A 57,671-nucleotide genomic window follows, 5' to 3' on the forward strand; every position below is an offset into this window, starting at 1 on the left:
CGGGCATATCAATGCACTGCGCGAGCAAGGGCTGGACGATGCGCAGGTGCTGGACCTGATTCACGCTATCTCGATATTCGCGTGGGCCAATCGGCTCATGCTCAATCTGGGAGAACCAGTGTTTCCCGAGGTTTAAAGACTGCGGTGTTCTCAATCGCTGCCGCGCTTCAGTAATGGCCGGGGCGAAGTCTGGCCCGGTCGTTGCAGGTTCGCTGTACTAGTGGATAAGCGACCTGGTCACGATTGAGGTAACGGAATGCTGATAGCGCACATTTCTGACACGCATGTACGACCCAGAGGGCTACTCTATCAAGGCGTTGTCGATTCGAATGCAATGCTGGCGGCTGCCGTCGACACGATAAACGCCCTGGATCCGCCGCCTGATCTGATTCTGTTCAGCGGTGATCTGGTGGACGAGGGGCGACCCGAGGAGTACGCAATGGCCCGAGAGCTGCTGCAGCCGCTGCGCCAGAGGCTTTTGATGATACCGGGCAACCATGATCATCGGCAGAACCTGCGTAATGCCTTCCCGGAGCACGATTACTTCATCAATGAGGAAAACTGCAGCTTCGTCGACTCAGGTTCCGCGCCGATGCGCATTATCGGGCTGGATATCAGCGTGCCCGAACAGCATCACGGCGATATGACCGATACTGCCACCCAATGGCTGGATCGCATACTGGCGCTGGAGCCTGACAAACCGACGCTGATCATGATGCATCAGCCGCCGTTTTCAAGTGGCATTCACTGCATCGACGCCTATCGCTGTGAAAGGGGCGAGCGGCTGGCCGAGGTGGTCTCCAGATACCCGGCTGTCGAGCGAATCGTTTGCGGTCATATTCATCGTTTCATGCAGCTGCGCTTTGGCGGCACGCTGATGTGCACGGCCCCGAGCACGACGACGGCCATTGCCTTGCAACTGCGCCCGGATGCTGCCGACGCTTCCTATGTCGAGCCTCCCGCGCTGTTGCTGCACCACTGGAAGGCCGACACCGGTCTTATTACCCACTGGGTGCCAATAGGCCGTTTCGAGGGGCCTTTTGACTTCGCTTGAACCGACATATGAGCCTGGCAACCATGCGCTGTCAGGCCACTTGTTCCTTGGCCAGATTGACCAGAATGATGCCCGCGATGATCAGGCCGATACCGCTCACGGCCATTAACGTGGGCACCTGTTGATAGCGAAACGCGGCAATGACAGTGATCAGCGTAATGCCCAACCCTGACCACATGGAGGTGATCAGGGACATGGGCAAGTCCCGTTGTGCATACCCCAGGCAGACGATTCCGAGCCCGTAGCCCGCGATAGAGGCAATAACCGGGACCCAACGGGTAAACCCGTTACTTTCTTTCAGTGCGATGGTCGCCACTGTTTCAGCGACAATTCCTGCAAGCAGGAACAAATAGGCTTTTATGAGCATGGCGGCAGATCGCTTTTCAGGCATTCAGGAAGGGAGAGAAATGATGCGGTCGGCGTAAAACCCGTTGAACGGGGTGCGCAGGGACACCGAGTAAGCGCCGGTCGATTGGAATTCCAGCCAGTCGCTTTCCCTGATATCGCTGGCGAGCGAGTAGGGGAAGGCCAGGCGATCCATGCTGTCGCAGGTGGGGCCGAAGATATTGAACGTGTTTTCCGCAGCACCGGTGTAAGGGGTGCCTTCTCGCCACACGCGTGCGGGAAATTGCAGCCACTGCTGGGCTGAGAGCAAACCGCCAAAAATACCGGCACCACAAAAAACGCTCTGCTCGCGTCTTGAAAGCACCCGTGCAAATAGCGACATGCCGCCGTAGACCAGACCACGACCCGCTTCGCAGATCAGGTTCAGGTCCTTCAGTGTCGGGCTGGTCTGGATATGGTCGCAGACTCTGCCAACCAGGTCTGGCGTGTTACCCATGGAGTTCAGGTAATTACCCGGAAACCCGCCACCGATATCCAGGTGCCTGACGTGCTCGGCGGTGTCGCGCACAATGGCATCGGCGTCATTGAGGGCCGCGAGCCACGGGCCGTCTTCAAGGGCTTGCGAACCGACATGAAATGACAGCCCGAGTGACCAGTCGGTGCTGGACGCCACTTGATGCACCAGTTGCGTCGCTAACACCGGACTTGCCCCGAATTTTCCTCTGAGATCATAAACCGCCGTCGACTCGGAGGGTGCGTAGCGCACGAACAGGCTGATCGTGCTGTCGCGCTCGGGCAACACGTCCCGCAACTTCGAGAGTTCCTCCTCACTGTCGAGCACAAATGAACGCACGCCATACCGATAGTAGGCCTCGTGCAGGCAATGGCGCGATTTCACTGGGTTCATCAGGTATTGAACTGCGTTGGGCAGGGTGTTGTGTACCGTCTGCACCTCTGCAAGCGACGCCACGTCAAAATGATTGATACCGCCTTGGCTCAAGGCTTCAAGTACCTGCACAAGTGGATTGGCCTTCATTGCATACAGCACGGTACCTGGAAAACAGCCACTGAATTGCTGCGCATTCCGGGTGATCCAGCGCGGGTCAACGGTATAGAAGGTGTCGTTGGTGTCGTCGGCTAATTGTGCAAGAAGTGTGTCCACGTTGAACTTCCCTGGCTTCGAAGTGTGAGCAGAGCTTGAGCAAGCTTCGTGCCACTGCTTTATCAGACGGCTGAACAAACTTAACGGCAGTGATCTAATAAACATGTATACAAGACGATAAGCCAAAACAGTGCGATTTCGACGCTATCGAGTCGGCGTGGTGCATTTGCTTACGTGCCCTGAAACAATAAACATGGATAGCACTTTGCTACTTTTAAAAGTGGCTTATACATAATTCGATACATATATTAAAGTTGTCATGTTTCGAAATCTTGCTTAAAAAAGTCAGTTAATTTAAAGGCTTGCCGATCTTTCAGTCACATTTCAGGCCGGCGTCGGCGATTAGCTGGCACCTTGCCAATACACGATGATCAATAACGGTGGCACGCCACTTGCTGGGTACAACATCGTGAAGTAATGGGGGCTTGTTCCATTGCGTCAGCGCTCGCGTTAACGACGACAAAGTAATTCATGGTCATGGATCAGGCAGGGGGTTGCTCGGCAAGCCGAATAGCAGCCCCAATGAAGTCACCGTTATCGAGTGGAAGGTGTACATGGATTTTCGTGCTTTTTATTCAGGCAACGCCCTGCAGTTTCTGGCCTCGCGCCAACTTGCTTTTTCTGAACTGGAAGAGGTTGTAAAACGCCAGTATGCCGATGCACAACTGGCGCTGATCAGCAGCTCTCCCGTACATGGCATCGCTAATGCGGCCAGTGATATAGACCTGATATGTGTGACCGATGATCGGCAGTCCGATCAATCGATGGCCTCGCAGATTTACCACAATGAACACCATATGGAAGTGGTGGCATTTGCCCGCGAAGAAGTTCACAACGCGTTCTCCCAACTGGCGACGGACGCACACAAAACTACCGCACAGAAACTCGTTGCGTTCAAGCAGTGGGACAAGCAGCAGGCGGTATCGCGAAAGTACCTGGAGCGCCTGGTCTGCGCGGTGTCGACCGATCAGTCGCTTCCTTATCTGGACAGTCAGAAGGACTTGAGTTCGATCTGGTCGGTGGCAGCGTTCGACGACTTCCGCCAGAGCGCCTGCTTTTCAGTGCTGGCCTGGCGCAGTGGCGAATACCGCGCGGCCGCCGCCTATGCCTGCAACGCCGCACTGTTTCTGATGAACGCGACGCTGGCCAGCCACGGCTGGGTCAATTCCAATCGCAAGTGGACACTCCTGCGATGGGACCGCGCGCTCAACCGGCACGGCATGCTGAATGACGACGGCCTTGTCCGTGCCATCGGGCAGCTGTGGCAACGCGCCTATCCTGCCTGCCGCAATGGATTGCAGGGGGCAGGCCTCATGCAATTGTGTGAATTGACCCAGCTCGCCGAGCAAACCTTTGCCTGTGAAGCGGACTATGCCGCGTTAAAACCAGGTATCGAGCGTTCCGCCGCCAGTGCGTTTTTGCCGGGGGTCGACTTTGTGCTCACCGACGATCAACAGGCGACGCTATTGGCACGTCTGGATGTGCCAGAGCTGTCCAGCACCCGCCCGATCGATCTTGCCGAGCAATCACCTGAGGCTGCCGCCTGTCTTCTGCGCGCTGCGCGTGCCGGACTCGTCAGCTTCTCACTCAAGGATCACAACCCGATGCAGGGAGCACACGCATGACTGCAATTTCAGCACAGGCAGCCGGTCGCCAGTGGTTTCCCCGGCTGAGTGGCGGCTATGTATACCCGGCAGGGCCTTACGCGCAAAAGCTGATATCGGTGGCCTGGTTGCTGATGACCGAGCTTGAAGCCTATCTGGAGGACCTCGAAGGCGCGGCGAACGAGCCTCAAGTGGTGGATGCGCTGAGAATCAAGCTGGCTGAATTGATGGTCGACATTGACTGCCGACTCGCCGGTGCCGACACCCCGAACGAGTTGCACCAGTTCGCCTTGTTCAGTGAATACGGGCTCACAGACGTCATTGCTCACTCCGGGCCAGTCGCCGTCGAATGGCTGGGCGTCCCCACAGATACCGATGCCGACCGCAGTGATGAGGCGAGCCGGTTGATCGAGCTGTTCAAGGAAGTTCTGCAGGCCTTTCCCGGAAAGCTGTTCAACCCGTTGCTGCCGGGTACTCAGGGCCAGGTCCTGCGGACCCTGCGTGACTGGGACCGCTCCTGCCGCCTGGCAGGACGCGATGCTGCCTTTCTGGCTCCTTTGATGAGGTCTCTATGAACAGTCATGTCATGACCGCGCCTGCAAGTGTGCCGGTGCGCAAATCATCGTTTGTCGAGCGTTACGGGGCGGTTTTCGGCCGCGAGCAAGGCCTGATGCTGCGAATGGCAGGGCTTACCGCAGCCGAGCACTCGGCCCAGGGTTCGTGGATAACCGATGACACCGGCCGGCGCTGGCTGGACTTTGGTTCATTCGGGCTGCATCTGCTGGGCCATCGGCACCCCGCGGTGGTCGCTGCTCTGACGCGGCAAGTGACGTCGCTGGGCCTTTCCAGTCGGATATTGGCCAACGAACCCAGCCTCAGCGCAGCCGAGCGCCTGGTGGCCTGTATCGGTCGGCCGGGCAATGGCGTGCTGTACGGCAACAGCGGTTCGGAGGTCATCGAAGCGGCGCTCAAACTGGTGCGCATGCAGACCGGCAAGCGGCGAATCATCGCGTTGACTCATGCTTATCACGGGCGCACGAGTGGCGCGCTGGCGGTCAGCTATGGCTACAGGGGGCACGCCTCGCTGATGCATGCCGAAGATGTGGTGTTCATCGATGCCGGTGATCTGGACGCTGCACGCAAGACACTGGCAGAAGGCGATATTGCAGCGGTCATCGCCGAGCCTGTTCAGGGAGAGGGCGGAATCAGGCCGGTGGACCTGAGCTTTCTGGGAGAACTTGCCGGGCTATGCCGCGAGCATGACGCGTTCATGATTCATGACGAGATTCAGTCAGGTCTGGGGCGCAGTGGTTCGTTGGTTTGCGGCGCGCCAGCCGACATCATCGTGTTCGGCAAAACCCTGGGCGGTGGCGTGTTCCCGGTTGCCGCCGCCATTTACGACAGCAGTCGGTTCGGCGCGCCCGCGCGTGATCCTGTCGTGCATGCCTCGTCCTATGCGGGCAGCGCCCTGGCCGGGGCAGTGGTCAACGCGGTGCTCGACGTGGTTAGCGATCCCGCATTCTGCGAACGCGTCAATGAGCTTGGGCAAGTGGCCATGGAAATCCTGCGCAAACGTCTGCAGGACTGCCCGGCAGTGGCTGAAGTACGCGGTAGTGGCCTGATGATCGGTGTGGAGTTCACCTCCAGCAACTATGTGGCGCAGACCCTGATCGAGGCCGCACACCGCAACGTGCTGCTGGCTTTCTGCCTGAGCGCAACCCGGGTACTGCGGGTTTATCCCGACGCGACCATCACCCGGGACGACCTCGAACAGGGCATCAACAGTTTCTGTGATGCCGTCGATGCGGCCTATCGTTCCATCCAATGACGGAGAGTTCCTATGCCTGATGTATCAACCAGTGTGCTTCTTGGTGACTTCGAGCCTGGCGAAGTGTGGCCGATCCTCTCGGACTTCGCCCGCTATCCCGACTTCATGAGTGATGTGCTGGAGGTGATCGTTCACCCCCGGCAGAGTGAATATGTCTCCAGTACATGGCGCGTGCTGATCAATGGCAGCGAGCTGACCTGGACCGAGCAGGACTGGCTGGTGACCAACGAGCGCATCGAGTTCAAGCAGACCGATGGCGACCTTGAGGTATGGTACGGCGAGTGGCTGCTGATACAACGCGCCGATGGCTTGCATGTGGACCTGAATGTCACCTTCGACCTTGGCATCCCGTCGCTGGCCGAGGTTTTGCACCCCATAGGCGAACGAGCGATTCGCGCCAATAACATCCAGATGCTCGACGGTATACGCAATCAATTGCTCGCTCGCCGTCATCAGCGGGTTGCGGCAGGGGGCTGTTGATATGCGTTCGACACTGATCATTACCGGTGCCAGCGGCGCACTGGGCTCCTGGTTCGTGCGCGACTGGCTCAGTCAGCATCCGGAGTCGCATGTCATAGCCTTGTGTCGTTCCGGGCAAGCTGCCAGTCGCTGCCTGCAAGACCTGCAAGTGGACAGCCGCTCGCGGCTTGAGTGCCGTATCGCCGACCTTACCGACGCCGCTTCCCTGAATGCGCTGGCGGACACCATGCCAGCCATCGAGAGCGCCACGGCAGTCCACCTCGCTGCCGATGTGGCCTGGGACAAGACGTTCGAAGAGATGCATGAGCTGAATGTCGAAGGTGCGCAGCTGTTCTGCGGTTTTGTCCAGAAACTGGTGCGCAAGCCTCACTTTATCTACGTGTCCACGGCTTTCACGCAGTGTGAAGGCTGGACCTATCGCAACGGTTATGAGGAAAGCAAGGCCGCTGCGGAGCGGGGTTTACGTGAAACCTTCGGCAGGCAAATGCCGATTTCCGTGTTCAGTTGCAGTCTGGTCATCGGCGCTACGAGCGACGGCGCAATCAGCCGTTTTCATGGGCTGTATCCGTTGATCCGCTTCATCAATACCTTTTCACCACCGTTTCTGGTCGGCAACCGCCAGGGGCTGTTTGACCTGGTGCCTATCGACTGGGTGGTCGACGAATTGATCCACCTGGTCAGTCATTGCGTGGCAGGTGGCGACGCGCGCGAGGTCGTGGCATCGGCAGGGGATGCGCGGCTGCCTTATGAGCAGGTGATCCGCATCATCGAGTCGCGTGTCGACCGGGCGCGCCAGGCAGCAGGCGTTGCGCCGCTTACCCCGGCACCGATCCTGCGCAGTCGGCAATGGGCGTTCCTCAAGCGCTCGCTGGTTGCATGGCGGCCGGAGGGTATTTCAACCAGAGATTTCCGCTATTTCGAGCGCTTGTTACAGATCTACGGCGTGTACGCCGAAAGCGATCTGGTCAGGCCACCGTTGAATGTCCGGCACCCGGCACCCAGCGCAGAAATATTTTTACCCAGAGCGGTGGATTACTGGCTGGCTCATGCGCCCGATGCGCGGCTCAGCCTCGACAGGCTTGTCGCGAAGTCAGCGGCAATGCACGGCTAGCAGGCCCTTTCAACGATTGAACGGGAGATGAAAGATGGAAGACACAATCGAACTCGACACGATGGACAGTGGCGCTTACGACCGACGCTCCGAGCGCGCTACGTTGGCACGTGACAACCTGTCACTGACCTCGGATCTCAAGCAACTCAGCAACTGGCGGCAGGCATTGCAGATAGGCGTGCAGTGGGCGGTGATTGTCGCTGCTATTACCTTGGCCGAGATCAGCGACTCGACGCTGGTTTATCTGATCGCCGTAGTAGTCATTGCGACGCGACAGCACGCGTTGCTGGTACTCATGCACGACGCGGCGCATTTGCTGATCAGCCGTGATAAGCGGCGCAACGACCTGATCTCCAACGTCTTTCTGACGTTTCCTCTGACATTGAGCACGTCACGTTATCGGGCTCACCATATTGCCCATCACAAGCACCTTAATACGCCTGCCGACCCGGACTACGCCGATGCGTTCGCACCGCCAAGTTCGATGTTGTTCTGGCAGGCCTTGCTGCGCGACATCAGCGGGTTGTCGACCCTGCAATCGTTACGCACGATGGACAGTTTCAGCGTGATCGGGCTTTTCACCAGCCCTTCGCCCGCGACCCGCACCGAGCGCTATCAGGCTTTGGCTTTTTATGCCTGTGCAGTGCTGCTCATCAGCGCTTTCAGTGCCTGGCCGGGCGTGCTGTTGTACTGGCTGGCACCGCTGGTGTTCTTTCTTCCGCCGATTCTGCGCATTCGCAGTCTGTCGGAGCATGCCGGGCTCTCGACCCGGAGCGTGAAGCGCGATGCACGCAGCGTCAGCCCGGGCTGGCTGGAACGAGCGTTGTTTGCACCGTGCAATATCAACAGGCACTGGGAGCACCACCTTTTTCAACAGGTGCCCAGCTATCACCTGGGCACCTTGTCCCGACGCCTTGCTCAGCGCCTGCCAGGCTCGGCCGCCGCCTGCAACACCGAAGGCTATCTTTGGGGCGCGCGCAGCATGCGGGCCGAATTGTACGGTGCGAACGGGCAGGCACGCGCCGTGGCGTCTCTGGATCAGGAGGCTTGAACCCATGATGCTGACCGGTTCTGAAATAGTGAAAATGCGCGAGGTCGGCAGTGTCGTCATCGAGCCATTCGACCCCATTCATGTCGAGGTCAATTCCTACGGCTGTCACCTGGCGGATCTGCTTCTGGAGTACCGCAGCGACCGCATCGATCCTCACGGGGAGCTGGAGGTGGTCGAGCATCATATTCCGCCCGAAGGCTTTGTGTTGTACCCCAACCGCTTTTACCTGGGCGCCACGGCCGAGCAGATCGGCGGTATTGATTTTGCCAGTGAGCTTTACGCCAACGTTTCCACCGCCTCCTGTGGCGTTTTCATTCAGACCAGTGCGCCGCTCGGCCACACCGGCGCGGCCATCAGCTGGACCCTGGAGATCGTCGTTACCCAGCCGGTGCGGGTCTATGCCGGCACCAAAGTGGCCAAGGTCTGCTTCTGGGCAAACTTCGGCCTGACCACCTGTTATGCGGGACGCTACTTGGGCTCCAAGAGCACCGTGCCCTCGAAAATCATTCTGGATTGACCATGATACTGACCGGTAGTGAAATCGAAAATCGTGTGCGTTCGGGTGAAATCGTCATCAGTCCTTTTTCCCATGAGAACGTCAATCCCAACAGCTACAACTTCCGCCTGCATGACCAGATGAAGGTCTACGAGGACGATGTGATCGATGTGCGCACCGAGGCGTCCACCCGAACCATCGAAATCGGCCCGGAAGGCTATGAATTGCAGCCGATGAAGCTGTACCTGGCTTCAACCATAGAAACCATGGGCAGCACCCATTTCGTACCCACTTATGCGGCGCGTTCCTCGATTGCAAGACTGGGGATGTTCATCAACCTGTCGGCCCCACTGGGCGACATTGGTTTCGTCGGACGTTGGACCTTGCAGTTGTATGCGTTGAACCGCATCCGCGTTTACCCTGGCATGAACATCGGTCAGATGATGTTCTGGAACGTCAAAGGCGATATCGAGCTGTATTCCGGGAAGTACCAAGGCGCGACCGAAGCCTTTGCGTCACGCATATTCATGGATTTCGAAAAGACGCCACGCCCACAGCCACTGGTGGTGCCCAATCTTGCGCCGTTTCCGGTTCTGGCAGCCCAGGAGGACGTTGATGCAGTCCCGGATGCACTGGCCAGTGGGCCCGCTCGGAGAACCACTGACCTTCCACTGATAGCAGGAGGCCGTCGTGTCCAGTAAATACTCAACCCTGCAACAGCTTGCCGATACATTGCCGGTGCCGCCCCTGAGCGCACTGGACGATGCAGACTACCGCGTGCTCTGGCACGACTTCGCAGACCGCAAGCAGGCTATTGAAGACACGTTGAAAACCGTGCGCATCACCGCAGGTGCCTTCCTTGACGAACACATGGACAGAATCGCCCGGCTGGCCGAGTTTGAATGGAGTGAGGCTGCCGACAGCCATCTCCAGGCGCTGCTTGAGCAAGCGGGCTTTGATGCCGGCAGCGAACTTGCCGTACGTTCTTCGGCGAATATCGAAGATGGTAATCAGCACAGTTTTGCCGGGATTTTCAGCACACACCTTTCGGTGCAGGGGCTGCAAGCGCTCAAGACGGCGGTGCTCGATGTATGGCGCTCCGGAGTTTCCCGCCAGGCCATTCTGGAACGCTTGCGAGCGTCGATGCTGGAAACGCCGGTAGAGATGACGGTGATCGTGCAGCGCATGGTCAAGGCCCGCTTCGCAGGCGTAGCCTTCAGCCATGATCCGTTGAGCGGGGAGGCAGTAACGCTGATTGAAACCGTCGCATCGCTGGGCGAAGCGATGGTCTCCGGGGTAGAGAAGGGCATGTCGGCGCGGGTCAGCGACCAGCAATTACTGGGTTGTGACCCCGCGCTGGAGCCTCACAAGGCGTTGCTGCTGGAGGTGGCGACACTGGCTGCCAATGCATCTGCGGCGCTGGGGCTGCCCGCCGATATCGAGTGGGCGGCGGATGACCAGAAACTCTGGCTGCTCCAGGCAAGGCCCGTCACCAGCCTGCGCGAAGCACGCAGCCTGGAGCCGGTCCTTGAATGGGCCGAACTGTATATCGCCAGTGATGATGCGCTGATGGATTTCCGGCCATTGCCTGCCTTTGCGCAGTATTTTCGAAGCAAGCGCCGCCCGCTGGCGTTGTTCGCGCAAACCCACGGCGTTTCTGCGGGCCAGGCGCTGTTGGTCAAGGCAAACCGTCAGGGACTGGTCGAGCCGGCAATGAGCCAGGTGCTTTTGGACCGACTCAATACCGATCAGGTCGTGCTGGACTTCTCCGATCAGGTACGCCAGCAGATCCTTGAGCGCGGCGCATTGCTTGAACGACTGCTTGAGCTCAGTGATGAGCGTGTTGTGTGTTTTGTGGTCCGCGAGTTTCTGAAAGGTGAAACAGGGCTCATCACTCAGGCGTGCGATGACGGCTCGACGACCTGCGAATGGTCATCGGAAGGCTTGCTGGCGATCAATCGCGGCATCGCCGGGACGCAACGCGCCCGGCTGGTAGCGCACGACCCGACTGGCCCGGCAGATGCCCTGCAATTGCACAGCATTACTCACGCCGCCGACGAACTGTTGGGCTCGGTGCAACTGGAGTGGGTGAGGGCCGGGCAGCAGTTGCACCTGATTGATTTCTCGCCGTTGTCGACGTTCGTGCAGGTAGAGGACTCAACGGAGATCCGCCTGATTTCTCCAGGTTATGCCGACGGGCCGGTGGTTGTAGTGACTGCCGGGCGGCAGCTGGAAGAATTGAGTATCTCGGCCACCGTGTCGATCAATTCGATCCCCACGTCCAGCTCTCTGGGGGCTGAACTGGAGGAGCTTGAGCGACAACTGCGTGCTCATGACGGACAAGCCATTGTCGTCTCGCCACGCCCCTACGCGGCACTGGCGGCGTTGCTGCCGTTCGCACGCGGTTTTGTCTTCGAGCAGGCGTCCATGCTTTGTCATCTTTCGATCCTCTTGCGTGAACACGGCATACCTGCCGTGGAGTCCGAGGCGCTGTATCAACAGGGTCTTGCCGGACAACGGATCACTTTCAGTCAGAGCCCGAAGGCGCTGCCTCACGCTGTCAACGAAGTAAGGGAGCTACAATGACTACGGATATTTCACTGCTGTTCTTCGATCCGCACACCCTCAACGGCAGCCTTGATTCTGCGCTGGTTGCAATAGTCGACACAGAGGCTGCGCGGGCCCGTCACTCGGACAACGGTCTGTTCATTCCCAGTGGTACGTTGCATGCGCAGTGGCTTTCCAACGCTCATCACACCCATGTGCCGATGCCGATGAAGGACTTCGACTTTCAAGTCTTCAATGCCGGGCAGCGCAAGCGTACGCAAGACAGTCGTTCACGCATGCATGTGCTGGACCCGACGCTTCACCGTCGGCCGTCCGATCAGGCGCTGATGGCCACTCTGGCGGTGACGCATCACCTCGGTAAATGCAGCGTTTATCACTATATCCATGAAGGCGAAGCCGGTGCCTTGTTCCTGCACCTGATGGATGTCGAACCGGTAGAACGTGCTTCCTGGAGGGCCTGGCAACGTTTGGCCAGATCCGCCGCGGCGCGCGTGGCCGCTTCGCAACCGATGCTCAGCGACGACTGCTGGTACGTGCGCTGGCGCCCGGAAATGGAGCTGGAACGTAAATTCACCTCGTTTCAGATACCTGACATGTGGCAGTTGTCCACCGCGATGCACAAAGCGTTCGGAGAGGGCGCTTTCAAGGACCTGGTGCTGGAAATCGACCGTGACTTTCAAACCTACGATTATGAATCGCACATTTTCGAAGTGACGGGCGACCCGCTCGAAACCGGTTACATCTCGTTTATTCCTCAGGCTGACGGGCTGATGGCGGTCAAGCGCAAATGGTTTCTCGAAAACGCCGAGTTGCGCCGTGAGGACTTCAACACCGATCAGCCGGTAGCGTTTGCCGATATCGAAAATCACGCCCGCTCGATGACCTCGGCAAATCTGCGTCGGCTCAAGCCGTTCAGGCGTACTAGGATCGACATCAATTTCGAATCGCTGAGGACCGGCAATGGTTTTGGCGCGTATTTCGATGTCTGCCGCATGGTTGACGGCAGCGCAGAGTTTGCTCAGGTCGAGGTCGAGTATTGCCGCAGCAGGACATTGCACACGCTGCGTGAAGTTGAAGAAGACTTTGAAACCGTATCCAACGTGATGCGCGATTTTCTGGCGGAGCGAAACCTGCCGTTTCAGCAGGATCTCTATTCGAAACTCGACTTTGCCCGTGAGGCGAGTCGGCTCTGAATTCACTTTGCCGGGGAGATAATCATGTCGCAATCCACGACCACGCAAACGGCTATTGTGTTTGGTAGCTGGAAGATCCGCCATCAGGAGCCGTTCGGCAGCGATGACCACACGTTGTATGCCATTGCTGCGGACACGGCATTGCTGGGCGAGCTGACCGCGGTCGCTGACCTGCGAGGCAGCCACCGGGTTCTGGCCCGCTGGGACGCCGATGGGGCAATGCTTCTTGATGATGAAAACGGTGATCTGGGCGACGAAACTTGCCACAACCTGTCCGGAGCCGCCATCCCGCTTGCGATCATCACGTTACAGGCGGACCACGTATATATCAGTCACCTGCTGAATCGCATTGATGTGCATCGTTCGCTTTTCGTACAACCTCCGCTTGAGATCGAGCAGCCCGCAGTCCCGCAGAACCTGTTGATGGCGCTGCGCGACGCGTTCGAACGTAACCACTTGGCGATCAACAATTGGGAATGTCGCTACGCCACCACCGAGCAGACGTATGTCGAGTCCTTCGAACTGCCCCCCGACTGCCATGCGCGGATGCTCGGCGAGGCCTGGTTCGATGCCAGTTTCAGCCCGGCAATGGCGCCGTTCACCAGCCAGTGCGGTGACGAATTTCAGGTCTGGGATCATCAGGTGACTGCCGCCCGTGATGAAGACGGGGGCTATGTGTGGGTCGAGCATTGCAGCCGCAAACGCAAGCTGGCGGTCAATGAACCCATCGTGCAGTTGTTTCGCAGTGCGCCGGGGAGCTTGTCGGGCACGGTGAAGCACCTGGCGCTGGGCTCACCGACGCTGGAGGCTATGGCCATGAGCGTTGACAGCACATTGCAGGCACTTGGCGAGTATCGACGTTATGCATTCAGTGCGCCGTGCGAGTCGGTGCAAAGCGGCAACCTGTTCGTGATCACGTTCGAGACCTGCACGCCACTCGCTGCGCATTCGGCCAGCACGACACGCGGTGACGTGCGCTTTCTCAAGTCCCGAGGCGTAATAGACCCTCAGGCAATTAACGCCGATCTGCGCGAGCTGATGAAACGTCTGCACGCGTTTCTGGACGAGCGTCGCCAGGAATGCTGGCCGCTGGCCGACCGTTTTGCATTTCTGCACTCGCCATCGCCCTTTATCACCACCCGGGAGAGCCTGTACTCATGAGCCGCTATCTTTGCAATGGACGCTATCGATTCGAACTGGATGATCAGACCTCGGGCTCTGCACTGGCCCAGCGGCTGCGAGTCTTCCTCGCACCTTACTTTGCCGAAGTCGCGGACGACGGCCAGACCACCGTCGACTTGAGGGTCCGGCTGCACGACAGCACCGCCTTCAAGCCGGAATGGATTGGCCTCTGCGCCACCCCCGACATCATTCGCGAAACCTATGCCCCTGGTTTTACCCTGCGTGTTCTGCGTGGCCACGACCCTCAGACCGGTCTGGACTACGCCTGGGATGCCGATACGCAGGTCGGCTACCGGATTGACCGGGCGCGTCACACTGTGGATTTTCACGGCGACGAAAATGCATTCATCCACTTGATCGAGCTGGTGCGCTACTACGGCCTGCTGGTCGAGCAGGCCAAAGGCAGTGTGATCATGCATGCGTCGGCGGTGGTCGGGCCGGACGGTGGAATCGTTGCAATCGGCGGTGCGAAGGGAGCTGGCAAGACCACTACCATGCTGGATCTGGTGCTGTCCGAGGGGTATCTGTACTTTTCCGGTGACAAGCTGTTGCTGGACTGTATCGACGGCCGGGTTCGTGCCCGTGGCTGGCCGGACTACCCGCATGTCGGTGTCGGCACGCTACGTACACACCCCGAACTGGCCAAACGACTCGATCTGGCTGCGGTGGCCGATGACCTGTCGATTGCACACACCGAAAAACGCCTGTGCATGCCAGAAACCATGCGCGCCGCACTCAAGGCCAGCCCTGAAGGGTGTGGCTGGCTGCAAACAGTCTTACTGCCCAATGTAGCGGCGCGGGGCAAGTTGCAGATCCATGCGATGGGGCACGATGCGATTCTGGAGCAAATCCACTCGCCCACGCTCTTCGAGTGGCCGCACCGTTTCGTGACCTCAACCTGGCACGGCCTGCTTGACGACACTTCGCTGACCGATACCGTGCCAGCGCAGATCGTCCGGGGGCTGCTCGGCGTGCAATGGCAAAGTCGTGTCGGCGTGGCGCGTGAACTCATCAGCGCCTGAGATAAGGAGATCCCATGAACCACGCTAACCAATTGCGTCTGGCCCTGGTGGCCCCCAGCGGCTCCGGAAAGAGCACGACCGCTCAGTTGCTGCGTGAGCATTTCGAAGAGGCCGGGCTGTCGGTAGAGGTCATCAAGCTGGCCCAGCCACTGTATGAGTTGCAAGGCATGTTTTACGAACAGGCCGGGGTGGAGCTGGCAAGCGGCAGTCAGAACCAGCGCCTGCTGGAGTGCATCGCGCGCGAACTAAGGGTTCTGGACGGTCAGTCGCTGGTCAAGAACTTCGCAGGGCGGTTGATGCAGTCCCGCGCGCAGGTTGTCATCAACGACGACCTGCGCGATGACACCGTCGACTGGCCGTATCTGTATGAGCAAGGCTTTCAGGTGATCAAGGTGCTGGCCGATTCATCCTTGAGGCAATTGCGTCTAGGCCTGCGCGGCGACATCAGCGTGGTGGAAAACAGCGCGCTTGATCTACAGATGCGCCGGATCGACGCGGATTACGTACTGCCCAACAGCGGTTCGCTGGCGCAACTGAAGCAGCGTGTTGCAGTGGTGGGCCGATGGGCAATGCACGGTGCTCAGCGCCGGATAGCTTCATGAAAGGCGCTGATCCGTTGATCTGGCTGTTGATCGACGGGCTGTCGTGGGAGCTGGTCAACCGTTATCGGACAAGAAAACCTGAGCAGCCCTCTGCGCGCTGGCCGTGCTACCCGCTGTTGCCGTTGTCGCCCAATTGTCAGACCCCGCCATCGTTGCTGTCGATTTTCAGCGGCACACAGGTCAATGAGCACGGTTTGACCGGTTATCTCGTCCCGGCGCCGACACCTCGGAACAGCCTGGCCGTGGCGGATGCCTTTCAGGCCTGGCCGCGTGATATAGACATGGTCTGGGACGAATGGGCGCGTCAGGGCATTACTTTTCGCCTGTGCGCGGTGCCCTTTGTCCAGCCGGACAGGCTGGGCAGTGCATTGCTCGGGCAAAGCTGTGTGTATGAGGGCTTTTCCGTACCTCCCGAGTTGATCGAAAACGGCGGGCACCTGCGCATCGAGAGGCTGGGCATGGCTGCCAGGGTCAGCTCGCGCGATGACGGTGCAATGCTCGACTGGCCAGCTGAGGATGGCCGTGCACCCTGCTGGTTACCGCTTGGCAGTACGGTGCACTTGCCGCTGCCGGAGAAAGGGCCTGGCAACGTTTGCAAGGCAATTGCGCTGCGTGCCGTATGTGTCGAAAACCGGATAAGTGTGGTCAGTTTCGGCTACCAAGAGGTTCAGGCGCTGGATTTGCAGAGCGACAAAAGCAAGGCTTATGTGGCCAGGGACCTGACCGTGTTGTATCGCAGCGGGCAACTGGGCAAGCGGCTGGATGAAGGCGGGCAGGGCACAGCGGAGTGGCTGTTGCTGGAACTGATGCGGGAGATGCATGAAAGCTTTTGCAGTGACATTGTCGGCGCAGTCCGTGCGGGTGATGCACAGCGAGTCATCGGTTATTACCCGGTGGTCGATCTGCTTTCGCATCATTTGCTCAAATACCTTACGCCAGACTGGGCCAGTGAGCGCATGCGCGAGGTCGGGCAACAGTTGTTCGATGAAGTATCGGGTTGGGTCGACGAGCTGATTCAGCGCTGCATGGATGCGGCGGGTGGCGAGGTACGCTGCGTCGCTCATTCGGATCACGGCATGGCCCCGGTCCATCACGACCTATACCCCAATGCATTTTTCGAGCGTCAGGGCTGGCTGGTCTATGACTCGGCGGGCGTGCCGGATATGCATAAAAGCGCGGCAGTCTTTCATCCGGCAGACAACGGTCTGCTGCTGTTCAATGAGGCGCGGCTCGCGATGTCGGGGCATGACCCCCGTTCAGTCACCGAAGCCTGGCGGCAAAGCCTTGCGCAGCCTTTTCAACATGAATGGACGATGTTCGAGTACCCGGGCGAGCAGCGTTTCCCCGAAGGCTGGACGGGCTCCTGCTATTGGCAGGCTCCAAGAGGGGCCCGGCTGATTGCGGCACGTTCAGAGCACTGTGTCCGCCTTAGCCGTAAAGGTGGCGACCACACGGTGTGCGCCTCTGACCCGTGGTTGCGTGGCGTGGTGCTGGATGCCAGCAGCACGCCATTGCCACGTCCTGCCAACCCTGAACTGACATTGCCCGAGATTCGCCAATGGCTGACTGCCAAATTGTGAAACCTGCCCCGATCATTTCAGCCACAGGGAGCTTATCCATGAATTTTGACAGCCTGCTGTTGGACATCGACGGTACACTCATCCTCAAGGGACAGCCTTTACCCGGTGCAGCCGAGGCACTGAGTTTCGCCAGGGCTCAGGGGCTGCGCCTGCAACTGCTGACCAACACCACGGCAAAGATGCCGGAGGCCCTGGCGCAAGAGCTGTGTCAGGCCGGAATCGAGGTGGTCCCCGACGAAATTCAGACTGCCACAACGGCCTGTGTGGGCTATTTGCAGCAGCATGCGCAACTCAAGTGCCATCTGCTGGTGCCCGACTCGATCAGAGCGGCCTTCAACGACATTCTTACAGACGATACAAACCCTGACGTGGTGGTCATCAGCGATATTGGCGAGGCATTCGATTACGCAACGCTGAATCGCTGCTTCCGCATGCTGCGGGGCGGCGCTCGTCTTATTGCGTTGCAAAAAAACCTGTTCTGGTTCGATCGTGATGGGGAGCGTCTCGATTGCGGCGCCTTCATCGTTGGTCTTGAGGCCGCAGCGCAGGTGCAGGCGTTGGTCATGGGCAAGCCGTCACCGATGTTTTTCGAGGCTGCCCTGCGCAAACTCGATACCTGCGCCAGCCGCACCCTGGTGGTGGGTGATGATGTTTTGACCGACTGCGCCGGGGCAAAAGCCGTTGGTGCCAGCAGCCTGCTGGTGCGTACCGGGAAATATGATCTCGCACTTTTTGATGCCCATAGGCACAACGTGGATGCGGTGATTGACGGCATTGCAGATTTTCCGCGCTGGTGGGCGTCCGGCAATACCGCAGATCGTCATGACCAACGTTAAGTAACCGGATTACAAGGACGAATCATCAATGCAGACAGCATGTGCCAAAAAGTCGAAAGAACGCCCGGAAAATATATCGGAGCGGATTTACGCCCGGATCAAAGAAGACATTTCCGAATTTCGTCTATTACCCGGCGAACGATTTACTGAAGGTGAGGTGGCAGAACGCGTTCAGGCCAGTCGTACACCGGTCAGACAGGCATTGTTCCGGCTGGAGCAGGAAGGGTACGTGGAGGTTTATTACCGCAGCGGCTGGCAAGTACGTCCCTTTGATCCCCGACATTTCGAAGAGTTGTATGACGTGCGTGTGGTGCTTGAACTGGAGGCGCTTGCCAGGCTGGGCTTGATGGACCTGAGCGTCGAGCCGCTGATCGATGAACTAACACGCACCTGGCTGGTGCCGAAACACGAGCGATTGAGGGACACCGATATCCTGGCCAGATTGGGCGAGCGGTTTCATTGTGCGTTGGTAGAGGCGGTGGGTAACCGGGAAATGGCGAGGCTGCATTATGAGATCACCGAGAAGACCCGGACTATCCGCCGTCTTGAGTTCAGTGCCTCCAGAGTCGATGCAACGTACGAAGAGCATGGCAGCATTCTTCAGGCCCTCTTGCAACATCAACCTCAACAGGCTCAGCAGTTGCTGGAAGCGCATGTCGAACTCAACAAGGAGGAAGCGCGCAGAGCCACCCAGCATGTTTTACGTCGCGCGCGGCATTACGCCGAGAAAAGCCGCGAGCCCGCCAGGCTGCGCGTGCAAACACAATGAACGATGGCTGCGGGGCTACGCGTTTCGGTCGTTTGATGAATCACCGGTAGCGCAATGCCTCCAGCACCTGAATCAGGCGTCCGGCTTCGATATGCTCGGCGACAAGGTCATGCGGAATGTAACTCAGGCCGAAGCCATCGAGTGCAGCATCCAGCAGTGGATAGACCCCGTTGAACGTGACCTGACCGGTGACACGCACGTTCATGCTCTCGCCATCCTTGGCGAACTCCCAGCGAGTGGGCCATCGCATTGATGCGGATCTTGCCGGCAGGCGTATCGCGCAGGTCGCTCAGGCCTGCCAGTTCGATTTCATCGCCTCGGCGTTGTCCTGACGCAAATCGGCGAGCACGACGTGCCTGCCCGCACTGACACGCCGTGCTATGGCTTGCCCTATGGAGCCTGCACCGATGACTACGGTGACTTTTCTCGGGTCTTTCATGAACAGTTCCTCGGTGAAACGCGAGCGAATCCGCGTGTGCAGATTCGCTGCGTGATGTCCGGATCACCTTATAGCGCTGTCATTTGGTCAACAATGGGGTGTTATCGGGATAGGCTCATGAAACTGCTTCATGAATGAAGGTGCCTATTCACACTGGACTGTCATGTAGCCGCTCATACCAGCCTCGGCTGCACTGAATCCGCCAATTGCGTCAGGATCACGCAGCACGACACCGCGCCGGCATCCAGCACGCCAAGCGATCGTTCGCCCAGGCGACTCGCTCGGCCTATCTTCGCTACCAGATCACGGGTTGAATCGCGCCCTTGTGATGCAGCGCTTTTCATTGCATAGAGCGCTGCACTGAATGACTCACCCCGGGCGTGGGCCTGCTCGAAGGCTTCGACGGCCGGAATCAGCGTATCCATCAGGCATTTATCGCCGACGCCGGCTTCGGTGATGTCCTGCAGTGAAGTGAGGCCGCCACGCAGCAGTTTGGCGAAGGCCGCGGCATCGATCTCCTCGCAGCCGCGTACCTGATCGGCCATGCCGATAAACAGGCTGCCATACAGCGGGCCCATGGATCCGCCGATGCCTTCCATCAGGCTCAGGGTCAGCTCATCCAGCGCCTCGGCGAGGCTCAACTGGCGGTCTTCGATGGTACGACCGCAGTGGGCGAAGCCCTTGGCCATATTGATGCCATGGTCGCCGTCACCGATCGCGCCATCTACTTCGCTGAGGTATTCGCGGTTGGCGACGATCACGCTCACCAGGTCGGCAACGATGGCAGTGCCATGTTGGGTAGAGAATTGCTCGCTCATGGTTCACTCCGCCTGGGTCATGCCGATGGAACGGCAAGGGTGGTCGATCAGGGTTTTCAGTTCGGCGTCCAGGCCAAGCAGCGTCAGGGTTACCCCCATCATCTCCAGCGACGTGAAGTAATTGCCCACGTAGCAACGATGGATTTTCAAGCCCCGAGCCTTGAGCAGACGCTCGACTTCGGCGTAGAACACGTAGAGTTCCATTACCGGTGTTGCTCCGAGGCCTGAAACCAGCACGACTACGCTGTCGTCCACGCTGAAATCCCGGTCGGCCAGAATCGGCGCGAGCATGCGTTCTGCCATGGCCGCCGCAGACTCGATGTCGATGACTTCGATACCCGGTTCGCCATGGTGACCGATGCCCAGCTCCATTTTGCCGTCGGGGATCTGAAAGTTGGGTTTGCCGACTGCCGCGATGGTGCAGGGCGTCAGGCCGATACCGATGGATCGGCATTGATCCACGGCCTTTTGCGCGACACGGATCACGCCGTCCAGATCGTAACCGTGTGCGGCGGCAGCGCCACCGACCTTCCACATGAAAATTTCCCCGGCCACGCCACGACGCTTGGCGATATCGGCTTTCGGCGCCGAGGCCACATCGTCGTTGGCCACCACGGTGCGCACTTGCAGGTCTTTGCTGGCGGCCATTTTCATCGCCAGCTTCACGTTCATATTGTCGCCCGCGTAGTTGCCGTACAGGCAGGCGATGCCTGCACCATGATCGGCCGCGCGAAAGGCGTCGAAAAAGCTCTTGGCAGTAGGCGAGGAAAAAATCTCGCCGACCGCTACCGCATCTACCAGCCCTGGACCGACATAGCCGAGAAAGGCCGGTTCATGACCCGAGCCGCCGCCGGTAACGATACCGACGCGCCCTTGCTCCGAAGGCCGGGTTTTGCTGATGACCCGTGGATTGCCGTCACTTTGCGACAGTTCGGGGTGCGCTACCAGAATGCCGCGCAGCATGTCCTCGACCACCTGGTCCGGATCGTTTATCACTCGGTTCATAACGCAATTTCCTGTGTTCTTTTTATAAGGATCGGGTGGGTCAAGGTTGCAGAACGACCTTCAATGATTTGTCGCCACGCTCCATGACCGCGAACGCCTCCTTGAACTCCGCCAGGGGGAATTTGTGCGTGACGACATCGCGCATGTCGATCTTGCGGTTGCCAATGAAGTCGATGGCGCGCGGGTACATGTAAGGCCCCAGATGGGAGCCGAGTACGTCCAGTTCCTTGCGGTCGCCAATGATCGACCAGTCCACCGTGGCCTCGTCGTTGAACACGCTGAACTCCACAAAACGCCCGAGTTTGCGCAGCATTGCCAGGCCCTGATTGACCGCCTTGTGATGCCCTGTGGCTTCTATATAGATGTCGCAGCCGTAGCCGCCGGTTATCTCACGGATCTTCGCCAGTACATCGACCTCGGCCGGGTTCCACACCTCGTCAGCGCCCATGCGCAAGGCGAGGGCGGCGCGCTCGGGTTTCATGTCCAGCACAATGAGTTTTTTCGGGTTGCGCATACGCACTGCGCCAATGATCCCGAGGCCCAGCGTGCCCGCACCGGCGACCACCACGATGTCGTCGAAATCGACATTGGCTCGTTCTGCCGCGTGCAACGAGCAGGCCAGCGGTTCGATCAGGATCGCTTCGTCCGGGGCAATCGAATCCGGCACTTTATGGATGATGCCTTCTTTGGTGAAGATCATGTACTGGGCCATAGCGCCCTGCACGTTGTTCTGAAAACCGTACAGGTCGTGTTTCTGACACATCCAGTATTGCCCGTGGTTGCAGAAGCGGCAGCCCCAGCACGGGACGATCTGCTCGGAAATCACCCGGTCGCCGATCTGCACGCCACGCTTTTCTGCGCCTGGGCCGAGCGCGACCACCCGGCAGACAAATTCATGGCCCGGAATCATCGGTGGTTTGACGTAACGGGGCTGCTCGGCATCGCCCCAGAATGACGGAGCGCCGCGGTAGGTCTTGATGTCGCCCATGCAAATCCCGCAAAGCTCTACCTTGGTGAGGATTTCGTCGGGGCCTGGCGTCGGCACATCGACGGTCTCCAGCCGGTAGTCTTCCGGGCCATAGCAAACCACTGCCTGCATGGTGGACGGAATCACGGGAGAGAGTTGTTCGGCAGTGCGTTCAATGACGGTGGACATGACGATAAACCTCGCAACAGAAAAGTGAATTACTGGATGCTGTAGCCGCCGTCGATCACCACGTTTTCACCGGTGATCATGCTGGCGGCATCGCTGAGCAGGTACAGGGCCAGCCCTGCTATTTCCTCCGGCTGAGCGAAGCGGCCTGCCGGGATCTGCGATTTGGCCCGCTCTCCGAGTTCGCCCGCCCAGGCTTTTTTGCCCAGCGCGGTCTCGACGATGGTGGGTGAGATGGCGTTGACGTTGATGTGCGGTGCCCACTCCATGGCCAGTACTTTGGTCATGCCGACCACGGCAGCCTTGCTTGCGCAGTAGGCGACATGCCGGTCCAGGCCGATTACGGCAGCCTGCGAAGCGAGGTTGACGATGCGCCCGCTGCCTTGGGTGAGCATGTGCCGGGCGCAGGCCTGCGCCACGAAGAAACTGGCCTTCAGATTGATATCCAGGGTGGTGTCCCAGGCGTCTTCGCTGACATCGACGGCTTTGTCCAGCACGGCAACACCAGCGCTGTTGACCAGATAGTCGATGCGCTTGAAGTGCTCAAAGACGGTGTCGATGGTGCTGTTGACCTGATCGATCCTGCGCAGATCGACCGTGATGCCGATGTTCCCGCTGCCAAGGCTGGCAGCCACGTCGACCACTGTAAGGTCGCGGTCCAGAAGTGCGACCCGAGCGCCTCGCTCGACCAGCAGGCGGGCACAGGCAAGACCAATCCCTGCGGCCCCGCCGGTGATGACCGCGCAACGGCCATTGAGATCGAAGGCCTTGTTCCAGAATTCAGACATGAAAATGACTCCTTTAGCGCTGTTTTTTGAAGACTCAAACACGTCAGCTTTTGATTCTGGCCGAAGGCCGTGGGAGCGAACCGGGCGACGCTTCGCTCCCACGCCCTTCGGGCAGAAGCGGGAATCTCAGACCGGTTACTTGCCGCCGCTGACCTGTTGATACAGCGCATCGGCGTTGGCGTCGGTGACCGGTACCCAAGGCAGGATGTAGTTTTTGTCCGTGCCGTCACCCCATTTGACGTCCTTGGCGTAGCGCTGCCAGATCACCGACTGTGGCTTGTAGTCTTTCCCGGCCAGGGCGCGCAGGGCGACATCCAGTGCGCCTTGGGATTGCGCCTGGGCGTCTTGCAGGAAGGTGGTGATTTCATTTTTCTTCGCAGCCTGAATGGCATCAGGCATGCCGTCGATGGAGGTGATCGGCACTTCCGCAGGCTTCAGGTTGCGGGACTTCACCGCTTGCAGGGCCCCGAGAGCCATATCGTCGTTCTGCGAGATGATCCCGGAGATACCGCCGTTCTGATGCGCGTTGAGCCAGTCTTCGGTCAGCGTCTGGGCTTCGGCACGTGACCAGTTGGCGGTTTTCTTCTCAATGATCTTGATGTCCGGGTGTTTGCTCAGGACTTCCAGCTCGCCTTTTTCACGATCAATCTGGGCTGACTGGCCAATTGGCCCCTGAATGATCACCACGTTGCCTTTGCCTTTAAGCTTGTCGACCATGGCCTGCGCCTGGAGGCGACCGCCCTCGACATCGTCGTTGCCGACGTAGGGCACTTTGTTGCCGGCAACCCGGGTGTTGGAAGCGATCACCGGAATGTCGTTCTCCATCGCCCTTGCCACGGTGCCGACGCCCGCCTTGGTGTCGATGGGTACGAAAATGATCGCATCGTAGTGCTGAGTGATCATGGTTTCGATCTGGTTGTTCTGGGTCAGTGCGTCGTAATTGCCGTCGAACACGGTGATCTTCACGGTGCCGTCCTTGACCGCCGGATGCTCCTTGAGCTCACGCACCCAGTTCTGCATGAACTGGCCCTTGAGGCCATACACCGCCGCGCCGATCTTGTAGGTCTTGCCATCGGCGGCCATGGAGATACTGCTGGCAAGCAGGGAGAACGCCGCGACCGCGGCCAGGGATGTACCGAATTTCATGATGAGAACCTCGTTATTGTTGTAGTCAGTCGTTCATGCCGGTTTAGCGTTTTTTCTTGCGCCACACGTCAATCAACACCGCAAACACGATAATCAGGCCCTTGGCGACCTGCTGGTAATAGGAGGACACGCCGAGCAGGTTCAGGCCGTTGTTGATCACCCCGATCAGCAATGCGCCGAACAGTGTGCCGACGATGCTGCCGGTGCCTCCCGACAGGCTGGTGCCGCCGATGACCACCGCGGCGATGGCGTCCAGCTCATAAGACATGCCGGCCTGGGGCAGGGCGGAGGTGGTTCTGGCGGACAACACCACGCCAGCCAGTCCCGCCAGCAGCCCGGAAACCACGTACACCGAAAACATCACCTTGCGCACACCGATCCCGGAGGTACGCGCGCTCTTTTCGTTGCCGCCGACGGCGTACACATAGCGGCCATAAGTGGTGTAGCGCAGGACCATCCAGAAAATCAGCGCGACTACGGCAAAGATGATGATGGGCACGCCAATCGGGCCGACCCTGCCGATGCCCAGCGCCAGATACTCTTCAGGCAAGTCCGTCACCGGGCTGCCGTCATTGAGTATGAAGGTCATGCCTCGGGCGATACTGAGCATGCCCAGAGTGGCCACAAACGGCGGGATTGAAAGGTTGGCGACCATGAAACCGTTGACCACGCCGAGCATGGCCCCGGCGAACATCCCGGCGCTGACCGCAGCCAGAAGGCCGTAACCCTGCGTTGCCACCAGTGCGCTGCACAACCCGGCAAACGCCAGAATAGAGCCGACGGAAAGGTCGATGCCCTTGGTCAGGATGACGTAGGTCATGCCGACCGCGAGAATGCCGTTGATCGACGTCTGGCGCAGAATGTCCATCCAGTTGCGCCAGGTCATGAAATATTCGCTGGCAAAGGCCATCACCAGGCACAGCAGAATGAACACTAGCGGCAGGCCAAAGCGATCAACGGACAAGCGCAGGCGGCTGCGTGGCGCAGTGGTGGCAGGGGCGACAATGGTTTTGGCATTCATGAGGCAAGACTCAGCAGGACTTCCTGGGAAAGATCGGCATCGCTGCTGATAGTCACCAGCCTGCCACCCTTGAACACAGCGATTCGATCACTCAGGCGCAACAGTTCCGGTGCTTCCGACGAAACCACGATGGCGGCCCCGCCAGCGCGTACGAACTGATCCAGCAGGTGATAGATTTCCTGTTTGGCGCCCTCGTCAATGCCTCGGGTCGGCTCGTCGCAGAGCAGGCAGACCGGCTCGGTCGAAAGGCATTTGGCGAGAACCACTTTCTGCTGGTTGCCGCCGCTCATCGACGCAACGGGCAGATCCAGTGATGCGGTCTTGATCTGCAGGCGCCTGACCATGTCTTCGGCCAGCTTGTGCTCTTTGCGCGCATCGATCAGCGACCAGTTCGACAGCTGTCTATAAGCCGACAAGGCGATGTTGGAAAGGATGCTGCCACTGAGCACCAGGCCGCTGTCCTTGCGGTCTTCGGTGACCAGTGAAACGCCTGCGCGGATGGTTGCCTTGGGCAGACCGATCGGCATGGGTTTGCCTTGCAGGGTGACACTGCCCGAGTCGGGCGTGGTCAGGCCGTACAGGCAGTTGAGAAACTCGCTGCGCCCCGACCCCATCAGCCCGTAGATGCCGAGAATTTCACCGTGACGCACGTGCAGGCTGATGTCTTCGAATTCGCCGTTGCGGCTCAGGCTTTCGACATTCAGGCAGCACTCGGCGGTGCATTCACGACCCACCTTGTGGTCGATGCGCTGCAACTCCTGGCCCACGATACCGCGCACCAGGTGTGCCCGGTCGATATCAGCCATGCGTCCGCTTTCGACGAAAGCGCCATCGCGAAAGATGCTGTAGTCGTCGGCAATCTGCGCCAGCTCGCTGAGGCGGTGAGAGACATAGATGATGCCTGCGCCTCGAGCAGCCAGTCGGCGGATGGCCTTGAACAGGGTTTGCGCCTCGCGCTCGCCAATCGCCGAGGTGGGCTCGTCCATGATCATCACTTCACAGTCGTGACTGAATGCCTTGGCTATCTCCACCAGTTGTATCTGCGCCACACTCAGCAAGTGCATGGAGCTGGTGGCGTCGACATCGAACTCCAGCTCTTCCAGCAGCTCGCGGGTGCGCCGATTCAATTCCTTGCTGTCAACGATGCACCCGGCCCTGCGCGGTTCGCGGCCCAGCCAGATGTTCTCGGCGACGGTCATGAAGGGGATCGGCTCCAGTTCCTGGGTGATCATTGCGATTCCGGCTGCGAGAGCGTCGCCAGGACGGCTGAACTGAACCGGTTCACCATTGAGCAGGATGGTCCCGGCATCGCGCTGGGTGATGCCCATCAGAATACTCAGGAAGGTGGACTTGCCCGCGCCATTGCCGCCACACAGGGCATGCACGCTTCCGGCTCGCAATGACAGACGCCCATCGCGCAGGGCGGGGATACCGGCGTAAGCCTTGGTGACATTTTCAGCCTGGAGCAGTAATGGCGTAGCCATTGGCGTGTCCTCGTGCTGTGAATTCTTATTAGGTGCACTGATGCGTTGCTCAGTGATCATATGTGTATCAAATGAAATTCTGATCAGTCAATCTCTTTCATATAAAAGTTTTAAAGCGTCGATTTCTGGCTTCGCTCATCGCAAATGAGAGCTTCTGATCAATGTTCATGCAAAAAAGCCGCTTGACAGTGCGTCGTTAATGCCCGAGAAATGACTGATCGGAATTTCACCGATTGAACATTTGGTCAGACAATAAGAACTCGACAGCGGAGCCTGATGCCATGAACACACCTTTCCCGGTGGCTATCGGATGTGATGAAGCGGGTTATGAACTCAAGGAACTGTTGAAGCGCCATATCGAGTCACTGGGTTATCCGGTGACTGACTTCGGCACTCATTCCACTGCGCCGGTGCTCTATCCGGACATCGCTCTGGCGGTCGCCACGGCGATCAATGCCGGCCAGCAGCGGCTTGGCGTGCTGGTCTGTGGTACTGGAATAGGCATGGCCATCTCCGCCAACAAGGTCCTTGGCATTCGTGCAGCTCAGGCTCACGACACCTACTCGGCAGAGCGGGCACGCAAGAGCAACGATGCGCAAATTCTTTCCGTCGGTGCACGAGTGATCGGTGCGGAACTGGCGAAAAGCATCGTCAAATCGTTTCTGGAGTCAGAGTTCGAGGCGGCTCGCTCCGGCGCCAAGGTCGAGCGTATTAACGCGATAGAGCGCGACGGGCATCAATAGAGAGTGGACGGCACAGGGCGGGAGTAGGGAGAATGCGCCTTTGACGTCGAAACGGAAGCTCGTCCACATGAGTGACAGTACCCAGCGCATGGCCAGCGACATCGATCTGATGACTGAAGTCGCGATGCTCTATTACCTTGAGAACGTCACTCAGGAAGCCATCGCCAAGCGCTTTGACCTGTCGCGCGCAAAAGTCAGCCGACTGCTCAAGCGCGCACGCGATGAAGGTATTGTCGAAGTGCGCGTGCTGCAGCATCCGGCAATGAACAACGAGCTGGAGCTGGCGCTGGTAGAGCGTTTTCAGCTCGACAGGGCGCTGATAGCAGTCGACCACAGCGACCCCGACACCCAACGTTCGGCGGTCGCCAGCCTGGTTGCCAACTACCTGAACAAAACCCTGAGCGATGGAATGATCGTTGCCGTGGGCATGGGCCGCAATGTCGGCGCAGTGGCGGATAACGTGTTTTTGCCGGTCACGCGCAACTGCACATTTGTCTGCGCCATTGGCGGTTCGCTCAAGGCTGGCGAATACATGAACCCCGATCATATCTGCCGCCGTCTGGCGCTGCGCTTCGGTGGCGAAAGTGAAAGCCTGTACGCGCCTGCCCTGGTGGCCAACCCCGAGCTGCGCAGCATTCTGATCAGCAATGACACTGTGCGCTCCACACTGGACCGTGCCCGCCGCGCAGACATGGCGCTGATTGGCATCGGTGACATGAGCGAAAACAGCAACATGGTGCGTATGGGCTGGTTTTCTCCGCAGGAGATTGCCCAGGCCAGATTGTCCGGTACCGTGGGCGACATGATGGGCTATGATTTCATCGATATTCACGGCCAGCCGGCAGTCAATGCCATTCAGGGCAGGGTTATCGGCCTGACCGTGCAAGAGCTGTTTCGTATCCCGGATGTAGTGGCCATCGCCAGCGAAAACACCAAAGCAGCCGCCACGCTGGGTGCATTGCGCTCAGGTGTGATCAATACCCTGGCGACCACTGTCACCAACGCCCATACCATCCTTGCGCTGGATGACGCGACGCGCAAAAACTGAACCGACACGCAGGATGGCGTGGCGTCGAAAAAGCTTTGCAGCGCAAGGTCATAACAAGAAAGGACAAGGACGATGATTCTGAAAGTGACAGGTATCGTGATCGCGATACTGAGTTTTATTCTGCTGTTCATGGGTGCGCAACTGGTCGCTGCCGGGGGTTCTCCTGCCTACTCGATCATTGCTCTGGTCTTGCTGGCCACGGCAACCCTGATCTTTCTGAAAAAGAAGTCGGCGCTGACCCTGTACGCATTGCTTATGTGGGGGATTCTGATCTGGATCATCTACGAAGTCGGCTTTGACAAATGGCAATGGATCCCCCGCGGTGATCTGTTTGCGCTGATCGGCCTCTGGCTTGCGCTGCCCTGGGTGGTGCGGCCGCTTTATCAGGCAGGTTCGAGCTTCGATAACCGTCGTTTTCATCCCTTTCTCGGCAGTACGCTGGGGGTGATGCTGGTGATCGTGGTTGCGCTCATGTTTCATGACCCGTACCCGCTTCAAGGGCAGATCAGTAATGCAACGCCCACCCGTAGCGCCGAGTCGGCAGGCAAGGACTGGGCGGCGTATGGCGGGACCACTGCCGGTCAGCGTTTTTCCAGCCTTGATCAGATCACCCCGAAGAATGTCGGCAAGCTTTCGGTCGCCTGGGAGTACCACACCGGCGACCTGCGTGACTCAGGCAAGGATGCGGGCGAGTACACTTTTGAAGCGACGCCGCTGAAGATCAACGACCGGGTGTATGTATGTACCCCGCATAACGAAGTGCACGCGTTGAACCCACAGACTGGGGAACTGGCCTGGAAATACACGCCCGAGAAAAAACGCTCCTACTTGCAGCAGCATCAGACCTGTCGGGGCGTCAGCTATTATTCCGCTGCATCCAGCCCTGATGGCCAGGTGCCACAGCCCGCTCAATGCGCAAAACGCATCATCACCGCCACCGCAGATGCCAGGCTGGTCGCGCTGGATGCAGACACCGGTAAATTGTGCGGCGATTTCGGCAACGGTGGCGTGATCGACTTGAGCGTCAACATGGGCGAGATTCGTCCACACGCGCTGATGCAGACCTCTGCGCCACTGATTGCAGGCGAGTTGATCGTGATTGGCAGTTCGGTGATGGATAACGGCTACGACGACGGCAACCCGTCCGGCGTCATCCGCGCCTATAACGTCATGACTGGCCAGCTGGTGTGGAACTTCGACCCGCAAAACCCCGACACTACCCAGCCGATAGCGGCCGACCAGAACTATCCGCAGGACACACCTGTTGCCTGGGCAACCCTGAGCGCTGATGTTGAAAACGGTCTTGTGTACGTTCCCTTCGGCAATGCCTCGCCTGACGAAACCGGCACCCGGCGTGACCCCGACAGCAATTCCGAGAAGTTTCGCGATGCGCTGGTGGCGCTGGACTTGAAAACAGGTGCGCTGCGCTGGAAGTTTCAGTCGTCGAACAATGACCTGTGGGATCGCGACAACCCTTCACAGCCGTCGCTGCTTGCCGTGGGAAAAGACGGCAACAGGCAGCCTGCATTGCTGTTGCCGACCAAAGTCGGGAATATCTTCGTGCTCAACCGCCTGACCGGCGAGCCGATAGTGCCTGTTGACCAGGTCAGCGTTCGCACCGAAGGCGGGGTTGCGGGCGAGCGTTTCGCGGCGACCCAGCCGGTCTCAAGGCTTAACTTCATCCCCCCGGCGTTGACCGAGAAGTCCATGTGGGGCATTACGCCTTTCGATCAGATGGCCTGTCGGATTACCTACAACTCACTTCGTTATGACGGCAATCCCTGGACACCTGCCACGGAGGCGGGCTCGCTGATCTATCCCGGCAATATCGGTGTGTTCAACTGGGGCTCGGTGGCGGTTGATCCTGACCGCCAATTGTTGATGGCGACACCGGTGCGCCTTGCTTACATCTACAACCTGATCAAGCGGCCCGATCAGGCTGCGCAGAAGCGTCTGTTCACTCAGGAAGGCAAGCCGTACTGGAACGAAAACTTCAACGGTGACTACGCCATCCGCATCTCAAGGTTCGCCTCCAGCCTTGGCATTCCCTGCACCGCGCCACCATGGGGAACCCTGGCAGGGGTTGACCTGGCCACCGGCAAAACCGAATGGACACGCCGGGTCGGCACCACCAAAAACCTCAAGACCAGCTTCATGCAGGAGCGTTTTCCAGTCGGCTTTCCGATGGGCATGGTCGCCCATGGTGGTCCGCTGGTTACCGCAGGTGGTCTGGTATTCCATGGGGCGACAGCGGATAACTTCTTTCGCGCTTACGATGTGAATAACGGAGACGTGCTCTGGGAGCATGAATTGCCGGCTGGAGGGCAAGCGACGCCTTCGACCTATACCGGCAGTGATGGCAAACAGTACGTGATCATCGCGGCTGGCGGCCACGGATCGCTTGGTACGACACTGGGTGACAGTGTGATTGCGTTCCGGCTTGATTGAGATCGGGTCAGGGCAGGGGAAAGGGCCGGAAAAGGCCCTTTTCAGCATCCGTATGATGCCTGCGCATTGCGTCAGGCAGTATCAGCCGCCTGCCATCCAGCGTGCCAGGCCATGCCGGCCGCTGACGCCGAGTTTGGCGGTGGCGCGCTTGAGGTAGGTTTCCACCGAGCTGTTCTTCACCTTCAGGCGCTGCGCCATTTCGGCCACAGTGCCGCCGGTCAGCAAACCCAGGCACACCTCCTGCTCGCGTGCGGACAGCGTGACCGAATCCTGTGCCAGCCTGCCACTGAATGCCTGATCCAGAGAACCGGGCTCCGGCTCGATACGGGGCTTGCGATGGCCTGCCTGGGCAAGGATTTGCGCATGATGCTCGACCAGCGGCAACAGTGTGTCGGAGAGACTCTTGAGCAATGAAAGCTCGGTCAGGGAAAACGCGCGCAGGGAAGTCAACCTATAAACGCAGATGATCCGTCGACGGTCACCGCTGCTGGAAACGAGATTGCACTGGTGAGTGTTTTGCTGTGGGCGTTGCGCGTCAAGCGGGGTTTTGAGCTGGACCAGCAACGGTGCCTGCATGTGCAGAATGCTTGATAGCAGAGGATGGTCAGTTGTTTCGGTGCTCGGAGGATCGTGCTGCAGGCCGGCGCTGCCGAGTAGATTGATGCGACTGATACTGCTTTGACGCACGTCCAGTGTCCATTCACTGAGCTCAAGCCCGTGAATAGGCACCAGCGAACCCACCAATTGCAACATCTGCTCGGAAAATGTGCCGGCACCGGTACTGGAAACCAGTTGAGCCAATTGCAGATAGAAGCGTGGATCGTCGCTGTATTCGAAATGTTGCGCCGTGTTCATCTTGAGCTTTCCTGATTCCGACCGCGCAAAAAGGACCTTGGTCGACTGCTGCGCGGTAACTACTGATTGCAATAACTGACAAGCCTGATGACTGGACTGGGTCTTTGGTATTCAGCCAAAGCTTTTGTCGTGCGTCTGTAACGGAAAACGGGGACAGATTTTCAACCTGCCAAACATGTATGAGCGATAAAGAGTGGCAATAAGCCAGTCGCCGGGGTCTGTCCGGGTTTAAGGGGCCATACATAGGTAAGTCGGCAGTGCTTAATCCGCGGCCTACCTGTCAAGAAGGACCTTGAGCCATGTTTGCCCCAGCCGCTGAAACTTTCCCTCTGACCGCTGCTCAGCGTGATATCTGGCTTGACCAGATCAGCCGTGGCGATTCTCCGCTTTACAACATCGGCGGCTACCTGCAACTGACCGGGCCGGTTGACCCGGCGAATCTGCATAGAGCGCTGGAACAACTGGTTGCCGCTCACGAAAGCTTGCGCACAGTGCTGATGCCGGGAGCAGGGACGGATGGCTTGCCGCTTCAGTCATACGCTGCTGTCATGCCGCTGACCCTACCGTTACACGACTTCAGTGATCACCCCGAGCCGACCCGTGCAGCGCAAGCGCTGGTCAATGACCACATGCGGCGTCCATACGCACTGGATGGCAGCCCACTGCTCGATTTCCGCCTGATCCGTCTTGCCCAGGATCAACACTGGCTGGTGGGCCAGGCCCACCATCTTATTCTTGATGGTTGGGGCTTCGGCCAGTTGTTCAAGTCCCTTGGCGAGCTTTACAGCGCATTGATGGCAGGTGAATGCCTTAAACTCAGTGCGCCAGGCTACCGCGCCTTCATTGCCGACGACGCGCAGTACCAAGCGTCGAAGCGCTATTCGCTGGACAAGGCCTATTGGCTGGAAAAATACCGTGAACTGCCGGAACCGTTGCTGGTATCGCGCTATCACAACCGTCGGGCGACAGATCCGGCGCCGTCCCATGCCTGGGTGCAGGCACTTCCCCAGGCATTGCATGTGCGCATGAAGCAATTTGCCGAGCGCCACAATGCGTCGGCGTTTCATGTCTTGCTGGCGGTTCTGCATGTCTATTTCACGCGTACGGCGCAACGCGACGAATGGATTGTGGGCTTGCCGTTACTCAACCGCAACGGCGCGCGCTTCAAGGCCACCCTGGGCCACTTCGCCCAGGTCAGTGCGGTGCGCATGGCTTTCGCCGACGGGCTGGACTTCGGTGCTCTGGTGGTCAAGGTCCGTGACGCGCTGAAACGTGACTTCCGTCATCAACGTTTCCCCCTGAGCGAGCTCAATCGCAGCCTGGAGTTATCCCGCGAGGAGCGCGCGCAGTTGTTCGAAGTCTCGGTGTCCTACGAGCTGGAAGACCACGATTACTGCTACGGCGAAGCTGAGGCACACACGGTAAAAGTCTCCAATGGCTATGAGGCGACGCCGCTGGCCATCCACTTGCGCACCAACAGCTACAACGACGATGCGGCGCTGCATCTGGTCCACCATCGCGCCTGGATCGAAGATACCGAGGCCCAGGCCATCGCCGGGCGTCTGCTGCACATACTAGAGCAGGGCCTTGAAAGCCCGACGCTCAAGCTTCAAGACTTCCACATTTCAGCGCCAACCGAGCAATTGCAGATACAGGCCTGGAACCAGACTGAAAAAACTGCTGCCGAAGAGCAATTGATTCATCGACGCATCGAGCAACAGGCACGAATCCGCCCGTATGCGGTGGCAGCGGCTTATCAGGGGCAGCACCTGACCTACGCACAACTCAACCGGCAGGCCAATGCGCTGGCCCAGCGCCTCATCTACCAGGGCGTACGGCCTGACGACCGGGTTGCCATCGTTTCCCGCCGTAGCCTGGAGACCCTGGTCGGGCTGTTGGCGGTCCTCAAGGCTGGGGCTGCCTATGTGCCCATCGACCCGTCACACCCACGCGAACGTTTGCATTACCTGCTCAGCGACAGTGCGCCGGTGGTGGTGCTGACGCTATCAACGTTGAACGACCGTCTGCCTGCTTTGGCAATGCCCCTGATCGAGCTGGACCACTGCGCAGACAGCCAGGGGGCTGACAACAATCCGCAGGTAGCGGGGCTGAGCAGTGACAATCTGGTTTACGTGATCTACACGTCGGGCTCCACCGGCCAGCCGAAAGGCGTGATGGTGGAGCATCGTACGCTGGCCAATCTGGTTGACTGGCATTGCGATGCGTTCGACGTGAAGGCGGGCAGTCATACGTCCAGCCTCGCCGGCTTCGGCTTCGATGCAATGGCCTGGGAGGTCTGGCCGACCCTGTGCGCTGGCGCAACCCTGCACCTGGCCCCGGTTCAGGACAGCGGGGAGGACATTGAAGCGATGCTGAACTGGTGGCGTGCCCAGCCGCTGGACGTCAGCTTCCTTCCGACTCCAGTGGCTGAGTACGCCTTCAGCCAGGACGAAGAACATCCGACCCTGCGCACTCTGCTGATCGGCGGCGACCGCCTTCGTCAATTTGTTCATAACCGCCGTTATGCGGTGGTCAACAATTATGGACCGACCGAAACGACGGTAGTCGCCACCTCTGGCCAGATATTGGCCAATGGCTCGCTGCACATCGGCGGCCCCATCGCCAACACACGGGTTTACGTGCTCGATGAGCAGTTGCAGCCAATGCCCGTGGGCGTTCCCGGTGAGCTTTACATCGGTGGCGCAGGCGTTGCGCGCGGTTACCTGAACCAGCCGCAATTGACCGAAGAGCGGTTTGTCGCCGACCCGTTCAGCGATGTCGAACAAGCGCGTATGTACCGCAGCGGTGACCTGGTGCGCTGGAACGCCGACGGGACCCTGGATTATCTGGGGCGCAACGATGATCAGGTGAAGATTCGTGGCATGCGCATCGAGCTGGGAGAAATCGAGGCGATGCTGGCCAGCCTGGAGGGTGTCAAGGATGCGGTGGTACTGGTTCGCGACTTGCAGCTGCTGGCCTGGTTCACTGAAACGTCTGCGGTCGACACCGACGCACTGAGCCCTGCGATGCGGGCGCGACTGCCGGGTTACATGGTGCCGCGCGCGTTCACGCGTCTGGCTTCACTGCCGCTGACGGCCAACGGCAAGCTTGACCGTCGCGCGTTGCCTGACCCGGACCCGGCGTACCTGCTGGGGCAAGCCTATGAGGCACCTAAGAGCGAGGTGGAGATCGCCATGGCGGCCATCTGGGCGCAAGTCCTGGGTGTGGAGCGGGTAGGGCGACACGATAACTTCTTCGAATTGGGCGGTCATTCCTTGCTGGCCGTGAACCTGGTCGAGCAACTGCGCAAGGCGGGGCTGATGGCAGATGTGCATGCGCTGCTCAGCCAGCCGACACTGGCTGCTCTGGCCGCTTATCAGCAAGATGCTCAGGCATTCAAGGCACCTGCAAACCTTATCCCGCCAGGGTGTAACCGGATCACACCGCAGATGTTGAGCCTGGTCTCGCTTGAACAATCGGCCATTGATCGTATTGTCGCCAGCGTGCCGGGCGGTGCTGCCAACGTGCAGGAAATCTACCCGCTGGCACCGTTGCAGGAAGGCATTCTTTACCATCATCTGACCGCCGGGCAGGGCGATCCGTACCTGTTGCAATGGCGTCTGGCGTTCGACACGCCGCAGCGCCTGTGCGCGTGGGCCGATGCGTTGCAGCGCGTTATCGACCGGCACGACATTCTGCGCACCTCAGTGGCCTGGGAGGGGCTGGAAAGCCCGCAACAGGTGGTCTGGCGCAACGCTGAACTGACCGTACAGGCTATCGAGTTCGATGCCGACGAGGAAACGGCGATCATCGACCGTCTGCAACGGCGCTTTGACGCCCGTCACCATCGACTGGATCTGTCACAGGCACCGTTGATGCGTCTGGTGCATGCCCATGAACCGGCAAGCGGAGAAACAGTCGCCATTTTGCTGTTCCATCATCTGGTTCTTGATAACACCGCGATGGAAATTGTCAGCCGCGAGATGCAGGCGTTGCTGTTCGGCCAGCGTTCTGACCTAAGGACGCCGGTGCCTTATCGTAACTATGTAGCGCAAGTGCGGCTGGCCAGCGATGAGGCCGGTCACAGCGCATTTTTCAGCGAAATGCTTGGTGATGTCGAAGAACCGACCTTGCCGTTTGGCATACAGGACGTGCGTGCCGACGGCAGTGGCATAGAGGAGGATCGACGGTCACTTGACCACGCCCTGGCCCTGCGACTGCGCGAACAGGCGCGGCAACTCGGTGTGAGCGCGGCAAGCCTGATGCATCTTGCCTGGGCGCGGGTCCTCGGGGTGCTGGCCAACCGTCGGGACGTGGTGTTCGGCACCGTATTGTTGGGGCGCATGAGCGGTGAGGGGGCTGATCAGGCACTCGGCGTATTCATCAATACCCTGCCACTGCGGGTCGATACGGCGCTGACCACTCGGGCGGCCGTCAAAGCCGTCCATTCGAAGCTGTCTGCACTGATCGCTCACGAACAGGCTTCGCTGGTGCTCGCTCAAGGCTGCAGTGCCGTCGCATCAGGTTCGCCGCTGTTCAGTGCACTGCTCAATTACCGCCACAGCGCTGACGTAAAGCCGCAGGACGGTGAAGGTCTCTGGCAAGGCGTGCGGGTGCTCGGCGGCGATGTGCGCAGCAACTACCCGTTGACGCTCAGCGTGGACGATCTGGGTGAAGGCTTCGACCTGCATGTCTTGGCGCTACAAGGCATGGGCGCCGAGCGCATCGCTGGCTGGGTGCTCAACACGCTGACGCATCTGCTGGAGACGCTGGAAGAGGCGCGGCCACTGAAGCTGGAAAACGTTTCGATTCTCGACGCCGAAGAGCGCAGCCATTTGCTGCTCGATTTCAACAACAATGAACAGGGCTTTGTGCAGCACTGCACGGTGAATGCGCTGATCGAAGCGCAGGCCGCCAGTCGACCCGACAGTCCTGCGGTGATTCAGGGCGGTAACGTCCTGACCTACGCGCAGCTGAACGAGCATGCCAATCACCTGGCTCACCATCTGATCGGTCTGGGTGTCACAGCAGATGAGCGAGTCGCATTGTGTCTGCACCGTGGCCCGCAGCGGCTGGTCGCCATGCTGGCGGTGCTCAAGGCTGGTGCTGCGTACGTGCCGGTAGATCCGGTCTACCCGGCAGAGCGCATTGCTTACCTGCTGGAGGACAGCGCACCTCGCGTGGTCCTGACCGAAGATTCGACGCGCGATCTGGCGGGCGATGCAACGCAGTTGAACATAGAGCAGATTAACTGGCTTGAGGCGTGCGCCAGCAACCCGTCGGTAGCGGGCTTTGATGAGCATAATCTGGCTTACGTCATCTACACCTCCGGTTCAACCGGCCAGCCCAAAGGCGTCATGGTTGAACACTGCACGCTGGTCAATCTCGTGCACTGGCATTGCCAGGCGTTTGATCTGCAGGCTGGCAGTCATACGGCGAGCGTGGCGGGTTTCGGGTTTGACGCCATGGCCTGGGAAGTGTGGCCCGCATTGTGTGCCGGTGCCGTGCTGCATCTGCCACCGGCACAGGTCGGCAACGAACACGTGGATGAGCTGCTTGAATGGTGGCTGGAGCAGCCGCTTCAGGTCAGTTTCCTGCCGACTCCGGTGGCTGAACAAGCATTCAGACGCCCTCGTCAGCATCCGACTCTGCGCACGCTGCTGATCGGCGGCGACCGTTTGCGTCAGTTTGACCGCGACCCGGGTTTCGCCGTGATCAACAACTATGGCCCGACCGAAACCACCGTGGTGGCCACCTCTGGCGTAGTAAAACCGGGTGGCTCGCTGCATATCGGAGGTCCGATTGCCAATACCCGTGTTTACGTACTGGACGGGCAGTTACAGCCCGTACCTGTGGGTGTCATCGGCGAGCTGTACATCGGCGGCGCAGGTGTTGCGCGGGGCTATCTGAACCGGCCGCAGATGACCGAAGAGCGTTTTGTTGCTGACCCATTCAGCGACAAGGCGCAGGCACGTATGTATCGCAGCGGCGACCTGGTGCGCTGGAACGCCGATGGCAGTCTGGATTACCTGGGGCGCAACGATGATCAGGTGAAAATTCGCGGCATGCGTATCGAACTTGGCGAAATCGAGGCGACCCTGGCCAGTCAGGCGCAGGTCCAGGATGCCGTGGTGCTGGTGCGCGGCGAACGTTTGCTGGCCTGGTTTACCGAAAACTCACCCGTCACCCCCGATGTCCTGCGTGAAGCGCTGCGCGCGCGCCTTCCCGCGCACATGGTGCCGCTGGCCTTTACACGCCTGGACACGCTTCCCTTGACCAGTCATGGCAAGCTGGATCGCAGTGCCTTGCCGGACCCTGAACTGGAAGAACTGAGCGGGCAGGCCTACGAGGCACCGCAAGGCGAAACAGAGACCATCATGGCCGGTCTCTGGGCGCAGGTGCTGGGTCTGGAGAAAGTCGGACGGCACGACAACTTCTTTGAACTGGGCGGTCATTCGCTGTTGGCGGTCAGCCTGGTCGAGCGCCTGCGCAATGCGGGCCTCAGCGTCGATGTACGGGTGTTGCTCGGCCAACCGACCGTTGCCGCTCTGGCCACATCGGTAGGCAAAGGCCGTGAAATTTCTGCGCCTGCCAACCGCGTTCCAGCCGGTTGCACGCACATCACGCCGGATCTGCTCAGCCTGACACAGCTCGATCAGACGACCATCGAGCGTATAGTCGCCACGGTGCCTGGCGGCGCGGCCAACGTGCAGGAGATCTACCCGCTGGCACCGTTGCAGGAAGGCATTCTTTATCACCACCTGACCGCCGAGGAGGGCGACCCGTACTTGCTGCAATTGCGCATCAACGTCGACAGCCCGGAGCGCCTGGCGGCGGTGGCCGACGCGCTGCGCAAGGTCATTGCCCGGCATGACAGCCTGCGCACTGCAATCGTCTGGGAAGGACTCGACACGCCACAACAGGTCGTCTGGCGCCAAGCTGATCTGCTTGTCGAGCGTGTATCGCTAGCGCAAATCGATGCGCCCGCAGGCTCGGCACGCTTGAACTTGAGCTGTGCGCCGCTGATTCGTCTGGCCTACTGCCCGGACGCAACGGGTTCTGGCCTGTCTGCAACGCTGATGTTCCATCACATCGTGGTGGACGCCACTGCGCTTGAGGTCATGCGTGAGGAAATGCTCGCCCACCTGCGCGGCGAGTCTGGTCCAATGCAGCCCGCCGTGCCTTATCGCAACTATGTGGCGCAGGCGCGTCTGGGTGTCAGCGAAGCGGAGCACGAAGCTTACTTTCGCGAGCAACTGGGCGATATCGACGCGCCGACGCTGCCATTCGACCTGCGCGACGTGCAGGGTGACGGCAGCTCCATCGAGCACGCGCAGCAGGTGCTGCCTGATGCGCTTCTGCAAAGCCTGCGCGGCCAGGCTCGGCAACTTGGGGTCAGTGTCGCCAGCCTGCTTCACCTGGCATGGGCGCGCGTTCTGGCTGCGGCCACCGGCACTGACCGGGTGGTATTCGGCACTGTCCTGCTGGGTCGTTTGCAGGGCGGTGCGGGTGCCGACCGCGGCATGGGCATGTTCATCAACACACTGCCACTGCGAATTGATCTGGGTAACGTCGGTATACGTGAAAGTGCACGCGCTACTCACGCCCGGCTTGCGGCGCTGCTCGGTCACGAACATGCGTCTCTGGCTCAGGCCCAACGCTGGAGCGGGGTGGCCGCGCCCTTGCCGTTGTTCAGTGCGATTCTCAACTACAGACACGCCGCAGGCCAGGCCCGTCAGGATGCGCAGCTCGATGCGTGGCGCGGTCTGGAAATTCTGGCAAGCGAGAAGCACACCAACTATCCGTTGAGCCTCAACGTCGATGACCTGGGCGATAGCCTGCGCCTGAGTGTCACCGTGCCACCTCAGGTGGGTGCGCAACGTATCTGTGGTTATGTGCAACAGGCGTTGACAGGCATCGTTGACGCGCTTGAATGCCAGCCGGATCTGCCGGTGCAGCATCTTTCTGTGCTGAACGCCGAAGAGCGCCAGCGTTCGCTGGTGGACTTCAACGCTACGACGGTTCATCACGATCTTCAACAAACCCTGCAAGGGCTGTTCGAGGCGCAGGCGGTGCGCACGCCGCAGGCTGTTGCCCTGCGCGCCGGGCGTTCGCAGCTGAGCTATCGACAGCTCAACGAACAGGCTAACTGTCTGGCCCATCACCTGATCGATCTGGGTGTGCGGCCCGATGATCGCGTAGCGATCTGTGTCGAGCGCGGCCTGTCGATGGTCGTTGGCCTGCTGGCCATTCTCAAGGCCGGTGGCGCGTACGTGCCGCTTGACCCGGGCTACCCGCGCGAGCGCCTGCAATACATGGTCAAGGACAGTGCGCCGGTGGCTTTGCTGGTGCATGCAGGCACGCGCAATCTGCTCGACGATGAACACACCCTGCGGGTCGACCTGGACAGCTCGACCTGGGACATGCAGCGCGGTGATAACCCGCGTGTCCCCGGCCTGATGCCGAATCATCTGGCGTATGTGATTTACACCTCGGGCTCCACCGGCACGCCCAAAGGGGTGATGGTCGAGCATCGTAACGTCAGCAATCTGGTGCAGTGGAGTTCGCGACTGTGCCCACCCACAGCGGCCAGTATATTGCTGCAAAAGACGCCGATCAGCTTTGATGCCTCGGTCTGGGAGATTTTCTGGCCGTTGAGCAGCGGTATCCCGCTGGTGCTGGCCCGCCCTGACGGCCAGCGCGATCCTGCGTATCTGGCGCAGTTGATTCAGGAACGTCAGGTCAGCGTGGTGCAGTTTGTTCCGGTGCTGTTGCAGCAGTTTCTCGACCTGCCGCAAAGCAGCCAGTGCCTCAGCCTGACCGACATCGTCTGCGGCGGTGGCGAGCTGACCATCGCCCTGGCCGAGCAGTTACGCAAGCAACTGCCGCAGGCACGCCTGCACAACGTTTATGGTCCGACCGAAACCACGGTGGATTGCAGTGTCTGGACACTGGAACCCGACCAGGCCGTGCCGGAAAGTGCTTTGCCTATCGGTTGCCCGATCAGCAACACGCGATTGTATGTACTCGATGCCTATGACCAGCCTGTGCCCTTGGGTGTTATCGGTCAGTTGCATATCGGTGGTGTCGGAGTAACCCGTGGTTACCTGAACCTGCCGCAAGCTGACGCCGAACGCTTTATCGACAGCCCCTTTGTTGCGGGCGACCGGCTGTACCGCAGTGGCGATCTGGTGCGTCAGCGGGCGGATGGCAACCTCGAGTTCCTCGGCCGCAATGACGATCAGGTGAAAATCCACGGGCTGCGTATCGAGCCTGGCGATATTCAAGCCTGCCTGACCCGTCATCCGGGGATTGAACAGGCCGTCGTGCTGGTTCGCGACGAGCAGCCGGGCGGCCAGCGGCTGGTGGCCTATTACACCGGCACGCCGCTGCCGGTCGAGACACTGCGTGAGGTGCTGCGTGCGCAGCTGCCGGATTACATGGTGCCTGCACTGTTTGTGCACCTGGACGCCATGCCGCTGAGCCCCAACGGCAAGCTGGACCGCAAGGCTCTGCCTGCGTCCGGCGGCGATGCGCTACTGACCCGCCCTTATGAGGCACCGCAAGGCGAAACCGAAGCCTTGCTCGCCAGACTCTGGAGCGAGCTGCTCGGAGTCGGGCAAGTCGGACGACACGACAACTTTTTCGAACTGGGCGGCCACTCGCTGCTGGCGGTGAACCTGACTGCGCGCCTGCGCCAGGAAGGCATCGAGGCCGATGTCCGGGCGTTGTTCGAACAACCTACGCTGGCAGGCTATGCAGCCATCACAGAGAGCATGGAGATAATACTGTGAGCATCAACGAACTATTGGCGGCACTCAAAGCTCACGCTATTCACCTGACGGTCAAGGACGGACAACTGGTGGTGCAGGGCAATCGCCGTGCATTGACCGAAAACGGTCTGCTGGAGCACCTGCGCGAGCACAAGCCGGCGCTGATAGAACTCATCGAACAAGGCGACTACCAGAACAGCAAACGCGGCGCACTGACGTTGCCCGCCAATGGCATCCCTCAGGGCTGCGAGCGAATCACTGCGCAGATGCTGACGCTGGTGGAGCTTGATCAGGCAACCATCGACCAGTTGCTGGACGCAATACCGGGAGGTGCCGCCAATGTGCAGGACATCTACCCGCTGGCTCCGCTGCAGCAAGGCATTTTGTACCATCACGTTACCGCCACTCAGGGCGACCCGTATGTGATGCAGGTGCAATTCGCCTTTTCTGATCAGGCGCGTCTGAAGGCATTCGCCCAGGCGCTGCAAACCGTCATCAACCGGCATGACATTCTGCGCACCTCAGTGCACTGGAACGGTCTGGAAACCCCGGTGCAAGTGGTCTGGCGTCACGCTGAACTCAAGGTCGATACCTCGCCGAGCGCCGAAGGCATGACCATGTTGCTGGGCCAGGCACCGCTGATGCGTCTGGTCTGCCATGAGCCGGCGCAAGGTCAGGGGGTACAGGCCACGCTGCTGTTCCACCATATCGCCATGGACCACAGTGCGCTGGAAGTAGTGCGTCATGAAATACAGGCGTGCCTGTCGGGGCAGGCCGGGCTGCTGGGTGTACCGGTACCGTTCCGCAACTATGTCGGCCAGGCGTTGCTGGGCGTCAGCGAAGAACAGCATGAAGCGTTCTTCCGCGACATGCTCGGCGACCTCGATGAACCGACCCTGGCGTACAGCCTGCAGGATTTGAGCGGTGACGGCGATGAGCTCGAAGAGCACAGTGTCACGCTTGATCTGCTGCTGTGCCAGCGTTTGCGCGCTCAGGCGCGGACCCTGGGAGTAAGCGTCGCCAGCCTGTTTCACCTGGGCTGGGCACGGGTGCTGGCAGGCCTTGCCGGACAATCACGGGTTGTCTTCGGCACTGTGCTGATGGGGCGCCTGCTGGGTGCCGAGGCCACGGAGCGAGCGCTGGGCATCTTCATCAACACCTTGCCGCTGCGTCTCGATCTGGACGATCAAGGCGTGCAAACCGCAGTACGGGCAACTCACCAGCGCCTGACCGCACTGATGCGCCACGAACACGCACCACTGGCACTGGCTCAGCGCTGCAGCGGGGTGCAAGCGCCGACGCCGTTGTTCAACGCCTTGCTCAACTATCGTCACAGTTCACCAGCGCAGGCTTCCGGTGAAACATGGCAGGGCATTGAGGTGCTGCATGCTCAGGAACGTAGCAACTACCCGCTGGTACTGAGCGTCGATGATCTGGGCGAAGCGTTTGGCTTTACTGCACAAACCACCGCAGGTATCAGTGCGCAAAGCATTTGCGCTTACATGCAATGGACCATGGAAAGTGTGCTCGATGCGCTGGAGCAGACGCCGCAGATGCCCGTCGATCAGCTTGATATCGTGCCCGCCAGCGAGCGAGCGCAGCTTCTGCTCGGCTTCAACGACAGACATGCCGACTATGAACGCCGACTGACGATTCACCAGCGCATCGAACACCTGGCAGAGCAACAGCCTGATGCGATCGCCGCGCAGGTGGGCGAGCAATGCCTCAGTTACAGCGAACTGAACGCGCACGCCAATGCGCTCGCCCAGCACTTGATCGGCATCGGCGTACAGCCCGACGATCGCGTTGCCGTGGTTGCACGACGCAGTCTGGAGACGCTGGTCGGCTTACTGGCCGTGCTCAAGGCCGGGGCGGGCTACGTACCGGTTGACCCGGTGCATCCGGATGAGCGTATCGCTTATTTGCTGACTGACAGCGCACCGGTTGCGGTATTGACGCAACAGGCATTTGTGGAACGCCTCAACGGGGTTTCAGGGTTGCAAGGGCTGGAAGCACCGCTGATCAACCTTGACCTGGCGAACTGGCCGCAACAGCCAGGCAACCCGCACATCGGCGGGCTCAATTCGACTCATCTCGCCTACGTTATCTACACCTCGGGCTCGACCGGTCAGCCCAAGGGCGTGATGGTCGAGCACCGGACGCTGAATAATCTGGTCGACTGGCACCGCGCCGCCTTCGATCTGCGCGCGGGCAGTCACACCGCCAGTGTGGCGGGTTTTGGTTTTGACGCCATGGCCTGGGAAGTCTGGCCAGCCTTGTGCGCCGGGGCGACATTGCACCTGCCGCCTGCCGAGATCGGCAATGAACAGCTCGATGCGCTGCTTGACTGGTGGTTGACCCAACCGTTGCAGGTCGCATTTCTACCCACGCCTGTTGCCGAGTACGCCTTCAGTCGCAACCTGCGTCACCCGACCCTGCGCACACTGCTGATAGGCGGCGACCGTCTGCGCCAGTTCCATCGTGATCCAGGCTTCGCAGTGATCAACAACTATGGCCCGACCGAGACCACCGTGGTCGCCACCTCAGGCCGCCTGTTCCCCAATGGCAGCCTGGACATCGGCAAGCCTATCGCCAATACCTCGGTTTATTTGCTGGATAACCGCCAGCAACTGGTCCCGCTGGGTGTGGCAGGCGAGCTGTACATTGGCGGCGACAGTGTCGCTCGCGGTTACCTGAATCAGCCGCAACTGACTGCTGAGCGCTTTCTGCGCGACCCTTTCTCCGGACAACCACAGGCGCGCATGTACCGTACTGGCGACCTGGCACGCTGGAACGCCGACGGCACACTGGAGTACCTGGGCCGTAACGACGACCAGGTGAAGATTCGTGGCGTGCGCATTGAACTGGGTGAAATAGAAAGCCAGCTCGGCCAATTGCCAGGCATCGAGGAAGCGCTGGTCCTGGCTCGCGAAGATGAGCCAGGGCAACCGCGCCTGGTGGGTTACTTCACTGAACGTGCAGACGCTCCCACCACCACAGTAGAGCAATTGCGTACCGCGCTGCTGGCCCGCCTGCCGGGTTATATGGTGCCCGGCGCATTGGTACGACTGGAAAGCTGGCCACTGACGGCCAACGGCAAGGTCGACCGCCGTGCATTGCCAGTCCCCGACCGCGATGCGCTGTCAACCGGGGAATACCAGGCACCGCAAGGTAATCTGGAGAACGCACTGGCCCTCATCTGGAGCGAATTGCTACAGGTCGAGCGGGTAGGGCGTAATGACCGGTTCTTTGATCTGGGTGGCCATTCGCTGTTGGCCATGCGTATGGTTTCTCAGGTGCGCCAGCGTCTGTCACTTGAGCTGGCCCTTGGCGACCTGTTTGCCGACAGTTCGCTGATCGCGGTGGCGCACTGCCTGACGGCTGCCGCGCGCAGCCAGTTGCCTGCAATCGACGTGCAGCCACGCACCGGCCCTGTTCCGCTGTCTTCTGCTCAGCAGCGCATCTGGTTCATGGCGCAAATGGAAGATGCCAACAGCGCCTACAACATCTCATTGGGCCTGAAACTGAGCGGCCCGCTGGACAGCCGTGCCTTGACGCGTGCGCTGGAACGCATTGTCGCCCGCCACGATAGCCTGCGCAGCCAATTCAGCCAGGAAGACGACAAGGCCTGGGTGCAGGCGGCGCCCGCCACGGTAGTGCCCGATATTGGCTGGCAGGACTTGCGTGGCCAGGACGCGGGGGCCTTACAGGCGGTAACAAAGGAAGAGGCAGCGCAGCCCTTCGATCTGCACCGCGACCTGCCGATTCGCGGTCGCTTGCTATGCCTGGCTGAAGACCTTCACGTTTTGCTGCTGACCGTACACCACATCGTTGCCGATGGCTGGTCGCTGGGTGTTCTGACGCGTGAACTCACCGCGCTCTATCAGGCGTTCAGTCAAGGCCAGGATGATCCGCTGCCTGCGCTGACGCTGCAATATGGCGATTACGCAGTGTGGCAGCGCAACTGGCTGGATGCCGAACGGTTGAGCCATCAGGGCGATTACTGGCAGCAGGCACTGGCCGGTGCGCCGGTATTGCTGACCTTGCCCACTGACCGTCCACGGCCTGCGCATCAGGACTATACCGGGGCCAGTGTCACGCTGGAGCTCGATCCGCGCCTGGGCAGCGACCTCAGGACCTTCTGCCATGAGCAGTCGGTGACACCGTTCATGCTGTTCATGGGGGCCTGGGCCGCATTGCTGGCGCGGTTATCCGGCCAGGAGGAAGTCGTCGTCGGCATGCCGGTTGCCAACCGCCGCCATGCCGAAATCGAAGGCCTGATCGGTCTGTTCGTCAATACCCTGGCCGTGCGTGTCGATACCTCGGGCGAGCCGGATGCTGTGACGCTGCTGGCCCGCATCAAGGCCCGCGTGGTGGCGGCGCAGGACCATCAGGACCTGCCTTTCGAGCAGGTGGTGGAGCGCTTGCGACCGCCTCGCAGTCTTTCGCATAGCCCTTTATTCCAGGCATCACTGACCTGGGACGGCAGCCAGGGTCTGGATTTGCAACTGGGCGACATGCACCTGGAACCGCTGGAAGAGCAGGCCGCTTTCGCAAAATTCGACCTGGCGCTGAGCGTCGGCGACAGCGCCGATGGTTTCCGCTGCATCGTGGAATATGCGACAGCGCTGTTTGACCGCAGCACCATCGAACGCTATCTGGGTTACCTGGAGGCGATATTGCGCGGCATGGTCACCGACAGCCAGACGGTCGTGAACCACATTCCGCTTTTGTCGGGTAGCGAGCGTCGGCAGTTGACCGACGGTTTCAATGCACCCGATGCGGTTTACCCGCAGGGGCTGACCCTGCACAGCCAGTTTGAAGCACAAGTGCAGCGCACGCCGGATGCGATTGCCGTAACGTTCGAAGATACATCCTGGAGCTACGCGACACTCAACGCCCAGGCCAATAAAATTGCACATCGCCTGATCGGCATGGGCATCAGTGTGGATGACCGTGTTGCCATCTGCACGCAGCGCAGCCTGCAAATGATCGCGGGCCTGCTGGGCATTCTCAAGGCCGGTGGTGCCTATGTGCCGCTGGACCCGGCTTACCCACTCGAGCGTCTGGCCTACACCCTCGGCGACAGCGCGCCATTGGCGTTGTTGAGTCAGCGGTCAGTGCAGCACGCCCTGCCGGTGTCAGACGTGCCGGTAATCAGTCTCGACGATGCCGATTTGCAGGACGAGTCTGCCTCTAATCCGCAGGTGCCGGTAAAGCCCACGAGCCTGGCTTATATCATCTACACCTCGGGCTCAACCGGTCAGCCCAAGGGTGTGATGATCGAACACCGCAACGTTGCACGACTGTTTTCGGCCACCGATGACTGGTTCGGTTTCAACGAAAAGGATGTCTGGGCACTGTTTCACTCGTTCGCCTTCGACTTCTCGGTCTGGGAAATATGGGGCGCATTGCTGCACGGCGGACGTTTGTTGATCGTGCCGCAACTGGTCAGCCGCTCGCCGGAAGACTTCTACAACTTGCTGTGCAGCGCAGGAGTTACGGTGCTCAACCAGACGCCGAGCGCGTTCCGGCAATTGATTGCTGCCCAGGGCGAGCAGGCGCAGGCGCACTCGCTACGTCAGGTTATTTTTGGCGGTGAAGCACTGGAAACAGCGATGCTCAAGCCGTGGTATGCCCGCAACGTGAACGCCGCAACACAGCTGGTGAACATGTACGGCATCACCGAAACCACGGTGCATGTGACCTATTACCCGTTGCAGCCCGAAGACGCCATGCGTGTCGGTGCCAGTCCTATCGGCAAGCGCATCCCCGATTTGCAGATGTATGTCCTCGACGCCCGCGGCGAGCCGGTGCCGGTAGGTGTGGTCGGCGAACTGTATGTTGGCGGTGCCGGTGTGGCACGCGGCTATCTGAACCGTGAAGCGCTCACGGCCGAACGTTTCCTCGACAACCCGTTCAGCCATGCACCGGATGCGCGCATGTACCGTACCGGCGACCTTGGACGGTGGATGGCCGACGGTAGCCTGGAATACATGGGCCGTAACGACGAGCAGGTCAAGATTCGCGGGTTCCGTATTGAGCTGGGTGAGATCGCGTCTCGCCTGAACGATCATCCGGATGTCATCGACGCTGTGGTAGTGGCACGCGAGGATGTGCCGGGCGACAAACGACTGGTTGGCTATTACACCTGCGGTGAAGATAAAACCGGGCTGGATATCGAGCAGTTGCGTGCCTGGCTGTCGGGGCTGCTGCCCGAATACATGGTGCCTGCGGCGTTTGTAAGGCTGGCCAGCCTGCCAGTCACGGCGAACGGCAAACTGGACCGCAAAAGTTTGCCGGCACCGGATCGCGACAGTATCGCCAGCCGTGCCTATGAAGCGCCGCAGGGTACGATCGAAATCGCCCTGGCCAGCCTCTGGGCCGAATTGCTGCATGTGGAGCAGGTTGGGCGTCAGGATAACTTCTTTGAACTGGGCGGCCACTCATTGCTCGCCGTGACCCTGATTGCGCGTATGCGTCGTCTGGACATGCGTGCCGACATTCGTGTTCTGTTTGTTCAGCCAACACTGGCAGCGCTGGCTGACGCCGTCGGTCGCGACACTGAAGTCAAAGTACCGGCCAACCTGATCGAGGCGCACTGCCAGCGCATTACACCCGAACTGCTGCCATTGGTAGCGCTGGATCAGCCAGCCATCGACCGTATCGTCGCGAAGGTGCCGGGCGGTGCCGCCAATGTGCAGGATATTTATCCGCTGGGCCCCTTGCAGACAGGCATTCTTTACCACCACCTGACCGCCGGGGACAGCGATCCCTACCTGTTGCAGCCGCAGTTCGCATTCGCCGACGTGTCGCGGCTGAACGCTTTCTGCGATGCATTGCAGCGGGTGATCGAACGCAACGATATGCTGCGCACCGCGTTGTTCTGGGAAGGTTTGCAAACGCCGGTGCAGGTGGTCTGGCGTCAGGCTCCCATGCACGTTCAAGAGACAGTGTTGCACGACCTTTTCAATGCCCCACGCATGGACCTTACTCAGGCTCCGCTACTGCATCTGGTCTATGCCCATGACCCCGCCAACCACAGGATTGCGGCGGTTCTGCGTTACCACCATGTGATCATGGACCATATTGCCCTTGATGTACTGAGCCACGAATTGCAGGCCGTACTGCTGGGCAACGAAGCTTCGCTCGTCGCGCCCGTGCCATACCGAAATTACATTGCCCACGTCCTGCAAGGGCCTGGCGACGAGGCCCATGAAGCGTTCTTCCGCGAGCAGTTGGGCGATGTCGATGAGCCGACCCTGCCTTACGGCCTGGTAATGGCATCGGCAGATCAGATTCCTGGCGAGGCCAGACTCACACTGGACATCGCCCTGTGCCGTCAGGTTCGTGATCAGGCAAGGCAACTGAGCGTCAGCGCCGCTACTTTGATGCACCTGGCCTGGGCTCAGGTCCTGGGGCAGTTGTCCGGGCGCGACAGCGTGGTATTCGGCACCGTACTGCTTGGACGGTTGCGCGGTGGCGAAGGCGGCGAGCGGGCCTTGGGTGTGTTTATCAACACCTTGCCGCTGCGCATGGACCTGGGCGGGCATTGCGCGCGCAGTGCGGTGCTCGACCTGCACGCTCGTCTGGTCGGCATGCTCACCCACGAGCATGCTCAGTTGGCACTGGCCCAGCGATGCAGCGCCTTGCCGGCTGGCGCGCCGCTGTTCAATACGTTGCTCAACTACCGCCACAGCGCTGTGCCTGAGGTTGATGACCAGGCAAGCAACGCTGCATGGCAAGGGATTGAGGTCGTGCATGCAGAAGAGCGCAGCAACTACCCGCTGACCCTGTGTATCGATGACTTCGGCGATGCGTTCAGCCTGACTGCCCAGACTGCGCCGGGTATTGATCCGCAACGGATTTGCGCTTATGTGCAACAAGCCCTTGTCCATTTGGTGCAGGCACTGGAGCAGCAATCGGAAACGGCTTTGATCGAATCATCGGTGCTGCCGGAGGCTGAACACGCGCTGTTGTCGGCCACGTTCAATAACACCCGTCGTGAATACCCCCGCGAGCAGCTCGTGCATCGCCTGTTTGAGCGCCGTGCTGCGCTGCATCCGCATGCAGTGGCTGCCGTGCATGGCCGCCGTTCGCTGACTTATGGGGAGCTGAACGAACGTGCCAACCACCTGGCCCATTACCTGCTGGGGCAAGGTGTGAAGCCCAATGAGCATGTGGCGATTCTGCTGCCTCGCTCGCTGGAACTGGTGATCAGCCAGTTGGCGATCGGTAAATGTGCAGCGACCTACGTACCACTGGACGTCAACGCGCCTGCCGAGCGGCAGCATTACATGCTCGATGACTGCCAGGCGAAATACGTGTTGACGCAGAGCGCCATGTCGACAGCCTCATCCGTGCGGCGTATTGATCTGGACCGCCTGACTCTCGACGACCAGCCTGCCCATGATCCGGGCCTGCCACAGGCCTCTGATACAGCGGCTTACGTCATGTATACCTCTGGTTCGACGGGGGCGCCAAAAGGCGTACGTGTCGCCCATCGCGGTATCACCCGACTGGTGTTGAACAACGGTTATGCCGACTTCAACGAGCAGGACTGCATCGCCTTTGCCTCCAATCCGGCGTTCGATGCAAGCACCATGGAAGTCTGGGGTGCGTTGCTCAACGGCGGGCAGTTGTTGGTGATCGAGCACACCACGCTGATTGACCCGATGCGTTTCAGCGCGGCCCTGCGTCAGGGCAATGTCAGCGTGCTGTTTTTGACCACCGCGCTGTTCAACCAATACGTGCAACTGATTCCAGAGGCACTTGGGGGCCTGCGCCTGCTGCTTTCAGGCGGAGAGCGCGCAGACCCGGCCAGCTTCCGCAAACTGCTTGCCCAGGCACCGGGTCTGCACCTGCTGAACGCTTACGGCCCCACCGAGACAACCACCTTCGCCACTGCCTGCCAAGTACGAACGCTGGCCGATGAGGCCGAGTACGTGCCTATCGGTCGACCCATCGGCAACACCAGTGTTTACGTGCTCGACGCTCATCAGCGCCTGACACCGCTGGGAGCTATCGGCGAGCTTTACATCGGTGGCGACGGTGTGGCGCTGGGTTATCTGAACCGCCAGGATCTGACCGACGAGAAGTTTATTGCCGACCCGTTCAGCGATCAGCCTGGCGCCATGCTGTACCGCACCGGCGATCTGGGTCGCTGGCTGGATGACGGCCAACTGGAATGCCTGGGACGCAACGACGATCAAGTGAAAATCCGTGGCTTCCGTATTGAGCTGGGCGAAATTGTCAATTGTCTGCACCAGTTGCCGGGGGTCAGAGAGGCCGTTGTTCTGGCTCGTGAGGACGAGCCGGGCAATGTACGTCTGGTTGCCTATTTCACCAGCCAGCCGGAGTCCGAGGCCCCCGGGCCGGAGCAAATGCGTGCGCATCTGCAGGCCAACCTGCCTGAATACATGGTTCCGGGAGCCTATATAGAGCTGACCGCGCTGCCGCTGACTGCCAACGGCAAACTTGACAGCCGTGCGCTGCCCAAACCGGATCACTCGTCGCTGCTGGGGCTGGCCTACGAGCCACCGCAGGGAGAGATTGAAGTGGCTCTGGCGCAGATCTGGGCGGAAGTTCTACAGATTGAACAGGTAGGCCGCCACGACCACTTCTTCGATCTGGGTGGGCATTCCTTGCTGGCCATGCGCATGGTGTCGCAGGTGCGTCAACAGATGGGCATGGAGTTGCCGTTGGGCGAGCTCTTTGCGCTGGGTGAGCTGGCTGCCGTCGCCAGTGCGCTGGCCGGTGCCGGGCGCAGTGAACTGTCGCTGATCCTGCCTGCACCGCGTGATCAGTCGTTACCGCTGTCGTTCGCCCAGCTGCGCTTGTGGTTCCTGGCGCAGATGGAGGGTGGCAATGAGGCGTACAACATCCCGCTGGCCCTGCGCATACAGGGCTTGCTGGATGTAGCTGCGCTGACCGCTGCGGTATCACGGATCGTCGAGCGCCACGAAACCCTGCGCAGCCGGTTCATCGCCTGCGAAGAGGGCGCAGAGGTGGTGTTTACTGCGCCTGCGGCCATGCCGGTCCTGCATGTTGAAGATCTGCGTCAAATGCCGGAAACACTGGCCGAACGTGTTGCTGTAGAGGCCACCGCAGCGTTCGATCTGACGCGTGGGCCACTGATCCGTGGCTGCCTGCTACAGGTGGAAGACGAGCAGCATGTGTTGTTGCTGACGGTGCACCATATCGTCGCCGACGGTTGGTCGCTGGGCGTGCTGACTCGCGAATTGCTCGCGTTGTACCCGGCATTGCATCAAGGCAAGGACGATCCCCTGCCAGCTTTGGCTATTCAATACGCCGACTATGCGGTATGGCAGCAGGGCTGGATGAGCGGCGAGCGCTTGCAACATCAGGCAGCCTATTGGCGACAAGCCCTGGAAGGCGCACCGACGCTACTGACGCTGCCTGCCGACCGGCCCCGCCCGGCGCAGCAGGACTTCGCCGGTGCCAGCCTGAACGTGCGGCTGGACGGGCCACTGACGGCAGGCTTGCGAGCGCTGGCGCAACGGCAAGGCGTCACGCTGTACATGACCTTGCTGACCGCATGGGGCGCATTGCTGGCGCGTCTTTCCGGTCAGACCGAAGTGGTGGTCGGCAGCCCGATTGCAGGACGCGGTCGTGCGGAGCTGGAAGGGCTGATCGGGCTGTTCGTCAACACCCTGGCCGTGCGCATCGATACAGCCTCGGCGCTGACCGGTAATGCATTGCTGGCACAGGTCAGGGAGCGGGTACTGGAGGCTCAGGATCATCAGGACCTGCCATTCGAGCAGGTGGTGGAAATTGTCCGGCCGACCCGCAGCCTGGCTCACTCCCCGTTGTTCCAGACCACGCTCAACTGGCTGGCCGGGGAAACCTCGTTACCGGACATGGACGGTTTGTCGCTGAGCGTGGTCGAGCAGGAGAGTCAGGTCTGCAAGTTTGATCTGTCGTTGAACCTCGGCGAGCAGGGTGACTCGCTGTTTGGCACGTTGGAATACGCAACCGCGCTGTTCGATGAGCCCACGGTGCAGCGCTATTACGGCTATTTCGAACAGTTGCTGCATGCGCTGGTGAATAATGAAAACGCGGTGCTGGGTGATATTCCGCTGGTGGGTCCGCAGGAACGTGAGTACCTGCTCGAGAGCCTTAACGCCAGCGCGGTGAGTTTCCCGCAAGGTCAAACCGTTCATGGCCTGATCGAAGCTCAGGCCGCACGTCAGCCTGAAGCAGTCGCTGCCCGGTTGGGCGAGCAGTCGCTGAGCTACGCAGAGTTGAACCGCCAGGCGAACAGCCTTGCCCATTATCTGATCAGCCTTGGCGTGCGCCCGGATGATCGGGTGGCGGTGGTTGCGCGGCGTGGTCTGGACACGCTGGTGAGCCTGCTGGCGATCCTCAAGGCCGGTGCCTGCTATGTGCCGGTGGATCCGGCGCATCCCGATGAACGCATTACTTACCTGCTGACGGACAGCGCACCGGTGGTGGTACTTGCTCAACAGACCTTCATCGCACGCCTGCCAGCGTTGGCGGTGCCGGTGATTGCGCTTGATCGACCCGAGTGGCCGGCGCAGGCGGATAATCCGCTGGTGGCGGGGCTGACGTCCCGCGAACTGGCTTATGTCATCTACACCTCGGGCTCGACCGGGCAACCGAAAGGCGTGATGGTCGAGCATGGCACCCTGGCCAACCTGGTGCATTGGCATTGCCAGACGTTTGATCTGCACGCAGGCAGCCACACTGCCAGCGTTGCCGGTTTCGGCTTTGACGCAATGGCCTGGGAAATCTGGCCGGCACTGTGTGCCGGTGCAACGCTGCACGTTCCACCTGCAGACATCGGTAACGAGCAGCTCGACGCGCTGCTTGACTGGTGGCTGGCGCAACCGCTGCACGTAGCCTTTCTGCCGACCCCGGTGGCTGAATATGCGTTCAGTCGCGAATTGCATCATCCGACCCTGCGCACGCTGTTGATCGGCGGCGACCGCCTGCGTCAGTTCCACCGTGACCCGGGCTTTGCCGTCATCAACAACTACGGCCCGACCGAGGCTACGGTGGTGGCCACCTCGGGCCGTCTGCTGCCGGATGGCAGCCTGGATATAGGCACACCGATTGCCAATACCCGCGTGTACCTGCTCGACGACCAGCAGCAACTGGTGCCCTTGGGCGTTGCCGGCGAGTTGTATATAGGCGGCGAAGGCGTGGCGCGTGGTTATCTGAACCAGCCGCAACTGACTGCCGAGCGCTTCCTGAGCGACCCGTTCAGTGGGCAGCCGCAAGCGCGCATGTACCGCACTGGCGATCTGGCGCGCTGGAATGCCGATGGCACGCTGGATTATCTGGGCCGTAACGATGATCAGATGAAGATTCGTGGTGTACGTATCGAGCTGGGCGAAATCGAGGCGCAGTTGGCGGCATTGCCGGGTATCGAGGAATCGCTGGTTCTGGCCCGCGAAGACGAGCCTGGGCAACCACGTCTGGTGGCGTACTTCATCGAACACGCCGCTGCCTCCGCCATTGAGGTCGCCGGACTGCGTGCCGAGATGCTGGCTCGTCTGCCAGGCTATATGGTGCCAAGCGCTTTTGTGCGCCTTGACGCCTGGCCGCTGACCGCCAACGGCAAGGTGGATCGCCGCGCCTTGCCTGTCCCGGACCGCGACGCTCTGCCGGGGCGTGAATACGAGCCGCCGCAAGGTGAACTGGAAATAGCCGTTGCCGAGATCTGGAGCGATTTGCTGCAGGTCGAGCAGGTAGGGCGCAACGACCACTTTTTCGAACTCGGTGGCCATTCGCTACTCGCCGTCACCCTGATCGCTCGCATGCGTCGTCGCGGCATGGACGCAGATATTCGCGTGTTGTTTGCCCAGCCAACCCTCGCGGCCCTGGCCCGCGCCATCGGCAACGGCAGTCAGGTGAAGGTTCCGGCCAACCTGATCGGTACGGAGTGCACCTCGATCACCCCGGACCTGCTGCCCTTGGTGAAGCTGGATCAGGCAGGCATTGATCGCATCGTCGCCAGCGTTACCGGCGGTGCGCCCAATGTTCAGGACATCTACCCGTTGGGGCCTTTGCAGGCAGGTATTTTCTATCATTACCTGTCAGCCGGTGACGATGACCCTTATCGCTTGCAGGCACGCTTTGCATTTGCCGACCGCTCGCGGCTGGATGCCTTTTGCCAGGCGTTGCAGCAGGTCATCGCCCGTAACGATGTGCTACGTACGTCGCTGTGCTGGGAAGGCCTGGAAACACCTGTGCAAGTGGTGTGGCGTCATGCCGACCTGCCGGTGATCGAATTGCCGCTGGCGACACTGGCCGATCCCGAACCGCTGGACCTTGTCCGTGCACCGCTGCTGCGTCTGGTGCACGCCGATGACCCGGACAACCAGCGTATCGTCGCGGTACTGCTGTTCCATCACCTGATCATGGACCACGTTGCCCTCGACCTGCTGAGCCGGGAATTGCAGGCAGTACTGCTGGATCAGCAGGCGCAACTGCCCGCGCCAGTGCCTTACCGCAATTACATTGCGCAGACCTTGCTGGGGGCGGGTGAGCACGCGCATGAAACGTTCTTCCGCGAGCAATTGGGTGACCTGGACGAACCCACCCTGGCGTATGGCCAGACTTCGCTGCCGGGGCCGGATGTTCCGAGTGAAGCCAGGCTGCGCCTGGATTCGGCGCTGAGCCAGCGGTTACGCGATCAAGTACGGCAACTGGGTGTCAGCCCTGCCAGCCTGATGCACCTGGCCTGGGCTCAGGTACTGGGCCGCTTGTCCGGGCGCGACAAAGTGGTGTTCGGCACCGTACTGCTCGGTCGCCTGAACGGCACCGAGGGGGCAGAGCGCACGCTCGGGGTGTTCATCAATACCTTGCCGCTGCGCATTGACCTCTCCGGTCAGACTGCACGCGACGCGGTGTTGCAGACCCACCTGCGTCTGACCGGATTGCTTGCCCATGAGCATGCCTCGCTGGCAATTGCCCAGCGTTGCAGCGCCTTGCCTGCGGGCGCGCCGTTGTTCAGCGCGTTGTTGAACTACCGCCACAGCACTGCGCCCGGAGAGCACGACGAGGCGGCCGAAAAAGCCTGGCAGGGGATCGAACTGTTGCAGGCCGGTGAGCGCAGCAGCTACCCGCTGACGCTCAGCGTCGATGACCTGGGCGAGGCGTTTGACCTGTCGGCGCTGACCACGACGGGCATCGATGCCCGGCGTGTCTGCGCGTACCTTTCCTGCGCCGTAGAGAACCTGGTGATCGCCCTTGAGCAAAAACTTACCGCGCCGATTCAGTCGCTGAATATTCTGCCGGTCGCTGAACGGAACGAACTGCTCAATGGCTTCAATGCCCAAGCGCTCAGCCCAGAGAACCCGCTGACCATTCACCAGCGTATTGAGCAAAAGGCGCTTGATCAGCCGTACGCTGTGGCTGCCCAGGCAGGCGACCAGCGCTTGAGCTACGCGGAGCTGAATGGTCGTGCCAACGCACTGGCCCATCACCTTATCGGCTTGGGCGTACGTCCGGATGACCGTGTGGCGGTAGTGGCGCGGCGCGGGCTTGAAACACTCACCGGCTTGCTGGCGGTGTTGAAAGCCGGGGCAAGCTATGTGCCGGTCGATCCGGCACATCCAGACGAGCGCATCGGCTATCTCCTTGAAGACAGCGCGCCTGTCGTGGTGCTGGCTCAGTCCGGCCTGCTGGCGCGTCTGCCCAGCCTGGCTGTACCGGTGGTTGTTCTAGATCGCCCGGACTGGTCGCAACGCACCGACAACCCGCATGTTCCGCAAATGACCACGCGTCAACTGGCTTACGTGATTTATACCTCGGGGTCCACCGGACTGCCCAAAGGCGTGATGGTCGAGCATCGGACGCTGAACAATCTGGTGGACTGGCACTGTCAGGCATTCGATCTGCGTGCGGGCAGTCATACCGCAAGCGTTGCCGGGTTTGGTTTCGACGCGATGGCCTGGGAAGTATGGCCTGCGTTATGTGCCGGTGCGGTATTGCATCTGCCGCCTGCGGAGATTGGCAACGAACAGCTTGATGTGTTGCTCGACTGGTGGCTGGCGCAACCTCTGCAAGTCGCGTTTCTGCCGACACCGGTGGCCGAATATGCATTCAGTCGCGAGTTGCGTCACCCGACCCTTAAAACCTTGTTGATTGGTGGCGACCGTTTGCGTCACTTCAATCGGGACCCTGGTTTCGCGGTCTTCAACAACTACGGTCCGACGGAAACCACGGTGGTTGCCAGCTCCGGTCTGATGGAGCCGGGCAAGGTCTTGCACATCGGCAAGCCTGTTTCCCATGCGCGGCTTTATGTATTGGATTCGCAGGGCCAGCCAGTGCCGCTCGGGGTGCCCGGCGAGTTGTATATCGGCGGCACAGGCGTAGCACGTGGCTATCTGAACCGCCCGGACCTGACCGCCGAGCGCTTCGTTGATGATCCTTTCAGCGACAGCAGCGAGGCCAGAATGTACCGCTCCGGCGACCTGGTGCGCTGGCTGGCTGACGGGACCCTTGAATACCTGGGCCGCAACGACGATCAGGTCAAAATCCGTGGGGTGCGCATCGAGCTGGGCGAGATTGAACAGCACCTGGCGCAATGCCCCGGCGTTGGCGAAGCCGTTGTGACTACGCAACGTCTGGAAGATGGCTCGTTGCGCCTGGTGGGCTACTTCACCCGTCGCGACGCTGCGCTCGACAGTGCCGCGTTGAGAGCGCACCTGCTAGGGCAATTGCCGGAATACATGGTGCCTGCAGTCTTTGTCGGTCTGGATGCACTGCCGTTGACCCAGAATGGCAAGGTCGACCGCAAGGCCTTGCCAGCCCCGGACATGGCCGCGCTGGCGAACCTTGCTTATCAAGCGCCGACCACGGCATTGGAGGAGCGTCTGGCGCAGCTGTGGGCCGAGGTTCTGGAAGTGGGCCGAATCGGCAGACACGACAGTTTCTTTGAGCTGGGTGGCCATTCGCTGTCGGCGATCCGTCTGGTCAGCCTGCTGCAAAAAGCAGGCTTGTCACTGTCTTTGGCTGAGTTGTTCCAGCATCCGAGCATCGCAGCGCTGGCCGGATTGCTCGACCAGCGTCCGACA

The 57,671-nt window shown here is 60.1% G+C and carries 34 protein-coding genes and 1 pseudogene (2 of these 35 only partly in view); 23 read left to right on the top strand and 12 right to left on the bottom strand.

All coding sequences use genetic code 11. The annotated features are described in order from the left end of the window. Nucleotides 1-136, top strand: the final stretch of a protein-coding gene (locus RYA97_RS03835; protein ID WP_005743666.1) for a peroxidase-related enzyme. Its footprint begins 452 nt before the window's first position; only the last 136 of its 588 coding nucleotides appear in the window; its start codon lies beyond the left edge, outside the window; its stop codon occupies nt 134-136. Between the two features lie 120 nt (nt 137-256). Next, nucleotides 257-1,054 (top strand): phosphodiesterase, encoded by a 798-nt coding sequence (locus RYA97_RS03840; protein ID WP_042915739.1) that lies wholly within the window; start codon nt 257-259, stop codon nt 1,052-1,054. A gap of 31 nt (nt 1,055-1,085) precedes the next feature. On the opposite strand, the gene RYA97_RS03845 is transcribed toward RYA97_RS03840, so the two are convergent. Together RYA97_RS03845 and RYA97_RS03850 are read right to left on the bottom strand one after the other, a co-directional pair. Then, on the bottom strand, nt 1,086-1,421 hold the full coding sequence (locus tag RYA97_RS03845) for a DMT family transporter (RefSeq protein ID WP_004662130.1): 336 nt from the start codon (nt 1,419-1,421) through the stop codon (nt 1,086-1,088). Between the two features lie 24 nt (nt 1,422-1,445). Continuing rightward, entirely contained in the window at nt 1,446-2,561 is a 1,116-nt protein-coding gene (locus tag RYA97_RS03850; protein ID WP_316891917.1) for a type III PLP-dependent enzyme, read from the bottom strand. Nucleotides 2,562-3,115: 554 nt separating this feature from the next. On the opposite strand from RYA97_RS03850, the gene RYA97_RS03855 reads away from it, so the two are divergent. Genes RYA97_RS03855 through RYA97_RS03930 form a run of 16 tightly spaced genes read left to right on the top strand, consistent with a single transcriptional unit; the run spans nt 3,116 to nt 18,883 of the window. Next, nucleotides 3,116-4,186, top strand: coding sequence for a DUF6001 family protein (locus tag RYA97_RS03855; RefSeq protein ID WP_029240931.1), 1,071 nt, complete (start codon nt 3,116-3,118; stop codon nt 4,184-4,186). Next, a complete protein-coding gene (locus RYA97_RS03860) occupies nt 4,183-4,740 on the top strand; it encodes a DUF6031 family protein (RefSeq protein ID WP_057404708.1) in 558 nt (185 codons plus the stop codon). The genes RYA97_RS03855 and RYA97_RS03860 overlap by 4 nt, the downstream gene beginning before the upstream one ends. Next, nucleotides 4,737-5,993 carry an aspartate aminotransferase family protein gene (locus RYA97_RS03865; RefSeq protein ID WP_316891918.1) on the top strand — a complete coding sequence of 419 codons (1,257 nt, stop codon included), beginning with the start codon at nt 4,737-4,739 and terminating at the stop codon, nt 5,991-5,993. The genes RYA97_RS03860 and RYA97_RS03865 overlap by 4 nt, the downstream gene beginning before the upstream one ends. Before the next feature lie 12 nt (nt 5,994-6,005). Then, on the top strand, nt 6,006-6,473 hold the full coding sequence (locus RYA97_RS03870; protein ID WP_005732080.1) for a type II toxin-antitoxin system RatA family toxin: 468 nt from the start codon (nt 6,006-6,008) through the stop codon (nt 6,471-6,473). A 1-nt stretch (nt 6,474) separates the two neighbouring features. Further along, the gene (locus tag RYA97_RS03875) at nt 6,475-7,584 is read left to right on the top strand and encodes an SDR family oxidoreductase (RefSeq protein ID WP_316891919.1); all 1,110 of its coding nucleotides are present in this window, start codon (nt 6,475-6,477) and stop codon (nt 7,582-7,584) included. Between the two features lie 34 nt (nt 7,585-7,618). Next, the gene (locus RYA97_RS03880) at nt 7,619-8,635 is read left to right on the top strand and encodes a fatty acid desaturase family protein (protein WP_316891920.1); all 1,017 of its coding nucleotides are present in this window, start codon (nt 7,619-7,621) and stop codon (nt 8,633-8,635) included. 4 nt (nt 8,636-8,639) lie between these two features. Beyond that, on the top strand, nt 8,640-9,152 hold the full coding sequence (locus tag RYA97_RS03885) for a dCTP deaminase domain-containing protein (protein ID WP_004667600.1): 513 nt from the start codon (nt 8,640-8,642) through the stop codon (nt 9,150-9,152). 2 nt (nt 9,153-9,154) lie between these two features. Further along, complete coding sequence (gene dcd, locus RYA97_RS03890; RefSeq protein WP_316891921.1) at nt 9,155-9,832, top strand: dCTP deaminase; 678 nt, start codon at nt 9,155-9,157, stop codon at nt 9,830-9,832. Next, on the top strand, nt 9,822-11,717 hold the full coding sequence (locus tag RYA97_RS03895; protein ID WP_316891922.1) for a PEP/pyruvate-binding domain-containing protein: 1,896 nt from the start codon (nt 9,822-9,824) through the stop codon (nt 11,715-11,717). The genes dcd and RYA97_RS03895 overlap by 11 nt, the downstream gene beginning before the upstream one ends. Further along, complete coding sequence (locus RYA97_RS03900) at nt 11,714-12,892, top strand: hypothetical protein (RefSeq protein WP_005743676.1); 1,179 nt, start codon at nt 11,714-11,716, stop codon at nt 12,890-12,892. The genes RYA97_RS03895 and RYA97_RS03900 overlap by 4 nt, the downstream gene beginning before the upstream one ends. 24 nt (nt 12,893-12,916) lie before the next feature. Further along, entirely contained in the window at nt 12,917-14,053 is a 1,137-nt protein-coding gene (locus tag RYA97_RS03905) for a hypothetical protein (RefSeq protein WP_316891923.1), read from the top strand. Next, on the top strand, nt 14,050-15,096 hold the full coding sequence (locus tag RYA97_RS03910; protein WP_316891924.1) for a hypothetical protein: 1,047 nt from the start codon (nt 14,050-14,052) through the stop codon (nt 15,094-15,096). The genes RYA97_RS03905 and RYA97_RS03910 overlap by 4 nt, the downstream gene beginning before the upstream one ends. 14 nt (nt 15,097-15,110) lie before the next feature. Continuing rightward, nucleotides 15,111-15,698: a dephospho-CoA kinase gene (locus tag RYA97_RS03915; RefSeq protein ID WP_316891925.1), complete on the top strand. Its 588-nt coding sequence runs from the start codon at nt 15,111-15,113 to the stop codon at nt 15,696-15,698. Further along, a complete protein-coding gene (locus RYA97_RS03920) occupies nt 15,695-17,278 on the top strand; it encodes an alkaline phosphatase family protein (protein ID WP_316891926.1) in 1,584 nt (527 codons plus the stop codon). Before RYA97_RS03915 ends, RYA97_RS03920 begins: the two co-directional genes overlap by 4 nt. Before the next feature lie 38 nt (nt 17,279-17,316). Then, nucleotides 17,317-18,114, top strand: a complete 798-nt coding sequence (locus RYA97_RS03925; RefSeq protein ID WP_010202474.1) for an HAD-IIA family hydrolase — start codon at nt 17,317-17,319, stop codon at nt 18,112-18,114. 28 nt (nt 18,115-18,142) lie between these two features. Further along, nucleotides 18,143-18,883: a GntR family transcriptional regulator gene (locus RYA97_RS03930; RefSeq protein ID WP_005732092.1), complete on the top strand. Its 741-nt coding sequence runs from the start codon at nt 18,143-18,145 to the stop codon at nt 18,881-18,883. Between the two features lie 58 nt (nt 18,884-18,941). Here the strand turns inward: RYA97_RS03930 and RYA97_RS03935 are convergent. The 9 genes and pseudogenes from RYA97_RS03935 to RYA97_RS03975 form a co-directional block, all read right to left on the bottom strand. After that, a pseudogene (locus RYA97_RS03935) lies at nt 18,942-19,115 on the bottom strand (LysR family transcriptional regulator); the annotation flags it as partial. A 57-nt stretch (nt 19,116-19,172) separates the two neighbouring features. Continuing rightward, a complete protein-coding gene (locus RYA97_RS03940; RefSeq protein WP_162882916.1) occupies nt 19,173-19,322 on the bottom strand; it encodes an NAD(P)-binding domain-containing protein in 150 nt (49 codons plus the stop codon). A gap of 173 nt (nt 19,323-19,495) precedes the next feature. Next, complete coding sequence (gene dhaL / locus RYA97_RS03945; RefSeq protein WP_316891927.1) at nt 19,496-20,140, bottom strand: dihydroxyacetone kinase subunit DhaL; 645 nt, start codon at nt 20,138-20,140, stop codon at nt 19,496-19,498. A 3-nt stretch (nt 20,141-20,143) separates the two neighbouring features. Continuing rightward, nucleotides 20,144-21,145 (bottom strand): dihydroxyacetone kinase subunit DhaK, encoded by a 1,002-nt coding sequence (locus tag RYA97_RS03950; RefSeq protein ID WP_010202455.1) that lies wholly within the window; start codon nt 21,143-21,145, stop codon nt 20,144-20,146. 40 nt (nt 21,146-21,185) lie between these two features. Further along, entirely contained in the window at nt 21,186-22,301 is a 1,116-nt protein-coding gene (locus RYA97_RS03955) for an erythritol/L-threitol dehydrogenase (RefSeq protein WP_005777414.1), read from the bottom strand. A gap of 29 nt (nt 22,302-22,330) precedes the next feature. Continuing rightward, nucleotides 22,331-23,086, bottom strand: a complete 756-nt coding sequence (locus tag RYA97_RS03960; RefSeq protein WP_016981315.1) for an SDR family oxidoreductase — start codon at nt 23,084-23,086, stop codon at nt 22,331-22,333. Nucleotides 23,087-23,221: 135 nt separating this feature from the next. Continuing rightward, nucleotides 23,222-24,232 carry a substrate-binding domain-containing protein gene (locus RYA97_RS03965; protein ID WP_316891928.1) on the bottom strand — a complete coding sequence of 337 codons (1,011 nt, stop codon included), beginning with the start codon at nt 24,230-24,232 and terminating at the stop codon, nt 23,222-23,224. A gap of 43 nt (nt 24,233-24,275) precedes the next feature. After that, the gene (locus RYA97_RS03970) at nt 24,276-25,253 is read right to left on the bottom strand and encodes an ABC transporter permease (RefSeq protein WP_005743693.1); all 978 of its coding nucleotides are present in this window, start codon (nt 25,251-25,253) and stop codon (nt 24,276-24,278) included. After that, entirely contained in the window at nt 25,250-26,737 is a 1,488-nt protein-coding gene (locus RYA97_RS03975; RefSeq protein ID WP_316891929.1) for a sugar ABC transporter ATP-binding protein, read from the bottom strand. Before RYA97_RS03975 ends, RYA97_RS03970 begins: the two co-directional genes overlap by 4 nt. A gap of 281 nt (nt 26,738-27,018) precedes the next feature. Here RYA97_RS03975 and rpiB point away from each other — a divergent pair, with 281 nt between their 5' ends. From rpiB to RYA97_RS03990, 3 genes are all read left to right on the top strand, one after another. Next, on the top strand, nt 27,019-27,480 hold the full coding sequence (rpiB, locus tag RYA97_RS03980) for a ribose 5-phosphate isomerase B (RefSeq protein WP_004667607.1): 462 nt from the start codon (nt 27,019-27,021) through the stop codon (nt 27,478-27,480). Between the two features lie 67 nt (nt 27,481-27,547). Continuing rightward, nucleotides 27,548-28,528: a sugar-binding transcriptional regulator gene (locus tag RYA97_RS03985; protein WP_004662175.1), complete on the top strand. Its 981-nt coding sequence runs from the start codon at nt 27,548-27,550 to the stop codon at nt 28,526-28,528. Nucleotides 28,529-28,600: 72 nt separating this feature from the next. After that, nucleotides 28,601-30,976 (top strand): glucose/quinate/shikimate family membrane-bound PQQ-dependent dehydrogenase, encoded by a 2,376-nt coding sequence (locus RYA97_RS03990; protein ID WP_316891930.1) that lies wholly within the window; start codon nt 28,601-28,603, stop codon nt 30,974-30,976. An 81-nt stretch (nt 30,977-31,057) separates the two neighbouring features. Here RYA97_RS03990 and RYA97_RS03995 read toward each other — a convergent pair whose 3' ends face one another. Next, complete coding sequence (locus RYA97_RS03995) at nt 31,058-31,831, bottom strand: helix-turn-helix transcriptional regulator (RefSeq protein WP_005743697.1); 774 nt, start codon at nt 31,829-31,831, stop codon at nt 31,058-31,060. A gap of 299 nt (nt 31,832-32,130) precedes the next feature. Between RYA97_RS03995 and RYA97_RS04000 the strand changes: the two genes are divergently transcribed. Together RYA97_RS04000 and RYA97_RS04005 are read left to right on the top strand one after the other, a co-directional pair. Further along, nucleotides 32,131-41,625, top strand: coding sequence for a non-ribosomal peptide synthetase (locus RYA97_RS04000; RefSeq protein ID WP_316891931.1), 9,495 nt, complete (start codon nt 32,131-32,133; stop codon nt 41,623-41,625). After that, on the top strand, nt 41,622-57,671 hold the 5' portion of the coding sequence (locus RYA97_RS04005; protein WP_316891932.1) for a non-ribosomal peptide synthetase. The gene runs 1,737 nt beyond the window's last position; only the first 16,050 of its 17,787 coding nucleotides appear in the window; it begins with the start codon at nt 41,622-41,624; the stop codon falls past the right edge of the window. The genes RYA97_RS04000 and RYA97_RS04005 overlap by 4 nt, the downstream gene beginning before the upstream one ends.

It is taken from the genome of Pseudomonas syringae group sp. 26L6 (assembly GCF_032587815.1).
Lineage (GTDB): Bacteria > Pseudomonadota > Gammaproteobacteria > Pseudomonadales > Pseudomonadaceae > Aquipseudomonas > Aquipseudomonas amygdali.

Bases quoted from the DNA above. Each gene is read 5' to 3' on its own strand.
- RYA97_RS03840 (WP_042915739.1), top strand. From the start codon at position 257: ATGCTGATAGCGCACATTTCTGACACGCATGTACGACCCAGAGGGCTA.
- RYA97_RS03845 (WP_004662130.1), bottom strand. From the start codon at position 1,421: ATGCTCATAAAAGCCTATTTGTTCCTGCTTGCAGGAATTGTCGCTGAA.
- RYA97_RS03855 (WP_029240931.1), top strand. From the start codon at position 3,116: ATGGATTTTCGTGCTTTTTATTCAGGCAACGCCCTGCAGTTTCTGGCC.
- RYA97_RS03860 (WP_057404708.1), top strand. From the start codon at position 4,183: ATGACTGCAATTTCAGCACAGGCAGCCGGTCGCCAGTGGTTTCCCCGG.
- RYA97_RS03865 (WP_316891918.1), top strand. From the start codon at position 4,737: ATGAACAGTCATGTCATGACCGCGCCTGCAAGTGTGCCGGTGCGCAAA.
- RYA97_RS03870 (WP_005732080.1), top strand. From the start codon at position 6,006: ATGCCTGATGTATCAACCAGTGTGCTTCTTGGTGACTTCGAGCCTGGC.
- RYA97_RS03875 (WP_316891919.1), top strand. From the start codon at position 6,475: ATGCGTTCGACACTGATCATTACCGGTGCCAGCGGCGCACTGGGCTCC.
- RYA97_RS03880 (WP_316891920.1), top strand. From the start codon at position 7,619: ATGGAAGACACAATCGAACTCGACACGATGGACAGTGGCGCTTACGAC.
- RYA97_RS03885 (WP_004667600.1), top strand. From the start codon at position 8,640: ATGATGCTGACCGGTTCTGAAATAGTGAAAATGCGCGAGGTCGGCAGT.
- dcd (WP_316891921.1), top strand. From the start codon at position 9,155: ATGATACTGACCGGTAGTGAAATCGAAAATCGTGTGCGTTCGGGTGAA.
- RYA97_RS03900 (WP_005743676.1), top strand. From the start codon at position 11,714: ATGACTACGGATATTTCACTGCTGTTCTTCGATCCGCACACCCTCAAC.
- RYA97_RS03905 (WP_316891923.1), top strand. From the start codon at position 12,917: ATGTCGCAATCCACGACCACGCAAACGGCTATTGTGTTTGGTAGCTGG.
- RYA97_RS03910 (WP_316891924.1), top strand. From the start codon at position 14,050: ATGAGCCGCTATCTTTGCAATGGACGCTATCGATTCGAACTGGATGAT.
- RYA97_RS03915 (WP_316891925.1), top strand. From the start codon at position 15,111: ATGAACCACGCTAACCAATTGCGTCTGGCCCTGGTGGCCCCCAGCGGC.
- RYA97_RS03920 (WP_316891926.1), top strand. From the start codon at position 15,695: ATGAAAGGCGCTGATCCGTTGATCTGGCTGTTGATCGACGGGCTGTCG.
- RYA97_RS03925 (WP_010202474.1), top strand. From the start codon at position 17,317: ATGAATTTTGACAGCCTGCTGTTGGACATCGACGGTACACTCATCCTC.
- RYA97_RS03930 (WP_005732092.1), top strand. From the start codon at position 18,143: ATGCAGACAGCATGTGCCAAAAAGTCGAAAGAACGCCCGGAAAATATA.
- RYA97_RS03940 (WP_162882916.1), bottom strand. From the start codon at position 19,322: ATGAAAGACCCGAGAAAAGTCACCGTAGTCATCGGTGCAGGCTCCATA.
- dhaL (WP_316891927.1), bottom strand. From the start codon at position 20,140: ATGAGCGAGCAATTCTCTACCCAACATGGCACTGCCATCGTTGCCGAC.
- RYA97_RS03950 (WP_010202455.1), bottom strand. From the start codon at position 21,145: ATGAACCGAGTGATAAACGATCCGGACCAGGTGGTCGAGGACATGCTG.
- RYA97_RS03955 (WP_005777414.1), bottom strand. From the start codon at position 22,301: ATGTCCACCGTCATTGAACGCACTGCCGAACAACTCTCTCCCGTGATT.
- RYA97_RS03960 (WP_016981315.1), bottom strand. From the start codon at position 23,086: ATGTCTGAATTCTGGAACAAGGCCTTCGATCTCAATGGCCGTTGCGCG.
- RYA97_RS03965 (WP_316891928.1), bottom strand. From the start codon at position 24,232: ATGAAATTCGGTACATCCCTGGCCGCGGTCGCGGCGTTCTCCCTGCTT.
- RYA97_RS03970 (WP_005743693.1), bottom strand. From the start codon at position 25,253: ATGAATGCCAAAACCATTGTCGCCCCTGCCACCACTGCGCCACGCAGC.
- RYA97_RS03975 (WP_316891929.1), bottom strand. From the start codon at position 26,737: ATGGCTACGCCATTACTGCTCCAGGCTGAAAATGTCACCAAGGCTTAC.
- rpiB (WP_004667607.1), top strand. From the start codon at position 27,019: ATGAACACACCTTTCCCGGTGGCTATCGGATGTGATGAAGCGGGTTAT.
- RYA97_RS03985 (WP_004662175.1), top strand. From the start codon at position 27,548: ATGAGTGACAGTACCCAGCGCATGGCCAGCGACATCGATCTGATGACT.
- RYA97_RS03990 (WP_316891930.1), top strand. From the start codon at position 28,601: ATGATTCTGAAAGTGACAGGTATCGTGATCGCGATACTGAGTTTTATT.
- RYA97_RS03995 (WP_005743697.1), bottom strand. From the start codon at position 31,831: ATGAACACGGCGCAACATTTCGAATACAGCGACGATCCACGCTTCTAT.
- RYA97_RS04000 (WP_316891931.1), top strand. From the start codon at position 32,131: ATGTTTGCCCCAGCCGCTGAAACTTTCCCTCTGACCGCTGCTCAGCGT.